At 47.2% G+C, this 57,671-nt stretch carries 53 protein-coding genes and 1 pseudogene (2 of these 54 running past the window's edge); 22 read left to right on the forward strand and 32 right to left on the reverse strand.

Annotated features, from left to right (window positions below; all coding sequences use genetic code 11):
• The 5 genes from AC0VXX_RS15330 to AC0VXX_RS15350 form a co-directional block, all read right to left on the reverse strand.
• A protein-coding gene (locus tag AC0VXX_RS15330; RefSeq protein ID WP_475514968.1) for an efflux RND transporter periplasmic adaptor subunit crosses the window boundary here: on the reverse strand, positions 1–722 show its 5' portion. 538 nt of this gene lie to the left of the window's left edge; 722 of the gene's 1,260 nt are visible here — the first part of the coding sequence; the start codon lies at positions 720–722; its stop codon lies beyond the left edge, outside the window.
• Between the two features lie 17 nt (positions 723–739).
• Positions 740–2,044, reverse strand: coding sequence for a TolC family protein (locus AC0VXX_RS15335; RefSeq protein WP_475514969.1), 1,305 nt, complete (start codon positions 2,042–2,044; stop codon positions 740–742).
• A gap of 218 nt (positions 2,045–2,262) precedes the next feature.
• Entirely contained in the window at positions 2,263–2,658 is a 396-nt protein-coding gene (locus tag AC0VXX_RS15340) for a hypothetical protein (protein WP_475517051.1), read from the reverse strand.
• Positions 2,659–2,848: 190 nt separating this feature from the next.
• The gene (locus tag AC0VXX_RS15345) at positions 2,849–3,034 is read right to left on the reverse strand and encodes a DUF3012 domain-containing protein (protein WP_475514970.1); all 186 of its coding nucleotides are present in this window, start codon (positions 3,032–3,034) and stop codon (positions 2,849–2,851) included.
• Positions 3,035–3,111: 77 nt separating this feature from the next.
• Positions 3,112–3,489, reverse strand: a complete 378-nt coding sequence (locus AC0VXX_RS15350) for a SpoIIAA family protein (RefSeq protein WP_110457071.1) — start codon at positions 3,487–3,489, stop codon at positions 3,112–3,114.
• A gap of 103 nt (positions 3,490–3,592) precedes the next feature.
• Between AC0VXX_RS15350 and arfB the strand changes: the two genes are divergently transcribed.
• On the forward strand, positions 3,593–4,009 hold the full coding sequence (gene arfB, locus AC0VXX_RS15355; RefSeq protein WP_475514971.1) for an alternative ribosome rescue aminoacyl-tRNA hydrolase ArfB: 417 nt from the start codon (positions 3,593–3,595) through the stop codon (positions 4,007–4,009).
• A gap of 25 nt (positions 4,010–4,034) precedes the next feature.
• Here the strand turns inward: arfB and AC0VXX_RS15360 are convergent, their stop codons facing one another.
• The 6 genes and pseudogenes from AC0VXX_RS15360 to AC0VXX_RS15385 form a co-directional block, all read right to left on the reverse strand.
• A complete protein-coding gene (locus tag AC0VXX_RS15360) occupies positions 4,035–4,619 on the reverse strand; it encodes an ATP-binding cassette domain-containing protein (protein WP_475514972.1) in 585 nt (194 codons plus the stop codon).
• Positions 4,603–5,313, reverse strand: a complete 711-nt coding sequence (locus AC0VXX_RS15365) for an ATP-binding cassette domain-containing protein (protein ID WP_475514973.1) — start codon at positions 5,311–5,313, stop codon at positions 4,603–4,605. The genes AC0VXX_RS15360 and AC0VXX_RS15365 overlap by 17 nt, the downstream gene beginning before the upstream one ends.
• Positions 5,307–6,137, reverse strand: a complete 831-nt coding sequence (locus AC0VXX_RS15370) for an ABC transporter permease (RefSeq protein ID WP_475514974.1) — start codon at positions 6,135–6,137, stop codon at positions 5,307–5,309. The genes AC0VXX_RS15365 and AC0VXX_RS15370 overlap by 7 nt, the downstream gene beginning before the upstream one ends.
• A complete protein-coding gene (locus AC0VXX_RS15375; protein WP_475514975.1) occupies positions 6,130–7,119 on the reverse strand; it encodes an ABC transporter permease in 990 nt (329 codons plus the stop codon). Before AC0VXX_RS15375 ends, AC0VXX_RS15370 begins: the two co-directional genes overlap by 8 nt.
• Positions 7,107–8,405: pseudogene (locus AC0VXX_RS15380) on the reverse strand (ABC transporter substrate-binding protein); the annotation flags it as partial. The pseudogene AC0VXX_RS15380 and the gene AC0VXX_RS15375, both read right to left, overlap by 13 nt.
• 15 nt (positions 8,406–8,420) lie before the next feature.
• Entirely contained in the window at positions 8,421–8,657 is a 237-nt protein-coding gene (locus tag AC0VXX_RS15385; RefSeq protein ID WP_475514976.1) for a hypothetical protein, read from the reverse strand.
• A gap of 182 nt (positions 8,658–8,839) precedes the next feature.
• Here AC0VXX_RS15385 and nikR point away from each other — a divergent pair, with 182 nt between their 5' ends.
• The 5 genes from nikR (at position 8,840) to accC (ending at position 12,368) form a co-directional block, all read left to right on the forward strand.
• Entirely contained in the window at positions 8,840–9,250 is a 411-nt protein-coding gene (nikR, locus tag AC0VXX_RS15390; RefSeq protein WP_475514977.1) for a nickel-responsive transcriptional regulator NikR, read from the forward strand.
• 376 nt (positions 9,251–9,626) lie between these two features.
• Positions 9,627–9,965 carry a TonB-dependent receptor plug domain-containing protein gene (locus AC0VXX_RS15395; RefSeq protein ID WP_475514978.1) on the forward strand — a complete coding sequence of 113 codons (339 nt, stop codon included), beginning with the start codon at positions 9,627–9,629 and terminating at the stop codon, positions 9,963–9,965.
• Between the two features lie 115 nt (positions 9,966–10,080).
• Positions 10,081–10,527 (forward strand): type II 3-dehydroquinate dehydratase, encoded by a 447-nt coding sequence (aroQ, locus tag AC0VXX_RS15400; RefSeq protein WP_475514979.1) that lies wholly within the window; start codon positions 10,081–10,083, stop codon positions 10,525–10,527.
• A gap of 18 nt (positions 10,528–10,545) precedes the next feature.
• Positions 10,546–10,989 carry an acetyl-CoA carboxylase biotin carboxyl carrier protein gene (gene accB, locus AC0VXX_RS15405; protein WP_475514980.1) on the forward strand — a complete coding sequence of 148 codons (444 nt, stop codon included), beginning with the start codon at positions 10,546–10,548 and terminating at the stop codon, positions 10,987–10,989.
• An 8-nt stretch (positions 10,990–10,997) separates the two neighbouring features.
• Positions 10,998–12,368: an acetyl-CoA carboxylase biotin carboxylase subunit gene (gene accC, locus AC0VXX_RS15410; RefSeq protein ID WP_475514981.1), complete on the forward strand. Its 1,371-nt coding sequence runs from the start codon at positions 10,998–11,000 to the stop codon at positions 12,366–12,368.
• Between the two features lie 75 nt (positions 12,369–12,443).
• On the opposite strand, the gene AC0VXX_RS15415 is transcribed toward accC, so the two are convergent.
• The 3 genes from AC0VXX_RS15415 to AC0VXX_RS15425 all read right to left on the reverse strand — a co-directional run bounded on the left by AC0VXX_RS15415 (position 12,444) and on the right by AC0VXX_RS15425 (position 16,249).
• On the reverse strand, positions 12,444–14,471 hold the full coding sequence (locus tag AC0VXX_RS15415; protein WP_475514982.1) for an HD domain-containing phosphohydrolase: 2,028 nt from the start codon (positions 14,469–14,471) through the stop codon (positions 12,444–12,446).
• 129 nt (positions 14,472–14,600) lie between these two features.
• Positions 14,601–15,623, reverse strand: a complete 1,023-nt coding sequence (locus AC0VXX_RS15420; RefSeq protein WP_475514983.1) for a PDC sensor domain-containing protein — start codon at positions 15,621–15,623, stop codon at positions 14,601–14,603.
• 371 nt (positions 15,624–15,994) lie between these two features.
• Positions 15,995–16,249 (reverse strand): YgjV family protein, encoded by a 255-nt coding sequence (locus tag AC0VXX_RS15425; RefSeq protein ID WP_475514984.1) that lies wholly within the window; start codon positions 16,247–16,249, stop codon positions 15,995–15,997.
• Between the two features lie 335 nt (positions 16,250–16,584).
• Between AC0VXX_RS15425 and rraA the strand changes: the two genes are divergently transcribed.
• A complete protein-coding gene (gene rraA / locus AC0VXX_RS15430) occupies positions 16,585–17,070 on the forward strand; it encodes a ribonuclease E activity regulator RraA (RefSeq protein WP_110457059.1) in 486 nt (161 codons plus the stop codon).
• A gap of 287 nt (positions 17,071–17,357) precedes the next feature.
• Here the strand turns inward: rraA and nrfD are convergent, their stop codons facing one another.
• The 4 genes from nrfD to AC0VXX_RS15450 all read right to left on the reverse strand — a co-directional run bounded on the left by nrfD (position 17,358) and on the right by AC0VXX_RS15450 (position 23,323).
• Complete coding sequence (nrfD, locus tag AC0VXX_RS15435; protein WP_475514985.1) at positions 17,358–18,305, reverse strand: NrfD/PsrC family molybdoenzyme membrane anchor subunit; 948 nt, start codon at positions 18,303–18,305, stop codon at positions 17,358–17,360.
• Positions 18,302–18,874: a 4Fe-4S dicluster domain-containing protein gene (locus AC0VXX_RS15440; RefSeq protein ID WP_110457057.1), complete on the reverse strand. Its 573-nt coding sequence runs from the start codon at positions 18,872–18,874 to the stop codon at positions 18,302–18,304. Before AC0VXX_RS15440 ends, nrfD begins: the two co-directional genes overlap by 4 nt.
• 12 nt (positions 18,875–18,886) lie before the next feature.
• Positions 18,887–21,163, reverse strand: a complete 2,277-nt coding sequence (gene phsA / locus AC0VXX_RS15445; RefSeq protein ID WP_475514986.1) for a thiosulfate reductase PhsA — start codon at positions 21,161–21,163, stop codon at positions 18,887–18,889.
• Positions 21,164–21,511: 348 nt separating this feature from the next.
• Entirely contained in the window at positions 21,512–23,323 is a 1,812-nt protein-coding gene (locus tag AC0VXX_RS15450) for a sensor histidine kinase (RefSeq protein ID WP_475514987.1), read from the reverse strand.
• A 169-nt stretch (positions 23,324–23,492) separates the two neighbouring features.
• Between AC0VXX_RS15450 and AC0VXX_RS15455 the strand changes: the two genes are divergently transcribed.
• The 12 genes from AC0VXX_RS15455 to hemB all read left to right on the forward strand — a co-directional run bounded on the left by AC0VXX_RS15455 (position 23,493) and on the right by hemB (position 34,487).
• Positions 23,493–24,110: a response regulator transcription factor gene (locus tag AC0VXX_RS15455; protein ID WP_475514988.1), complete on the forward strand. Its 618-nt coding sequence runs from the start codon at positions 23,493–23,495 to the stop codon at positions 24,108–24,110.
• Positions 24,111–24,285: 175 nt separating this feature from the next.
• Positions 24,286–25,329, forward strand: coding sequence for a formimidoylglutamase (locus tag AC0VXX_RS15460; RefSeq protein ID WP_475514989.1), 1,044 nt, complete (start codon positions 24,286–24,288; stop codon positions 25,327–25,329).
• A gap of 203 nt (positions 25,330–25,532) precedes the next feature.
• Positions 25,533–26,288: a bifunctional demethylmenaquinone methyltransferase/2-methoxy-6-polyprenyl-1,4-benzoquinol methylase UbiE gene (gene ubiE, locus AC0VXX_RS15465; RefSeq protein WP_475514990.1), complete on the forward strand. Its 756-nt coding sequence runs from the start codon at positions 25,533–25,535 to the stop codon at positions 26,286–26,288.
• Between the two features lie 35 nt (positions 26,289–26,323).
• Positions 26,324–26,947 (forward strand): ubiquinone biosynthesis accessory factor UbiJ, encoded by a 624-nt coding sequence (locus tag AC0VXX_RS15470; protein ID WP_475514991.1) that lies wholly within the window; start codon positions 26,324–26,326, stop codon positions 26,945–26,947.
• Positions 26,944–28,593 (forward strand): ubiquinone biosynthesis regulatory protein kinase UbiB, encoded by a 1,650-nt coding sequence (gene ubiB, locus AC0VXX_RS15475; RefSeq protein WP_475514992.1) that lies wholly within the window; start codon positions 26,944–26,946, stop codon positions 28,591–28,593. The genes AC0VXX_RS15470 and ubiB overlap by 4 nt, the downstream gene beginning before the upstream one ends.
• 72 nt (positions 28,594–28,665) lie before the next feature.
• Complete coding sequence (tatA, locus tag AC0VXX_RS15480) at positions 28,666–28,899, forward strand: Sec-independent protein translocase subunit TatA (protein WP_475514993.1); 234 nt, start codon at positions 28,666–28,668, stop codon at positions 28,897–28,899.
• A 6-nt stretch (positions 28,900–28,905) separates the two neighbouring features.
• Positions 28,906–29,304, forward strand: a complete 399-nt coding sequence (gene tatB, locus AC0VXX_RS15485) for a Sec-independent protein translocase protein TatB (RefSeq protein ID WP_475514994.1) — start codon at positions 28,906–28,908, stop codon at positions 29,302–29,304.
• Positions 29,305–29,307: 3 nt separating this feature from the next.
• Positions 29,308–30,057 carry a twin-arginine translocase subunit TatC gene (gene tatC / locus AC0VXX_RS15490; protein ID WP_475514995.1) on the forward strand — a complete coding sequence of 250 codons (750 nt, stop codon included), beginning with the start codon at positions 29,308–29,310 and terminating at the stop codon, positions 30,055–30,057.
• A 115-nt stretch (positions 30,058–30,172) separates the two neighbouring features.
• Positions 30,173–30,709 carry a hypothetical protein gene (locus AC0VXX_RS15495; protein ID WP_475514996.1) on the forward strand — a complete coding sequence of 179 codons (537 nt, stop codon included), beginning with the start codon at positions 30,173–30,175 and terminating at the stop codon, positions 30,707–30,709.
• Positions 30,709–31,518 (forward strand): TatD family hydrolase, encoded by an 810-nt coding sequence (locus AC0VXX_RS15500; RefSeq protein ID WP_475514997.1) that lies wholly within the window; start codon positions 30,709–30,711, stop codon positions 31,516–31,518. Before AC0VXX_RS15495 ends, AC0VXX_RS15500 begins: the two co-directional genes overlap by 1 nt.
• The gene (locus tag AC0VXX_RS15505) at positions 31,505–33,376 is read left to right on the forward strand and encodes a sensor domain-containing diguanylate cyclase (RefSeq protein WP_475514998.1); all 1,872 of its coding nucleotides are present in this window, start codon (positions 31,505–31,507) and stop codon (positions 33,374–33,376) included. Before AC0VXX_RS15500 ends, AC0VXX_RS15505 begins: the two co-directional genes overlap by 14 nt.
• Before the next feature lie 94 nt (positions 33,377–33,470).
• Positions 33,471–34,487: a porphobilinogen synthase gene (hemB, locus tag AC0VXX_RS15510; RefSeq protein WP_475514999.1), complete on the forward strand. Its 1,017-nt coding sequence runs from the start codon at positions 33,471–33,473 to the stop codon at positions 34,485–34,487.
• 109 nt (positions 34,488–34,596) lie between these two features.
• On the opposite strand, the gene AC0VXX_RS15515 is transcribed toward hemB, so the two are convergent.
• From AC0VXX_RS15515 to AC0VXX_RS15545, 7 genes are all read right to left on the reverse strand, one after another.
• Complete coding sequence (locus AC0VXX_RS15515; RefSeq protein ID WP_475515000.1) at positions 34,597–35,151, reverse strand: hypothetical protein; 555 nt, start codon at positions 35,149–35,151, stop codon at positions 34,597–34,599.
• 478 nt (positions 35,152–35,629) lie between these two features.
• Complete coding sequence (locus AC0VXX_RS15520; RefSeq protein ID WP_475514106.1) at positions 35,630–36,646, reverse strand: IS110 family RNA-guided transposase; 1,017 nt, start codon at positions 36,644–36,646, stop codon at positions 35,630–35,632.
• A 145-nt stretch (positions 36,647–36,791) separates the two neighbouring features.
• Positions 36,792–37,652 (reverse strand): 4-hydroxybenzoate octaprenyltransferase, encoded by an 861-nt coding sequence (gene ubiA, locus AC0VXX_RS15525; RefSeq protein ID WP_475515001.1) that lies wholly within the window; start codon positions 37,650–37,652, stop codon positions 36,792–36,794.
• A gap of 105 nt (positions 37,653–37,757) precedes the next feature.
• A complete protein-coding gene (gene uvrD / locus AC0VXX_RS15530) occupies positions 37,758–39,959 on the reverse strand; it encodes a DNA helicase II (RefSeq protein ID WP_475515002.1) in 2,202 nt (733 codons plus the stop codon).
• 138 nt (positions 39,960–40,097) lie between these two features.
• Complete coding sequence (locus AC0VXX_RS15535; protein ID WP_110457041.1) at positions 40,098–41,033, reverse strand: SPFH domain-containing protein; 936 nt, start codon at positions 41,031–41,033, stop codon at positions 40,098–40,100.
• The gene (locus tag AC0VXX_RS15540; protein WP_475515003.1) at positions 41,030–41,956 is read right to left on the reverse strand and encodes an SPFH domain-containing protein; all 927 of its coding nucleotides are present in this window, start codon (positions 41,954–41,956) and stop codon (positions 41,030–41,032) included. The genes AC0VXX_RS15535 and AC0VXX_RS15540 overlap by 4 nt, the downstream gene beginning before the upstream one ends.
• 31 nt (positions 41,957–41,987) lie before the next feature.
• Entirely contained in the window at positions 41,988–42,443 is a 456-nt protein-coding gene (locus tag AC0VXX_RS15545; protein ID WP_475515004.1) for an NfeD family protein, read from the reverse strand.
• Between the two features lie 282 nt (positions 42,444–42,725).
• On the opposite strand from AC0VXX_RS15545, the gene AC0VXX_RS15550 reads away from it, so the two are divergent.
• Positions 42,726–43,478 carry an outer membrane protein OmpK gene (locus AC0VXX_RS15550; protein ID WP_475515005.1) on the forward strand — a complete coding sequence of 251 codons (753 nt, stop codon included), beginning with the start codon at positions 42,726–42,728 and terminating at the stop codon, positions 43,476–43,478.
• 162 nt (positions 43,479–43,640) lie between these two features.
• Here AC0VXX_RS15550 and udp read toward each other — a convergent pair whose 3' ends face one another.
• The 3 genes from udp to AC0VXX_RS15565 form a co-directional block, all read right to left on the reverse strand.
• Complete coding sequence (gene udp / locus AC0VXX_RS15555; protein ID WP_475515006.1) at positions 43,641–44,399, reverse strand: uridine phosphorylase; 759 nt, start codon at positions 44,397–44,399, stop codon at positions 43,641–43,643.
• Between the two features lie 564 nt (positions 44,400–44,963).
• On the reverse strand, positions 44,964–46,139 hold the full coding sequence (locus AC0VXX_RS15560; RefSeq protein ID WP_475515007.1) for a type III PLP-dependent enzyme: 1,176 nt from the start codon (positions 46,137–46,139) through the stop codon (positions 44,964–44,966).
• 286 nt (positions 46,140–46,425) lie between these two features.
• Entirely contained in the window at positions 46,426–46,884 is a 459-nt protein-coding gene (locus tag AC0VXX_RS15565; RefSeq protein WP_475515008.1) for a hypothetical protein, read from the reverse strand.
• A gap of 205 nt (positions 46,885–47,089) precedes the next feature.
• Between AC0VXX_RS15565 and AC0VXX_RS15570 the strand changes: the two genes are divergently transcribed.
• The gene (locus tag AC0VXX_RS15570; RefSeq protein WP_475515009.1) at positions 47,090–47,923 is read left to right on the forward strand and encodes a mechanosensitive ion channel family protein; all 834 of its coding nucleotides are present in this window, start codon (positions 47,090–47,092) and stop codon (positions 47,921–47,923) included.
• Between the two features lie 732 nt (positions 47,924–48,655).
• On the opposite strand, the gene AC0VXX_RS15575 is transcribed toward AC0VXX_RS15570, so the two are convergent.
• Positions 48,656–53,941, reverse strand: coding sequence for an Ig-like domain-containing protein (locus AC0VXX_RS15575; protein ID WP_475515010.1), 5,286 nt, complete (start codon positions 53,939–53,941; stop codon positions 48,656–48,658).
• A gap of 1,207 nt (positions 53,942–55,148) precedes the next feature.
• Between AC0VXX_RS15575 and AC0VXX_RS15580 the strand changes: the two genes are divergently transcribed.
• Positions 55,149–55,394: a hypothetical protein gene (locus AC0VXX_RS15580; protein WP_110457033.1), complete on the forward strand. Its 246-nt coding sequence runs from the start codon at positions 55,149–55,151 to the stop codon at positions 55,392–55,394.
• 102 nt (positions 55,395–55,496) lie between these two features.
• On the opposite strand, the gene AC0VXX_RS15585 is transcribed toward AC0VXX_RS15580, so the two are convergent.
• From AC0VXX_RS15585 to AC0VXX_RS15595, 3 genes are all read right to left on the reverse strand, one after another.
• Entirely contained in the window at positions 55,497–55,946 is a 450-nt protein-coding gene (locus tag AC0VXX_RS15585; protein WP_475517052.1) for a GNAT family N-acetyltransferase, read from the reverse strand.
• A gap of 99 nt (positions 55,947–56,045) precedes the next feature.
• On the reverse strand, positions 56,046–57,629 hold the full coding sequence (locus AC0VXX_RS15590) for a DHA2 family efflux MFS transporter permease subunit (protein ID WP_475515011.1): 1,584 nt from the start codon (positions 57,627–57,629) through the stop codon (positions 56,046–56,048).
• On the reverse strand, positions 57,626–57,671 hold the final stretch of the coding sequence (locus AC0VXX_RS15595) for an HlyD family secretion protein (RefSeq protein ID WP_475515012.1). It continues 1,016 nt past the right edge of the window; the window shows 46 of its 1,062 coding nt (coding positions 1,017–1,062); the start codon falls outside the window, past its right edge — the gene reads right to left on this strand; it ends in the stop codon at positions 57,626–57,628. Before AC0VXX_RS15595 ends, AC0VXX_RS15590 begins: the two co-directional genes overlap by 4 nt.

The following is a 57,671-nucleotide window of genomic DNA, read 5'->3' on the forward strand; positions in this document are numbered from 1 at the left end:
CGCCCCGCTATTGGCGCTAACAGTTGGTAGCGGCCAATGGTGTCTGGACGAGATGCAAGCGCCTTAATTTGACCATCCGTCATTTTTAACGCTTCAAGGGTCGCCCGCTTAAGCTCGGCGTCCACCTGCGCCTGCAAGCGACGGCTGGCACTGACGGCGCTTGGGCTCATGCGCTGTACCCGGCTCCACTCAGCGGCGGCATTGATATACTCCGCCTGCGCCTTGGCCACGGCGGCGCCGCCTAGGGTCAAAATGGGCTGCCCTTGCTGCACTTCTTGCCCTGGCACTACATGCCGCTTAAGCACCCGCACCTCAAGTTGTGGCGCCAAGGTGATAGTGCGATTACGGTCCACTACTAAGGTGGCAGTTGCCACCGCCTCTAAACTAAAACTTTGTTTAGAGAGCGATACCACCTTAATGCCGGCAAGCTCTCGCTGGGCGGCGCTAAGCACAATCCCGTCGCTATGCTCGGCTTCGTCCTCATCATGACCATGGGCGTTATCGGCCTCGCGATGCTCTGGCAGCTCGCTTTGGTGGTCGTGCCCCACTTCGCGGGCGTCATGTGGGCGCTCGAGGTCGCTGGCTGCGCCGTGATCATGGCTGTCACTGGCAAACGCGCTGGCTGACAAGCCTAATAGTGTGGTAATTGATAGTAACTGTGCGGCCTTTATTAGCCTTGCGCTTAGCGTCACGCCTTGGGTCGTATTGATTTGCTTATTCATGTTATGTCGTCCTAAATTCACTTAGATGCTTGGGCGTGCGCGGGCAGACTCAACTGCGCAGTTAAATAGTGCTCTAACTGGCCGCTAGCCCCCATCCAATCGAGCCAAGATTGATACAAGGCCGACTCCAATGACAAACCAGCCAGATAACTACTGGCCAGTTGACGCTGGCTCTGCAGGTAATCACTGGTGCTAATGTCACCGGCCTGCCATTGCTGACCTAACGCATCGGCAATACCGGCACTGGAGCTCAGCACCAATTGGCGCCACTGCTCATAACGTTGTTGTAATCGCGCAAAGCTGAGTTGAAATAGCTGCTGCTGTTGGCTAATGACACGCACTTTAGCCAGGTAATTTTGCTCCGCCACAACGACCTCACTGCTGGCAACAGCATGGGTGTCGCGGTAGTTATTGCGCAGGTGTAATGGCACCGACAGGCCCAAAGTAAACTTATTGTCGTCACCTTCGCGTTCGGCGCCAAAGCTGATGGTGGGATCGGCGGCGGTATCGGCCTTCACTTGCTCTGCCGCCCATTTGGCGAGCATCACTTGTTGATATGCCCCCTTGAGTGCTGGCAGCTCGGGCGTGACCTCTGAGCGGATGACATAAGGCGTGTCATCGACGCTGAGCGCAGCAATAAAGTCATTAAAAGCAACTGAGGGGGTGCCCACGAGCATCAACACCTTAGCGTCGGCCGCTATGGCATCTTGCTCTACCATGGCATGCTCTGCGGCGCGGCTCGCCAGTTCAAGCTGAATAAGTTGATGTTCAGCTTGTGACAACAAGCCTGCCTGCAACTGCTGCTTGGCAATAATGAGTTGCCGCTTAGCCGCATCGAGCTGCTGCAGTTGAAAGTGCAAGATCTTGCCCTGCCGTCTTTGCTCGACAATAGCCAAGAGCAATTCAGCCAACGCCTGACTGCGACTTAGTGCAACGTCAGAGCGCAATATTTCAGCTTGCAACATGGCGGTGCGCGTTGCGGCGCCGCGTTTATCACCCCAATCTAAGGTTTGGCTTATCCCTATGCCATAGGTCTGATCTACGCCGTCTTCATAACTGACATCTAACGCGGGGTTATAGACGGCGTTGTCGGCCGCCAGCATCATTAACTCAGCCTGCTTGAGCTTGGCTTGCTGCGCCTTGATCTGTGGCAGTTGATTAAACTGTTGTAACAACTCTGGTAACCAAGCCTGAAACGGGGGGGTACTGCTATTGATTTGCGCCAACGCGGGCGCAAAACTTTGTGCCCCACTGGGCAGAGCATGCACGACTGGGCCACTACAGCTGGCCAAAAGTAGCGCCGCGATAATACTTTTTTGCATCGCAATTCCTAGTATTGAACATTCGATCCAGCCACCGCGCCATATGGCGTCCATCCACGCAAGGTCAAAGCGGGGCAGCTAAATAGGGTGTCAATCTCCATCACATTAAGCGTCACAGCGTTAATGAGCTGAATATGATCCGATAAAACGCCATAGCATAAGCCGCGGCCTTATTGCTAAGACGGCCATGAGCTACAGAAAAATATGGGCTAACAGAATTACACTATGGGGGGGCGGTAAGCGGCTTGTTGCTCGGGTGGGAAGTAATGGTGAGCTAAGTTCTTTGGCGCATCAGACACAGGCAGCGATGGCACACTAATCACTTGCGACAATAGGGTCGCATGACCACCGTGGCACTGGCAATCTAGGCAGAGGTCGAAAGTTTGGGTCTCGGTTTTGCTGATCTGATGTTGATGGTGAGCCGTGGGTTGATGCTTGTCTAGCTCAGGTGAATCGAACGCACATTGGCAATCGACACATTGGGATAGGCTGATCACCTGGGCAGTAAACTGCAGATGGGGGTGGTTTTCACTCTCCTCCTGATGATCCCCTAAGTGCAACTGATGCACGCCAAAGTTAGCCACTGCAAACTGCAGCGCCACGATAGCGATCATCATTAATGCGATCTTTTGGATAACGAGGTGGAAGAAACGACTCACAGACACCCTTAAAAAATAAAGCTAAAAAATCAAATGAATAGCTATTTGACAGGCATTGTAATGATTTGTTCAACGCTGACAATACCTCACATAACTAAAGTATTGTCGGCGTCACATTTGCTATGGATAACGCTGTATTAAGCGATTATTTAAAGACGCAGTGCTTGGCGTAATCGGCAGCTTCATTAGCGGTCCAATCGCCTTTGGGCTTATCTTCCATCTGCTTACACCATTTTTCGCTACCCACTTCTGGCGCGCAGCCTGACAATAGTGTCAACGTAAACAGCGCTAATGTTGCGCACTTAAGGACTGGAGATTTAATGGCTAACATAGGATTTCCTTCAATATTCGCTATAACGCTGTGTTGCGCTCGGGCTTATTTCCAACAGCCAGTGTAGCCTAAATTGTTTATTGGGTTAATGGGCAACTTAATTTGGCTGTTATCCATTCAATAGCCAATGGCTTTTGCTCGAGCGGATACCACGCGACCTCGCCTTGCATAAATGGCCCCATTAGACGCACGGCATTACCAAACCAATCAGGGCCGCCCACTAAAACTAGCGCATCGAACCTAGGTAGTTGAACCTCACCGACACCTGATAATGACTGGCTCTCCCAGCCTTCGAGCAGTACGTCGGCTTCGATATACAGACAGACTTTACCTGACTCGGCTTGGTATTTTTCAATGATGGGGGCGATTAACTGGCAATAATCTTTTGTCGATAACCGACCGCTAGCAAATAAACTGATCACCCCATTGGTGATATCAGCGATTTGACATAACATATTGGGACTCCGCGACGGTGCAAGAATGAGTTGACCATTTTGCCTTATTTGGTCAGTGCAATGATACCTGTCTATATCAAATAATCACCATTAAAGAGCCTGCATGATAAAAATCAGCAATCGAATTGAACTACAAGACCATGAACTTGAGTGGCAATTTATCCGCTCCAGTGGCGCTGGAGGCCAACATCTCAATAAAGTCTCTACCGCTGCCCAGCTTATTTTCGATATTCACCAATCCTCGCTCCCCGAACTGTATCAGCAACGCTTACTGGCTAAAGCTGATCATCGTATTACCAAAAGCGGCAAAATCATCATTAAGTGTCAAGCCAGCCGCAGCCAAGATGCTAATCGTCAAACCGCACTGGAACAATTTATCAGCTTGGTCGCCAGCGTTGGACATACCGCTAAAAAGCGTATCGCCACCAAGCCCACCAAAGGCAGCCAGAAACGGCGTATCGAGGCCAAAAAACAGCGCGGTGCCACCAAGGCCCTGCGCCAAGAGAAGCCTCGAGATTAAGCGTACGCTTGCCGTTGACGGCGCTTTACCAAGTCACAATGTGATCGCAAATCGCTTCGAGTAGGTAGGGATCGTGGGAGATCACCAACACGCCTAAGTTGCGCTTATTTGCCGTAGCTAATAAGTGCTGCCAAAACTCGGCTTGGGTGATGGTATCCAGATGCGCCGTTACCTCATCACAGATAATAAACTGCGTGGTGGGCACTAATGCCCGGATCAAATTAAAACGTTGTAGCTGACCACCGGATAACTGATTTGGCCGTCTTGTTAACCAAGAAGGCTCCAGACCATAATCCTTAAGCAGTGGCAGGTAATCGTCACATTGCCAGCTCTCATCTAACGCGGTTTTAAGGGTTAATCTGGGATTAAACGCAAACTCCCCCTGCTGGATAAGCCACTGCACCGGATTAGGTTTACCCCGCGCGCGCCTTGGCAATGAGTGCAGCTCAGCTTGCATAGGTATTATCCCCGCAAGCATGCTCGCTAAAGTGGATTTGCCCACACCACTGGGGCCTGATACCCCCACTATTTCGCCGCGCTTAAGCTCGATGTCTGGAAATGTGATTAACTGCTCGCCTCGGCGCACATAGCCTTTATGCAACCGCAACACGTTCTGACTCCCAATGTTCTGGCAGTGCCGTCCAAAAGCGGTGCGTATACTCATCACACGCCCCTGCACGAATATGCGCTGCTGTGGTCATTTCCACGGCGCGCCCATCGCGCAGCACTAACACTCTGTCGGCAATAGGCAATAATTGCCTCAAATTATGACTAATCACCATGACGCCCAGTTGTTCATCGCGAGCAAGCATCGCTAAATGTTGATATATCGCCTTTGCCGCTTCGACGTCGAGTCCGCAGCAGGGCTCATCGGCAATCATAATCTCGCTCGATTGCCAGCAAGCCTGCGCCATTAAGGCGCGCTTTGCCATACCGCCAGAGAGCTGGTGCCGATAACGCTCAGTAATATTGCCGCTAAGCTTAAAATAGTGTCGACGCGTCGAGGCACGTTTGCCTAATCGCTGCGATGCATAACGCAATTGTGACCCGATTAATCGCAACGGATCTAACACAGAGGCCGACTGCGCCGCCAATGCGCGCCGAAAACCTTGCTGACTGGTAACCTTGCCACCTAATTTAAAGCCGGGCGGAACCTGCCCCATCAACGCCTGTGCCAATAAACTTTTACCGCTACCGCTGGCGCCTATCACGCCAAGCACCTCACCTTGCTTGAGCGAAAAGCTTAACGGCGACAATAGAGAGACAGCATCGGATTGAATACTAAGCCCTTCGACAGTTAACATTTAACCACTCCTTCAAGGTGAGTTTGCGGCCCCTGACGTAAACCGAGCAGCAGACGCTGCGCAACATAAGACAAGAGCAGCAAGCAACTGAGTAAGAGTAAACCAGGGCACAGGGCAAACCACCAATGTCCGGTTAACGCATATTGCGATGCCTGAGCTAACAAGGCGCCCATGGATGGCGAGTCAGGATTAAGACCAAAACCTAAAAAGGTCAACGCCGCCATATGGGTAAGCGCATGAGGAAACAGCAGCAAGCCGCCTATCCACCACTGAGGCAAGATATGCGGCAACATGTGACGCCGTAATCTTTGCCAAGGTGAAGTACCAAACTGTTTCGCTAACTGATAATAGGGGGCAGACTGCACCTGTTTCATTTCAAAACGTAGTAATCGCGTGAGTTTAGGCCAGTGACTTAATGCAACCGCCACCACTAAGCCGAACTCTGCACCGCCAAAGGCTAACGATAAGAGAATTAACAGCAAGAGGTGGGGGAGTGACATAAACAGATCCACCAGCAGATCGACCATCCACGCGGCGGAGCGATGTAACATGGCAAGCATCGCCATCATCAACGACAACACACTGCTCAGCAATACCGCAAGCCCGCCCACATACAGGCTCTGCGCCAGCGCCTGTTGACTGCGACTAAACAGATCTCTGCCGAGCCAGTCGGTGCCAAACAGATGTTGTAGTGAAGGCGCTTGATATTTATTGAGTAAATCGAGCTCTGCCCCCTGCCAAGGCCAGAGTAAGGCCAGCCCAACTAACCCACATAGTAAGGCAAGCGCAGCCATAAAACTGGGCTGACGCAGTAGATCACGCATCCCCAGCCTCCTGAATAAAGTAGCGTGATAACACAGTGGCAATAAGGTTACCGCTAAAGACCATCAATGCCGAAATTAAGGTGCAGCCCATGAGTAAGTCGGTGTCACTGGCTAAACCTGCCTTCACAATACTGGCGCCTAATCCGGGAAAACTAAACACAGTTTCGGCGATCAGCGAGCCACCAAACAGCTCTGCAAAGGTCGCAAATTGCAACACGATTGCCGGTAATAGACTGTTACGGATCACATGAAAGCGCACCACCTTAAACAGGCTATCCCCATGCGCCAGAGAATACTGCACATAATCAGACTGCAGCACGTCAATCACCTTCTCTCGGGTGTGCAACACTATTGGCGCCATGCTCACCACCGTCAGGGTAGCGACAGGCAATAGCAGATGATGCAACATACTGAGCACAGATTGCTCAGAAAAAGTCATACCAATTGGCGCGGCGCAGCACACGGGGGTGAGCTGTAAGGCAATTGAAAATAGGCTGATAAACAGCATGGCTAACCAAAAAGAGGGCATGCATACCATCAACCATGAAAACCGCTGCACCGCCTTATCGAGCCAACTGTCTTGATAAATACCCGCCAGTAACCCCAGCAGATAACCGAGCACCAATGATCCTACCCAGCTAAGACCAATGAGCAGTAGCGATAGGGGTAAATGGGTGGCGATAACGCTTGATACGGGCTGCTGATAAAGGGTAGAAAAGCCGAGATCGCCTCGCGCTAACCCAGATAACCAATGCAGTAGACGCTGCCCCACACTTTGATCCAGTGACAACTGCTGGGCGAGCAAGGCCTTTTGTGGCTCAGAAATGCCAAAGACATTGCCACCTAAATAGGCGTTCAGCGGATCTATCGGTGTCCAACTCAGCAGAAAATAGGCCAGTAACACCACCAAAATCAGCAGTAATACCAGCCGTAAACCAGCACTTAAGATGGCATAGCTATGGGTGGGCATCAATTGGGACATTGCCAGCGCCAATGCTCGATATTATTGGCTAATGGCCAACCGTGACCATGGGCCTCAATTCCGGGCGAATCCAGATCAAGACAGACATTGGCCGCATAAAGATGTTTAAGGTTAACCAGCCAAGTCCAAGGTTTATCTTGGGCAATGAATTGCTGCGCGCTTTGCCAATACGGCAATGAGGCTTGCCACGAAAGTGCATGCTGGGCCTCATCTAATGCGTTATCCACTTCAGGATTGCTGTAATAGCCTGAATTAAAATAGCCTTGGCCTCGATATTGACTGTGATGCACGCCCCTCACTTCGGTTGCCGAGTGGCTTCCAAAACCAAATAACACCGGCTGTTGATGCATCTGTTTATAGATGGCCTCCCAACTTTTACCGATGGGAGTGATTTGGATGCCTAGCGGTTTGACCATTTGCGCTACCGCCAAGGCTAATTGTTGGCGCACGGTGTCGCCTGCCAAATAATAAAGCGTCATCGACGCCTTAACGCCATCGCGCTGACGTATACCACCTTGTAATTGCCATCCACTTTTATCAAGCAGTGCAATGGCTGCCTCGCGATCAACTTGAGGTTCATGGGCTTGATCAACTGGCCCCCAAGGCAATCCATCGGCAATCGAATAAGCCGGTGTTGCATGACCCTCTAGCAGTTGCTCAACTAACACCTGACGATCAATGACTAAGTCGATAGCGGTGCGGATCGCCAGATCTGAGCTAACATCATTACCTATGTTATTGCCCTGCTTAGGCAGCATAGGCCAAGCAATGCCGCGGTTATCGACACTGTCGATACGCCATAGCCGATATGTCGGCGGGAGTAACTGCGCATAGCGCGGTGCTATCGCGCTAAGGTCTAACTGACCGACGCGCAGCCGAGAGTAGCGGCTATCTTCATCACTAAAAATGACCACCACTTTTTTAAATTGTAGCTTTTGGCCGTAATAATATGGATTGGGGACCATGATGAGCTGTTGATTACGATCCCAGCGAACAAACTTGAGCGGCCCCGAGCCAACAGGTGCTAAGCCATATCGCGGACCATAACTTGCTTTAGGCACAATCGCTAAACTGACAAAGTTATCGATAAAAGTGATGTCGGCCTGCTGCAGGTGAAACCTGAGCTCTCCATCTGATACCACCTCAACCTTCTCTAGATTAGTGAGATCGTGTATTGAGGCAATGTGCTTGGCAGTATCGAAGGTAAACTCAATATCTTCAGCCGTAAGCTTTGTGCCATCGCTAAAGCTAACCCCTTTTCGTAGCGAGACTTGCCAGGTTAAGCGATCGGCTGATAAGGTTCACGAAGTTGCCAAGTCGCCCACCAGCTCAAGTTGTTTATTGCGCCGCAACAGTGTCGACTGAAATAGCGGCCGGTTATATTTACCCCAGCCTAAGATAGGATCGAACCCCGCGTCGGGCTCGGCCCCTAAGGCGAGTGTCAATACCCTGTCAGTGGCAGCCACTTCCCTATCCGCCGCTGCCACTGAGAGGCAAGCGAAACAACCACACAACAGCAGCAAGATTAACCGTCTCATAAACATTCAGCCCAAGCGCGTAACACTATTAAAATATTCGTCATACTAACGGGTGCTTGCCTAAAAATCAGCCTAAAAACAGATCTTTAATACTATCGTTGACTTAGATCAATTTTATATTTTTGCATCCTTTTTATATCTGTAGGATACTCACAGTAATTAAGCTTTATAGAATTTAACTTATGCCTAACGACACGATCCGCTTTACCGTTTCCATGCCAAAATCTCAATTTGAAGAGATTGAAGAAGATCAATTAGAGCGCGGATATCTTTCTCGTTCTGAATATATAAGAGATCTATTTCGCGATAGGCTGGTTGATAAACAGTGGAATAACAGCAAAGAAGATGTGGTGGGCGTGCTCACGCTGGTATTTGATCATCACCAAAGAGGACTAACTGAAAAACTGCTTGAGATACAGCACAATAATTTAATTCATGTTTTATGTAGTACTCATGTTCATATTGACCACCATAACTGCCTAGAAACCATTATTATTAAAGGGCAAGCCAGTGAACTCAATAGCATAGTGAATCGAATCGCTGTGCTTAAAGGCGTCAAGGTGGCACGCTTAAGCCGCACGGGTATCGTTTAACCCGCCTTATATTTAAGCCTAAAGTATTACATTCCCATTAATACCTTAGCCATCTTTAAATGGCTAAGTATGACTAATACAAGCCACCTTTAATGCACATCGACCAAGCTTATCCAGTGGTAACCACTATAATTCATCAAGCATATTCAAGCCTGATATCAATCCCTTTTCACTCATTAATAAATGATTCAGCCATTTAATTAAGTACATTATATTGCCTGCGATATTCACACAGCACGAGTAATACTTTTATAATATTTTTCATACTATCGCCGATATAATTGATCTGGCTCGCAAAATTATTCCCACTCAAACATATAGCACACCGTTAGCTTAGGTCACAAAAACATAACCGCGTACCCAAAAGGAATGAGTAATGTATTTGAAAACATGGGGATTAGCTTTAACGTTATTAGCTGTAAACAACGCCGCTTTCGCTAATGATATCGAAAAAATCACCGTTCACGGTGTGCAATATCAAGATGACGGCACCTACCAAAATGTTACCCTGGGTAGCGATGTCACCATTATCAGTAGTGAGATGATCCAAGCCGCTGGGGCGGTCGATATCAACAAGGTCCTCAGCCAGTTTGTACCGGGTTTATTCGCTAACGGCCGAGCGGGTCGCCATACCGATACCGACTATGCATTGCAAGGCAGTCGCCCGCAAGACATCCTCTGGTTACTTGACGGTAATCGACTCAACACTGGCTGATGATGAAATTTAAATTGCGGCGACAAAATAGCGCTAAATTATGCTAACTTGCAGTTATCTATTAAAAATGAGCATCTGCGCGCCGCGCTGCAGCTCACTCCTAAAGGTATGTTGCATGAGTAGTCAGGCGAAAATATTGTTAGTCAATGGCCCTAATCTAAACCTGTTAGGTCGTCGAGAACCCGGCCATTATGGTCATCACACTTTAAGCCAGATTGTCGAACAGTTGACCCAAATGGCCCAAGCGGAAGCGGTGCAACTGCAACATATTCAATCCAATGCCGAACATGAACTGATCGATGCCATTCATGCCAGCGATGCCCAGTTCATTATTATCAATCCGGCGGCCTTTACCCACACCAGTGTCGCACTTAGAGACGCACTACTGGGAGTGGCTATCCCCTTTATCGAGGTGCACCTGTCGAATGTGCATGCCCGCGAACCGTTTCGACATCACTCCTACTTTTCAGATAAAGCCGTTGGGGTGATCTGTGGCTTGGGTGAAATGGGTTATCAATTTGCACTGCGCTCGGCCATCAGCCGTATCAAAGCAGCTCACTAATGCTCAAGAGACAAGCATATGGATATTCGTAAAATTAAAAAACTGATAGCCCTGGTGCAAGCCTCTGATATCTCGGAGCTGGAAATTAAAAATGCCGAGGAGTCGATTCGTATCTGCCGCGATCTGAGCTACACCAAGACCGTAGCGGCCAAAGCATTTGGCCAAACCACCGACGACACAGAAGATAAAACCAACCCAGAGTCGACTAAGCCACTCGACTATGCCGAGGAAGATCTGCTGGTGTCTCCTATGGTGGGCACCTTCTATTTATCGCCTTCGCCAGACGCCAAGGCTTTAGTCAAAGTGGGGCAAAGGGTCGAGCAAGGTGATGCCGTCTGCATTATTGAGGCAATGAAAATGATGAACCAAATACAAGCCCAACACGCTGGCGTAGTGAAGGCGATTTTATGCAACAGCGGTGACGCCGTTGAGTTTGATCAACCCTTAATGGTTATCGAGTAAGCTCTGCCATGGCAGCATCGCGCCCGTTTAACAAAGTGCTTATCGCCAATCGCGGCGAAATCGCCGTAAGGATCATCCGCGCCTGCCAACAGCTGGGCATCGCCACAGTGAGCGTTCACTCACGCGCCGACAAAGACGCCTTGCATGTCACCCTTGCCGATGAAAGCCTGTGTATTGGCGCCGCACCATCGAGCCAAAGTTATCTAAACAGCCAAGCAATACTGGCCGCTGCCGCACTCACCCATGCCGATGCTATCCATCCTGGTTATGGCTTCTTATCCGAAAGCGCCACCTTTGCCGAGCAAGTAACCGCCAGTGGTTTTGTGTTTATCGGCCCACGCAGTGACACTATCCGCCTAATGGGGGATAAGGTCAGCGCCATTGCCGCCATGAAAGCGGCAGGATTACCGACTATTCCCGGCTCTGATGGCCTGCTGGGCGATGATGCGTCCGCCAATTTGGCTCTGGCCGACGCTATCGGCTATCCGGTTATGGTCAAAGCTACCGCCGGTGGTGGCGGAAAAGGGATGCGCATCGTTAACGATGCCAGCGCGCTGCTAAGCACCATAGCCTTAACTCAAGGTGAGGCCGAAGCCACGTTTGGCAATGCCGGCGTCTATCTAGAGAAATACTTAAGCCAGCCGCGCCATATCGAGGTGCAAGTCATATGCGATAAGCAGGGCAATGCGCTGTCTTTAGGCGAACGTGACTGCTCGATGCAACGTGCCCAGCAAAAGGTGATAGAGGAAGCGCCGGCATTAGGATTAACCGATGAGCAGCGCGATACTATCGGTCAACGCTGTATCAAGGCTTGCCAAGCCATAGGCTATGAGGGCGTTGGCACCATAGAGTTTCTTTACCAAGAGGGTGAGTTTTTCTTTATGGAGATGAATACCCGCTTGCAGGTAGAACATACGGTAACAGAGATGGTGACTCATCTCGACTTGGTCGCCGAGCAGCTGCGTATCGCCGCAGATCAGCCTCTTGGCATGCGCCAAGCACAAATACAATGCCATGGTCATGCTATTGAGTGTCGTATTAACGCCGAAGACCCTGTTAACTTTACCCCATCACCAGGCACCATCACAGCACTCACCCTTCCCGGCGGCCTTGGGGTTCGCTGGGACTCGCATCTTTATCAAGGTTACCAGGTGCCGCCCTATTACGATGCTATGATAGGTAAGCTCATCACTTGGGGTAGCTCACGCAACTGCGCCATTGCCCGTATGCGCGTTGCCTTAAATGAACTGGTTATCCAAGGGATTAACACTAATATCCCCTTGCTCAAGCGGATACTGGCCGACGATGGCTTTGTCCAAGGCGCGCAGCCCATCGATTATTTAGAGCACTCACTGCTGCCCAATTTAGCGGACAAATAATCTAGCCTCATAGGTGCATGGTGAGCAGCGGTTCGCTCCGATTATCCCCAACCATAATTCTCCACCCAACCATAATCACGCCGTTTGATTAAGGTACTGCTCAATATCCACCGTATCGATTTGACTCGGGTCGAGAAATTTATTCGCGTAGTCAAGGTAAACACCACTGGTTAAAAACAACTCAAACAGATCTCTGTCGACATGGTCATCCAAGACCATTTTATGCAAAATATCGATGGCCACACTAATGGGCTTGGCTTTTTTATAGGGTCTATCGGCGGCCGTTAAGGCTTCAAAAATATCGGCTAACACCAAAATACGCTCTGGGGTCGATAGCTGCTCAGCCGTCAACTTACGCGGATACCCAGTGCCTTTAAGTGTTTCGTGGTGAGTCGAAGCATAACGCGGCACCCGCGCTAGCTCGGGAGGAAAAGGTAAACTTTCTAGCATCTTAATGGTGCTAGTAATATGTTCATTAATCTTAAAGCGATCTTCAGCGGTTAAGGTGCCTCGAGAAATGGCTAAGTTGTACAGCTCACCTTGGTTATACAGATGCTCTGGAATCGTCATCTTAATGCCAAACTTTTTATCGAAATGCACCGGAAAATCTCGGCGAATAATATGCTGAGGTTTATCACTTAATAGCGACTCTGTCACAGGTAGCACTTCTGGCGACTTGGGATAATTGAGCTCTTCAATGGGCGACAGCCCCAGCCTGTCGTCGAAATGACGCACCCAAGTGATTTTAGCCAATTGCTGTAATCTATCGATATGGGCTTGCTCCATAAACTCGCCCCCCACATTAGCATTGGCGATAAACTCAAAATCTTGGCTAAGTGTTTGCCATTTTCGCGCTAACTCTGCTTGCAGTTGCTCGCTCTGCTCAGGTTGTTGTGCAAGCTGTTGGTGATAAGTTATTTGGGCGTCACGCCACAGCACTTCAAAGCGCATGCGCACCTCGTGAATACGGTTATAGATCACCTCTAACTTACTGCCTTTATCGACAATATGCTCTGGTGTGGTGATCTTGCCGCAGTCATGTAACCAGGCTGCCATTCTAAACTCGGTGTGCTCATCTTCATTGTTAAATTCGAATGTTTTAAAAGGGGGTAACTGTGACGCGGCGGCCTGTTCGGCTAGCATCAAGCCAAGCTCAGGTACACGGTTACAGTGTCCGGCGGTATAGGGGGATTTATCATCAATGGCTTGGGCGATAAGCTTAATAAAGGATTCCATTAAGCGCTTTTGATTCTGCTCGTGCTGCCTAATCGAATCAGACATATCTACCATTGAATCGGCCAGCTCATCAATTTCGACGATATAACTATCAACCTTAGCGACTTCACTGTATTGGCGATTTTTTACTTTAAGGTTTTCAAGCGCTAACTGTTTAATCGGATTAATGATCGGTGAGGCAAATAACCAAGATAATGGCAGCACTAACAACATGCATATGCCAGTGATCATAATCGACTTTTTCACCCGTTCTTGACTGGTCGATAGCAATACCAGCTTAGGTACCACGATGGCAAAATATTCCGTTTCGGTGCGACTGTTATGCATGGGAGCCACATAGACATACCTGTCCTCACCTGCGATTGTATAAAGCTTAAGCTGTTGGTGTTCATCATAATTGTTAGCAATATCAATTAATATTTTGTAAGGCACTGCCGCCTGTACCAAGGGCGATAACGCCTGTGGTCCGTCACCAAACCATTTTTGTTGTAATGCACTATCTTGCTCAGATGTGATGTTTGCCAAGGCTAAATTGATAATTTCCAGTAATGCTTCGTCACTTGGGTGAATCACAATACTTAAGCTAGGATCCACCCTCGCAGGGGTAAATGCGAGTTGTTCATGAAATTGCACGTTATCAATAAAAAAAAGTTTAGCGGTATAGTGCAGCACCACACTGTTATCTAATGCGGCAAACACCTCCCCTTGGGTGACAGCCTGTAAAATCGCTCGAGTTGAGTCATATTCAACTACCTCAATTTGTGGAAAATAACGCTGAATAATGGGGATAACTGACCAACCACGGGGAATAGCGAGCCTACGTCCCTCGAGCTGACGAATGTGGCTAATCGCTTGCTGTTCAGGCAAAGTGACAACCGCAAAAGGTAAGGGCAAAAAGGGTTGACTAAATAAGCCTAAGCCTTGATTTTCTGAGCTGTTTAATACCGAATGTAATAAATCAAGTTTGCCTTGTTTAAATTGTTCTGCCAGTTCGGTTCAGCTAACCCCATTACTGTATTCAATCCGCAGCCCCGTCATTTGTGCCACCAAATTAAGCAGATCTATGCTGTATCCTTGAGGCTCTCCGGCAATCGCAAAGTCTATCGGTGGCCAATCAATTTCATTCGATGCCGTTAATGTTGGGGTTCGTGCAACGAGCGCTTTTTGCTCATCTGTGAGCATTAATGGTGGCCCTACTGGTAGCTTAAATTCGCGCTTAGCAACTTGATTGGAGGCGATAAGCTCGCCACTGGCTTTATACACAAACACCTCTTGCTCTTTATCTAGGCCATGGCTCTGGCCTTGTAGCACAAGGTGCTCCTCTAGGCTAGATAAGGCAATGTCGACCCCCAATACGGTACCATTAGGTAATTTAATAGAGTAAGTGAGTCCCGGTGCTTGTAGTGTCTGAAATAGATACGGCTCAGTTTTATGTACCTCCTCATCAGTTGCATTGATATACCAAGGGCGATTGGTCGCATCATAGTCACTGACGTCGGTATGGCTGACTCTAAGATTAAACTCGGCATCGAAATAAGCTACCTCACGCAACCTTTTGCCATCGCTATGGGCTTCAATTTTAATTAAGGCCCAACGATCTAAGTGACTCGCATTTAGCTGCTCACGCACAATATGATGCGCATTAAGATTGATTAGTTCGTACAGATTGCCGTTTTCTAGCCCAATGTAGATAGCGCAAATAAAGGGCGAGGTTTGCATCACTTGAGAAAACACGCTTAATGCTTGAGGGGATAAACCTTCCTCGGCCTGTAACGGCGAAAAACGCGACAACAGTTTAGTACTATTGATTGCCTGACTATCCAGATAGGCTAAATGATCACTCGTGCTACTGGCACTTTGGTTATAAAGTTTAAGCGCCGATTCGTTAGCTAGACGTTCACTAAAATAGTATTGCAATCCTATCGCAATCAAGGCGGTACATAGGGTGGCGATGACAAAGATACTCACTACGGTGACACGTATGGTAAACCGATAAGGTTTAGTGCCCTGCTCTGCCATGAGCGAATCCTTTTTCTAAGGGGGGAGGGAATGCGGTTATAGACTCCAAATAGTATAACAACTAACTAACAAGTCAATGAGTTATCTATCTAATACACTTTCCATTAAACCCAGTGCTTCATGGGGTAATACCATAAAGAAAACAAGCATTAAGAGAGATTATGACAACAGGAGTTAGCAGCATCACCCCTGCGAATTCAGCAGAGATACAACCGATGAAACAGCGAAGATGAAAACAGTCTGGCCTTGATATTAACGCTAGGCAGAGCGCCAATTAAAGCTAGGGAGAAGTGCAGGGCTAGGCAAAGTCTTTTAATGAGTCACAACGTCACCAACCCGAGGAGTAGACCTCAGGTTGGCACGTGCGGGGATCAGGCGTTTTTAACGTCATTTAACTGCGATTTACTGCGAGCAATTTTGATTAAATGGTAAATATTAATGCACGCAACGAAGGCGTTCATACCTGCAACTGGCCATGCAGAGATGTAAGTGCCGTAGATCACGAACAGCGAACAGCCAGCAAAGTTAAGCGTTCTTAGCCAAACGATGTCTTTCATCATTAAGGATATTGCCACCATTAATGACGCAGAATAGCCAATTAATTCAATTGTGTTTGAAACTTCCATAAGGCACCTTCTTAAGACCCTATACCATCCGTAAGCGAACTGGGGGATCCATGCCCCTAAAGCAAGTTAAATTAACGTTATCAATTACTGCAGCTATATTAGCAAAACCATTCCCAATGTGTAATAAAAATACGTTATTTAATGAGGTTGGTCATGTTTTTAGTATATTTTGCCACCAATGATAGAAACATTACACCAACTGGCATGAAAGCTGGTTTTATCGACAATAGCGTGATTGATAACGCTTTTCTTTTTAAGAATCCCTTATATACTGGCTGGTACTAATATCTTGCTGATTTATCCAAGCAAAATGCCTTTCTACAGGAGTATGACTTATGGAATACAACACCTCAGAACTTTGTGACACTTACATTGATATGGTTGATGTCGTCGAACCCATGTTCAGTAATTACGGTGGTTGTAGCTCTTTTGGCGGTTCAATTAGCACCATCAAATGCTTCGAAGACAATGGCTTAATCGCAGAAGTACTGCAACAAGATGGCGAAGGTAAAGTGTTGCTGGTTGATGGTGGTGGTTCATTACGCCGTGCACTACTCGATGCTTCAATTGCAGAAATTGCGGTCGCCAATAACTGGGAAGGCATTGTTATTTACGGTTCGGTGCGTGATGTTGATGCGCTGGAAGATCTCGATATCGGCATTCAGGCCATAGCCTCTATCCCTGTTGGCGCCGATGGTCATGGTGTGGGTGAGCTCGAAGTGCCGGTTAACTTTGGTGGCGTGACCTTCTTACCAGCCGATCACCTGTATGCAGACAACACGGGGATTATTTTGTCGCCAGAGCCATTAGATATCGATTAAGCCTCAGCTTGCCAGACAAACTCCAATTACAGCCATAGCAAGGCTGCGTATTGAATATCGGCGCCCGCCACATTAAGTGAAAGTGGCGTAAGCGCAGGTAGCATAAGTTACGTAAGCAAAAGTCACATAAGTAAAAGTCACGTACGCTAACCTAACTGCACAGATGCTAAGCATAAAAAGGATGATGCCCTACAGGGTCATCATCCTTTTTTAATTTAACGATTAAATACTTAGTCACAACCACAATTTGGGCTAACGCGATAAGTTAACCCAAGTAACATCGCCCATTAACTAATATAGCTTTGTCCTGCATAGACCACGAAATGCCGCAAAGCCAACACCCCCAGAATCGTGCTGCAAGATACGGTAATTAAAAATGCCTTACTGTGTCGCCACGCCTTAGGGGCGAAGGTGCTGGCAAGCACGGGCACACCCAGCCCTAAACCGACTACCCCAACCCAAAAGACGCTTGCCCAAGTCCCAGTGGTGATTGCCGCCGTCGCCGCCTGCGCGGCAGGACCGGAAAAGTTAAGCCCGACAAACAGTAGCACTAAACAAAGTGCCTCATTAAACGCCACGGGATACTCGATACGGTGCACCTGCTCGATACAGTCAGACTCTTTCTTACTGAAAAACAGCGTGGCCACCAAGATATTACCAGCCGAACCGACCGAGAGCGCCGAAGCTAAGAACAGCGCTGGTAACACGGCGGTGTTGAGGATCGGATAGCTGATCATCGCCGACAGCAAAAATCCGGTGTAGACCCCGACACCGAGTGCCAGCGCAAAAATCAGCTTATTCAAACTGCCTTCAACCTGACGGCAGACCGACAAGATGCCCGCTAACCAAGGAGCGTAGTGCAGCACCTGCTTTTCAAACACTAACGCGGCAAACACAAACACCAAAGGAATGTAAATCAGCAGGGCGATAACCCCCCATGCCATCACAGACGTTAAGTTGTAATTGAGTAAGATATGATAAAACTCAAACGGTTTAGTCAAATCCAGCACCAATAACGCCATGCCCAAACAGATAGCCACAGGCCCTATCACCGCCGCGGCCTTAATCACAGGCAAGCCATCAGTGGGTAGCCCTCGGCTCTGCTTGTACCATTTAAGCCCTATCGCCACCAACATAGAACCTGCCGATAAGCCTGCCATAAACAGGTAGACCGCGATTATCCAGTTCCAGACGACTGGATCATATTGCTCCATGGAGCCCCAAATATTGTTCATGCTTTAATCCCCCCTTTACGGCTAGGAATGCGATAGACCCTTGGCTCTGTGCCAAGATTCACCTTTTGCTGATAATGCGGCTTAGTGTCTAACACCTTGCGAACCTCTGAGTTCAGATCATTGGCATCGCCAAACACTAAGGCTTGGGTTGGGCAAACACTGACACAGGCAGGGTCTTCACCACGAGCAAGGCGCGTCTCCTTACAAAAATCACACTTGTCTGGCACCCGAGTTTCCGGATTAATAAAGCGCACCTTGTAGGGGCAAGCGGCAACACAATAGAGGCAGCCGACACACTTGTTTTCATTTATCGAGACAATGCCATCGGCGTTAACGTAGGCCGCGCCCGTAGGACACACCTTGACGCATGGCGCGTTTTCACACTGCTCACAAGAGACGCGATTGTATTTAAAATGCAGGTGAGGAAAGTTACCGTAAGGCCCCTCGATGCGCACCTGAAGCCGGGTCACCGACTCAGGCACATTATTTTCACTGCGGCAGGCCACATTACAGGCTTGGCAGCCAATGCACTTATTTTCATCGTGCACAAGAACATAACGTTTAGTCATAATGAACTCCGATTACAGCTTGGCAATTTTGACCCCGGTGGTATGCAAATTCATACCTGTAACCGGAGAAGTAACGTGAGGAAGTAGGTTGCCACAATGCACACCTTTACCTGTGGCGCGGGCCAGTTCTTTGTTTTTAGAACCACAGCCCATATAGGCAAACACGGTATCGGGACGAATACCCGGCGTGACCAAGGCATGACCCTCTTCGCTACCGGTCGCGTTATAGATGCGAATCGCGTCACCGTTGGCAATGTTCAATAAGCCCGCAGTGATGGGATGGATCCATACCGCATTATCCGACATTAGATTAGCCAGCATAGGGACATTTTGCGTCGCCGCATTGGTATGCACCGCAACTTTACCTTGGATGAAAAACAGCTCGTCGGCCTTCTTCATGGTCACTTCGCGGTAGCGGATAACGCCCCGCCCCGGCGCCATTTGCTCCACTTTATCTGAGCTCAGTTCAATCTTGCCAGACGGGGTTTTAAAGCTTAGCTGGCTGGCATAAGTGCCATCATCATCGACCGCTTTAGCATTGGGGTAGGTGTCGGTAAAGGTCTTGACCATCTCCCGCTCACGCAGCATCAAGGGCTTACCATAGCTGACCCAACCATCACGTTTAATGGTATTGAGCAGCGCAGCATCTTTATCGACTTGAAACAGCTGCAAGGTTTCCATGTTATCCCAAGGGAAGTACTGCCCTTGCCCGAGTTGATTGGCTAACTCTTTCCAAATCATCCAGCTGGGTTTAGTGTCGCCTATGGTGTCGACTACACGTTGACGCACATAGTAAGCGGGGTTTTTACCCGACTTATCGACAATCTCCTCATCACGCTCAAGGTAGGTCGATTCAGGCAGGAAGATATCGGCATAAGCGGCGCTTTCACTGATGTAGATATCGCAGGCGACGATAAAATCGAGCTTTTGCATGGTCTCAACAATGCGTGCTCTGTCTGTCATGGTCTGCATCGGATTGGTACGGCTCATTACCCAGCCATGCAACTGATAAGGCTTGGCCTCTAATGTGGCATCTAAAATCGTTTGGTAAATCCCCCCCGATGACCACAACAAGGCATATTGTTCATCGACCATATCGATACGCTTGGCATCGATTGAGGGCATCCCCTCTACCCCAGGTTTCGCTAAGGTCGGCGCTACTTTTTCACCAGCAAACTTATTGTACTTAGAGGCTTTCTTACCAAAATAAAGCCCCCCTTTACGCTCGATGTTACCAATTAACACGTTGGCGGCATAAAGGGCGCGGCGCATCTCAAACTCTTCGGTGGTAAATGAAGAGCGGTGGCCAAAGTCCACCACGGCATGAGGGGCTGCGGCGGCGTATTCGTGAGTGATACGGCGAATATCTTCAGCGGGCACATCACTGACCGATTCGGCCCATTCAGGCGTGTAGGCTTTAACTTCTTGCGCAAACGCGTCGAAACCAGCAACGTACTGGGCGACAAAAGCCTTATCATACAGATCGTCTTCGATAAGGGTGTGGCAAATCGCCAACGCTACCGCAACGTCGGTGCCAGGTTTAATGGCGTACCACTCATCGGCTTTATCGGCCACAATCGAGAAGCGAGGCTCAAACACCACCAGCTTAGCGCCCTTCTCCATTTGTGCATTCATCATGCCCCGCGTTTCAGACATATTGATGCCTTCATACAGGTTATGACCAAAGTTAATGATGTATTTAGAGTTACTTAAATCACGTTTGACTTTGCCACCAAAAATCGCCTTGGCAGCCACCACATAACCGGCCGGACACGTAGAGGCATGAGTAAAGGTGTTTGGGCTACCGAAAGCCTTAGCCAGATGGAAAAGGTGACCCGAAAGTGAGCCAGATTTAGAGGAAAATGCCACCGATTCGGCGCCGTGCTGGGCTTTTATCTTATTGAGATTTTCGGCAATGATGGCATAAGCTTCATCCCATTCAATTTCGGCCCATTTGCCTTCGCCGCGCTCACCTACCCGCTTGAGCGGTTTAACGATACGTTGCTTGTCGTACAGCTGACTGTGGCCTGCGCCGCCACGCGCACAAACTGCGCCACCAAAGGATTTGGCTTTCTTGTTGCCCAATATGGAGACGTTTTTACCATTCACGACTCGCGCCGAAATGGGGCATCTTGTCGAGCACATCTCACAGATACTGGCGACCGATTCTGCACTGCCGCTTAACCCCGTTTGCCCTAGCGCTGCTAATGAGCCCGGCAAAGTCGCAAATACGCAACCTGCGGTCCCAGCACCAGCCCCTTTAATAAAGGTACGCCGATCAAGTTTCATGATTTCTCTCCCAATTAACAATGATACCGACAGACGTAAGCTGGTATCTCATCCCGATTAATTGCGCGGGAGAACACCATCAAATGTCACTCGGTTTTCACCATTGTTACCAAGGGAGGAAGGGTTGCACATTGTGGTATACCACATATCGGTCCACTGACAGGTCAGTTTGTGATCGACTTCATGGTCGATAATGTCACCAACACACAGCGCTGATTTTGTATAGTGTGGTAAACCACATATCGAATAGCACCTGTGCAGCCAATAGACACAAAAACAATATAAAACAATATAAAACAATCAATTAATATGATTTCGTTTTATCTAAAACAGATGAATCACTGACCGTTAAATCTGCACCGCTTGTTGGCACCCTCTACGCTTTAGCGCAATTTTAGCCACGCATCCGCTGTGGCCGTCGTCGCGATTTTCTAGTGTGAAGCCGCCGTTATGCTCTTTTATCACCTCATTACAGATGGCTAATCCCAAGCCTAATCCTTCAGGTTTGGTGGTAAAGAACGTTGCCATCACGGTGGCGGCATTTTGCGCCAGTCCAGGGCCATTGTCGGTCACTAGCACATCCACTTGATGTTCATGAAATTGCAGCTTAATCATGATGTGGCCCCGCTCAGTCTGATCTGGGCGCTCGGCAATGGCATCGATACTGTTTTTAATCAGGTTAATCAATACTTGCAGCAGACCGACGCGATCAGCGCTAATAAAAAACGGCTCACCGCTGATCTCTTTGACCACCTCGATATCGCGGCGCATCAACTCTAAACGCAGCAGTGATAGGCTCTCATCCACCAGAGTGAGAATATTCACATCATCCATTACCGCCTCTTTGCGCTTGAGTAGACCCCGGATCCTGTGCACCACTTCTCCCGCACGGGTCGACTGCTTATGAATTTTTTGCAGCAAGTCTATGGTGGCTTCCGCCTCCGTCAATTGCCCGCCTTGCATGCGCATGATACCGCCCTCGCTATAACTGGTGATGGCGGCAATAGGCTGGTTGATCTCATGAGCCAGCCCCGCGCCAATTTCGCCAATCATAGAGGCGCTTTGCAGCCGCTCTAACGCAATAGCTTGCTGCTTTAATTGCCGCTCTGTGCTGACCAATGACTCACTTTTTTGGTGAAAGCGGTACTCGATCCACAAGTGATATACCGTCGCCACTAAAAAAATGACCACAGCTAAGATGCCCCAATGGCGATTTTCATTGAGCCAAGTTTGCAGGGCGTTTAAACGGCTTTTTTCCTGCGAGATCACATGTAAGTCACCATACAGTTGGATAACGGCTAGCTGACTAATGGGCGACGTCCAGCCCATGAGTTGGCCGCTAACGGCGGCCGGATGATCGGCAGGCAATGCCATTAATGCCTGACTAATTTGTTGGCTAAGATTAATGTCGACACTTTCATTGGCCGCAAACGACCAGTTAGGATAGAGCTTAGTGCTGCACTGGCAGTCATACCCTTCGGGGCGACTCGGGTTAAGCACTCTAAAATCGGCAGGATTTAACAAGCCGCGCGCCACCATATCCTCAAGCGTACACAAGGGGGTAATGGCGGCATCGACATGACCGTCTCTCACTTGATACAACAAGGGATCGAGCGGAAAGCCAACAAACTTAACTTGGCCAAAATAGTGGTCAGCATCCATGCCCAATTTATGCATTAATCCCGCGGTCGCCTGATAACCGCCTAATGCATGGGGATCGCTGGCTGCAATGATTTTATCTTTTAAATCATACAAGGTGCGGTAATCACTTTCAGCTTTCACCACGATGGCCGAGCCGATAGCCGTGGTGCTACCGTTATGCCGCCGAGAACGCATGGTGGCTAACCAAGACAGCGGATACTGGTTCGACAGATACAGATATTGCCCCGGGTTGGTGATAATAAACTGGATCTGCCCTAGCTCCATAGCAAGATTTAAGGCTTCAAAATTACCCGGAAATACATGAAATTGCGTGCCGGGTACCTGTTGATTTAAATAGGTCATCATGGGCGTCCAGCGCTCCATGGCTTGTTGATGCCCCCAGTTAGCCAACACGCCGACATATAGCTGTTGCGGCTGGGCAAAAACACGGGCTGAACAACAAAATAAACTACTCAATAAACAACACACAGCCAATGCATGCAATAGATATTTATACACCCAATGCTCCTCAATCGATACGCTTAGCACAGCTTACGGTATCGATAGCGGATCGCCACGTGATGCGCCTCATGCTTTACCTAAAATAGTTGGCTAAATGGCCGCATCTGCGATATCAATCATAGTCATCGCCGCCAAATAGTTATCAAAACTCAATAAAGGAACCGCCGTGCCAACACCCTCGTCTAGTCCCGTGTATCTTGTCGACGATGATGATGCCATCATCGATGCGATCAGTTTTTTAATGGTGGGGTATGGCTATGAGATAACCAGCTTTAACGCTGGCGATGACTTTCTGTCCAGTGTCGATTTGACCCAGCCCGGCTGCGTGATTTTAGATGCCAAAATGCCCTCAATGAGCGGGCCGCAGGTGCAGCGCTTATTGCACCAAGCTAAAAGCCCACTGGCAGTGATTTTTCTCACCGGCCATGGTGATGTGCCGATGGCGGTCGATGCTTTTAAAAATGGGGCGTTCGACTTTTTCCAAAAGCCCGTCCAAGGCGCGGCGTTATCCGAGTCTATTGCTAAAGGATTACACTACAGCGAACGCCAACATTGGAAGCTTCGTCAGCAACAACTGATCGACACCTTGTCTGAGCGAGAAACCCAAATTTTCAAATTAGTCATCGCCGGCCACACCAATAAACAGATGGCCAGCCAGCTGTGCGTCGCACTGCGAACCATCGAAGTGCACCGAGCAAAAATGATGAGCAAATTGGGGGCCAATAATGTTGCCGAGCTGCTCAAATTGGCGCCGCTCCTCAATAGCCCTAGCGACAACGACTAAGTCCAACGCTCCAAGCCACTAGCCTCACGACAATAAACCATGACACCGCCAATAAACGATGACGCCAAGGTCTACAGCCACTCTGGGGTTTTCTCCTGCATTTATGCACAATTGCCAGCCGCTAGGTTTGTGGGCCACAATAGGCCAATTGAGTCATTAATAATGAGATAGGCCCATGCCAACACTGCTCCCCTTTACCCACCAAATATGCAGCGTCTTCACCCATGTTCGTGAAGGCGAAACCAAGCTGGGACAAGCCTTACATTGCTACGATGGCAACACACCATTAAACACCGCATTAGCCGATGCTAAACAACAAGGCGTGCGATTTGTCATCTTAGGGATAGGTGAAGATATTGGCCCGCGGGCCAACCTTGGTCGTGGCGGTGCGGTTGATGCGTTTGAAGCAACCATGAGCCAATGGTGTAATCTGCAATCAAATCAATTTTTCGACGCTAAGCAGTGCATGGTGCTTGGGCAAGTTAATACTCACGATTTGCAACTGCCCGCGAGCGCAACCACCCAAACATTAAGAGCCCATGTCGAGCGCCTCGATGAACGGGTTATCCATATCGTCAGCAGCATCATTGCCGCCGGATTAGAGCCTATCGTGATTGGTGGCGGCCATAACAACGCCTACGGGCTTTTAATGGCAAGCAAACAAGTGATGAAGCGCCCTATCGCCGCCGTCAACCTCGACCCTCATGCTGACTTTCGCCCCAGAGAAGGCCGCCACAGCGGTAATGGTTTCAGTTACGCCGCAGCCAGTGGTGCGCTGGGTTACTACCATGTACTGGGCATGCATGAGCTCAAAAATAGCCAACAAACCTTAGACCAACTCAGCGCCTTTGGCGGCAAGTGGCATACCCTGCAAGCCATCTGGGTGCGACAAGAGCTAAGCCTCAAACAGGCCATCGATGAGATAGTCACTCAACTTAACGACAGTGGTTCACCGGTGGCGGTTGAGTTAGATATGGATGCCATCATTAATATGCCCAGCAGCGCCTCAACCGCGGCGGGAATTCCGTTACTGGACGCCCTCTATTACGTTAATCAAATAGGGCTGCGCACCAACGCCTGTTACTTGCATTTGGCCGAAGCCGCCCCTAGTTGTCATAGCGCGGGCAGCGATGCTGGACGCAGAGAAACTGGTCAGAGTATTAGCGAACTGATCTATGCCTACATGCAAGGACGTATAGCTAGACAACCCATAGGGTAATTGGCTCAGGGGAATTTGGCTTATCGCTAATATTATGATGTAATGCGGCGTCCAATTTTTCAAACTCTGCGCCAACGCGCATTTTTATTAAATCGGCACATGGATTATTAACCTCGATCACAGAGTCGCAGATGAATGATTCTGCAATGAGCATCATTCACTTACACTCGCCATAACAGTAGCGAAGCACAGGAATACAATAAATGTCAGAGGGCTCACCCAACAATACCCATTTCGGTTATAAGACGGTAGAAGCAGAGAAAAAAGCGGATTTAGTGGCCGATGTTTTTCACTCAGTTGCAGCCAAATACGACATTATGAATGATGTCATGTCCTTTGGTATTCATCGTCTTTGGAAACGTTTAACCATAGAGAGTGCGGGTGCACGTCCGGGTATGAAAGTGTTGGATCTTGCTGGGGGCACGGGCGATCTTACCGCCAAGTTCTCCCACATTGTGGGTAATAAAGGCCAGGTTATCCTTGCCGATATTAACGAGTCAATGCTCAAGGTCGGCCGTGACAAGCTACGTAATCGTGGCGTTGTGGGTAACGTAAACTACGTGCAAGCCAATGCCGAAGCATTACCGTTTCCTGACAACCATTTTGATATTATTACCATCGCTTTTGGCCTACGTAATGTAACCGATAAAGATGCGGCCATCCGTTCTATGCTGCGGGTATTAAAACCAGGTGGAAAACTGTTAGTTCTTGAGTTTTCTAAACCTAAACATGATGTTATGCGTAAGATATATGATCTGTATAGCTTTAAAATTTTACCTAAGATGGGCGATTTGATCACTAAAGATGCGGGTAGCTATGAGTACTTAGCCGAGTCAATCCGTATGCACCCAGATCAAGAAACCCTAAAGGCCATGATGATCGACGCCGGTTTCGAACAGGTTGAATACACCAACATGACCGACGGTATTGTGGCGCTGCACAAAGGCTATAAGTTTTAATCTTTCCCCTTTTGCTTCAGCCGACTAGGTAACGCATGAAACGTGACATTGTATTGCTGCTTAGCGCGGCAATTGAAACCGCATTACAGCAAACCGTTAAACAGTCCCCGCAAGCGTATGCCAAACAGCATACGCTGCATGGCAAGGTGCTGTGCATACAATTGACCCAACTTAGCTGGCCCATTTACCTGTTATTTGCCAAAGAGATCCAAGTCTTTAGTCAATATGATGGTGAGATCACCACTCAGGTTGAAGTTGACATCACCACCCTGTATCGCCTCACCGAAGGGGCTAATCTCACCGAGTTGATTAAACAAGATAAGCTCAAACTCGAAGGCGATCTCAATCTATTGCAAAGCTTTAGCCACTTTATGCAACAGGTGGAGTTTGATTTTGCTGAGCCCCTGTCAAAATGGATTGGCGATGCGCCCACCCATATGTTGCAACAAGGCGTAAAACAACTCAGACAAGGGTTCGCGGACATATTTAATAAGAGCCGCGACCATGTCGGCCAGCTCGTTGTCGAAGAGTATCGCCTCAGTCCACACAAAATCGAATTTATTCATTTTAGTGATAGAATCGATGAGCTAAAAGACGATACAGACGCCTTAAGCCAAAGGATCGAACGACTCATAACCAGGACTCACAAGACAAAATGACAGTCAAAAGCATTCGGCGCGCATACCAAGTCATTAACATTGCACTCAATTACGGCCTAGATGAACTTATCCCATCAAAGCTAAAGCCTTGGTATTTTAGACTGCTGCGCTGCAGCTTTTTCTGGTTACGCAACAAACATAAAGACAAAGTGGGTGGTGAACGCCTCAAACTGGCTATGCAAGAGCTGGGGCCGGTTTACATTAAATTTGGCCAGATGCTGTCGACTCGCCGTGATCTGCTCAGCGATGAATGGGCCGAAGAACTGGCCATGCTGCAAGATCGCGTTCCGCCTTTCGACTCTGCAGTCGCTAAGGCCCAAATTGAGGCCGAACTGGGCGCCCCCATTGAAACCTACTTTGACGATTTTGACGATGTGCCTTTGGCATCGGCGTCGATTTCTCAGGTGCATACCGCCAAATTAAAATCGAGCGGTGCCGAAGTGGTACTCAAGGTACTCAGGCCCAATGTGGAAGCCCAAGTGCATGCCGACCTTCAATTAATGAGCCAGAGCGCCCAATTTTTAGAAGCTCTGTTGGGCCAAGGTAATCGCTTACGTCCGGCCGAAGTGGTAGAGGATTATCGCACCACAATTGAAGGCGAATTAAATCTAAAACTTGAAGCACTTAACGCCATAAAGCTACGCAATAACTTTCTCAATTCTGGTTCACTGTATGTGCCCTTTATGTATGAAGAGTTTTGCTTTACCCGCTTAATCGTGATGGAACGCATCTATGGTATTCCGGTATCAGACAAGGCCGCATTAGAAGCCCAAGGCACCAACCTTAAGTTACTGGCCGAACGCGGCGTTGAGCTGTTTTTTACCCAAGTGTTTCGCGATAACTTTTTCCACGCCGATATGCATCCTGGCAATATATTTATCAGCACAGAGCACCCGGAAGATCCTTTCTATATCGGGCTTGACTGCGGCATCATGGGCACCCTGACCGAGCAAGATAAACGTTATTTAGCCGAGAACTTTCTCGCCTTCTTTAACCGCGATTACACCCGGATTGCCCAACTCTATATCGAATCAGGCTGGGTATCAGCCGACACAGATATCGTCGCCTTTGAGCAAGCGATTAAAGTGGTGTGTGAGCCGATGTTTAATAAGCCACTGGATGAGATCTCCTTTGGCCATGTGCTGCTGGAGCTATTTAGAACCGCCCGTCGCTTCGACATGGTGGTACAGCCACAACTGGTGCTGCTTGAAAAAACCTTACTCTATATCGAAGGCTTAGGCCGTCAGCTCTATCCGCAATTGGATTTATGGAAAACCGCTAAGCCGTTTCTTGAAGGCTGGATGGCCGAGCAGATTGGTCCCATTGGCATGGCGAAAAAAATCAAGAAAGAGTTCCCCTACTGGGCCGATAAATTACCTGAACTGCCTGAGCTGATTTACGACAACCTAAAAATGGGTAAAAACTTCGTTAACAGCCAAAATTTACTGCTAGAACGCTATTTAAAACAGCAGCAAAAAGTCCATAAAAGTAACTACCTTTTAGTGACATCGGCAATTTTAGTGATCTGCGGCACTATTTTGTTTGCACAAAACGCTACACTATGGGCCTCTTATGGGTCTGTCGGGATCGGTGCCATACTATGGTTATTCGGATGGCGATCTAGGCCAAAGAATCGCAAATTTTAGCTAGCACTAAATAACCAAAGGTTCATAATAGAACCCGTCTTACTAAAGAGTTAAATTAAAGAGGAAAGTTACATGGGTGGCATTAGTATTTGGCAACTCCTTATCATTGCTTTAATCGTAGTTTTGCTATTCGGCACTAAGAAATTACGCTCACTTGGCGGTGACTTAGGTGGCGCAGTTAAAGGCTTCAAGAACGCCATGTCTTCTGAAGAAGAAAAGAAAGCCCTCGAAGACAAAACAACTGCAGAAAAAACTGCTCAGGCTGACGAAAAAAAGACTGAGTCCAAGGACAAAGAACAGGCGTAATTCCTTATGTTCGACGGTATCGGCTTTATGGAGTTGCTGTTGATCGGTATTTTGGGGCTAGTGGTTCTTGGCCCTGAAAGACTCCCGGTTGCAGTACGCTCAATTAGTGGCTGGATCCGCGCCATGAAACGCATGGCCAATTCAGTAAAAGATGAGCTTGAGCAAGAGCTTAAAATAGAGCAATTGCATTCAGACTTGAAAAAGGCTGAAAGCCAAGGGCTTAAAAATCTTTCGCCTGAATTACAGGATTCAATCGATCAATTAAAAGAAGCAGCCCAATCGGTTAATCGTCCTTATAAGGTAGAAGAGACACCTAGCAGCACAGACAATGCCAGCAGTGACTCAACCCCTAAGACGACAGGTACAACCAAGGGCAGCACTTCAACAGATAAATCTGACGGGTAGTCCATGTCGCAACAGCAGCCGTTAATTAGCCACTTGCTTGAGTTACGTAATAAGTTACTTAAAGCCATTGGTAGTGTGCTTTTTGTGTTTATTTGCCTAGTCTACTGGGCGAACGATATCTATCATTATATGGCAACCCCTCTGATGGATGTGCTACCAGACACCAGTAGCATGATCGCAACAGATGTGGCCGCGCCCTTTTTCGCCCCTTTTAAACTAACCTTGGTGTTGGCGTTCTTTATCGCCATTCCCTATGTGTTATTTCAAATCTGGTCATTTATCGCCCCAGGCTTGTACAAGCACGAAAAACGCCTAATGGTGCCACTGCTCACCAGCAGCACATTATTGTTTTATTTAGGCATAGCATTTACCTATTACATTGTATTTCCTGTGGTATTTGGTTTCTTTACCAGTGTTGCCCCAGAGGGGGTACAAGTAGCTACCGATATCAGTAGTTATCTGAGTTTCGTGCTTAAGCTGTTTTTTGCCTTTGGTTTAGCCTTTGAAATCCCTATTGCGGTGATCTTACTTTGCTGGGCAGGAGTGACCACACCTGAAGAGCTCAAAACCAAACGTCCCTATATTGTGGTGGGTGCCTTTATTATCGGCATGTTATTGACCCCGCCCGACATTATCTCGCAAACCATGTTAGCGATTCCGATGTTAATATTGTTTGAAGGGGGATTGCTTGCGGCCCGTTTCTACAGTAAAAAGGACACTGAAGAAGATGATGAGCAAACACAAGCGGATTAATCTAGCCACAGCGCTTGGTTAATGGCTTACACTAACAGCTATCCAATTCGGGTAGCTGTTCGTTTTTGAGAGACTCGTTTGCTTGGCGCTCATAATAATAAAAAGGAGCTTTTTAATGACCTGTCGTTTTACCAAAGGTTTACGCTGGATAACACTTTCAAGCCTACTGTTTTCTCTTCACGCCGTTGCCGATATCGAACAACAACTTGCTCAATGCGCTGCCAAAACCGATAAACTTGAGCGGCTAATCTGTTATGACGCCCTCGCAGCACAAGCGATTAATCGCGCCGCGCAACAAGTCACCACGGATCTAAGCGCAGCCACTCCCCCTATCGTAGCGGCAGCCCCTCTGGTTGCTTCGTCTACCACGGAATCGGCACAAGCTAAAGAGTCAGCCCAAGAAAACTTTGGTAAAATCGTCAAACAAGAACAAATCGATGCCATGTGGCTTACGGTCACACAGGTCGATAAAGACCCCTATGGCGCCTTGAGACTGAGCTTCGAAAATGGCCAACAATGGAAGCAGATCGACAGCCGGCGCTTTCGAATATCTAGCGGCGATAAAGTACAAATTGAACGCGCGGCACTGGGATCCTTTTTGCTTGGCAAAGAGGGCAGCAATACCACTATTAGGGTTAAACGTATTAACTAATGCCAAGTCATATAGATATCGCTGTTAACTTAGTTGGCAGTGCATTACAAAATGATATCGATAACGTGATACACGCTGCGGCCGCCCAAGGGGTGTCGCCGCTCATTGTCATTGGTAGTAGTCTAGATGAAAGCCAGCAAGCCATTGATTGCGCGCAGCGCTACCCTGAGGCGCTATTTGCTACGGCTGGGGTGCATCCACACCATGCTAGCGAGTGGGACGCTAACAGCTCTGCTCGCTTAGGCCAGCTTGCGCAACATCCGGCCGTCGTGGCCATCGGTGAGTGTGGTTTAGACTATAATCGCGATTTCTCGCCGCGCCCAATGCAACGCAGCGCCTTTGCCCAGCAATTGGCGATGGCAGTTGATCTCAATATGCCAGTATTAATGCATGAACGCGATGCCCACCAAGATTTTGTCACCATCCTTAAAGAGTATCGTCCTCAGCTCAAAGGCGCCTTATTGCACTGCTTTACGGGTGATAGGCATAGCCTAGAACGCTATATTGAACTCGACCTGCATCTTGGTATCACGGGTTGGGTTTGTGACGAGCGGCGCGGGGCGGAACTGGCCTCATTGGTTGGCGATATTCCAGCAGAACGTATCATGGTCGAAACTGACAGTCCTTATCTGCTGCCGCGCAGCATGCGGCCCAAGCCTAAGTCGAGTAAAAACCAACCGCAATATCTGCCCTATATTAGTCAATATGTTGCCCAACTAAGAGGCCAGCCTGCCAATGAGTTCGCCGCCCAAGTCTACGCCAATACGTGTGCTTTTTTTGGTTTGCAGGCGAACTATGAAGCATTTTAGTTCGTTACTCATCATTCTCATATTATGCTGCCTCTCAACCAGCAGCTTCGCCCACGAATTGCTGCAGGTCGACGATGACGATGTCATCGACCTATCGCCATGGCTCTATTATGTACAAGATGACAAGCTCCAACAGCTAGACGATATTCAATCACTCAACCCAAGTCGCTGGAAAAAGATAGATCCCAGTTTTAATCAAGCATTAGCGGTTAAGCCTTTTTGGATAAAGTTCAGCTTATACAATGCGACGGGTGATAAAATTAAGCGTTACTTAACCATAGGTAATCCGCATTTAGATAAAATTAGCCTATATCATCTGCCTAACGCAGAGCAGACAGTCCACCTAGAGATGGGGGATGCTTACTCCTTTTCTTTACGCCCTATGGTGCATAACCAATTTGTGTATCCGTTTAATTTAACGCCGGATCAGGTGCACACCTTTTATCTGCGTATCGAGACACAGGGCTGCGCGAGTGTCCCCTTAACCCTTAAATCCTCTAATGGCATTATCAGAACCACTGAAAGCCAATCCTTAAACCAAGGATTACAGCTTGGTGCCTTGCTTGCCATCGGCCTATTAAGCTTGTTTATTGCCATCATATCGCGCTCGCCCAGCTATAGCCTTTATGCGGGTTACGTATTGACTGTGACTCTACTGGTCGCAACGCTGCATGGTCTGCCTGCACGTTACTTATGGCCCGACTGGCCTACAGTGCAAGAAGCTATCATCCCGTTACTTATCCCTATCGGCATCACTTTTATTTTGCTGTTCTCCGAAAGAGTACTGCAACTTAGAGACAATAACCTGTTGATGTTAAAACTGTGCCGCTACAGTGCTACTGGCACATTGATACTGACGTTACTGATACCATTTATCAGTTACTCGCTTGCCTTAACCGTGGATATCATTGCGGTGCTTATCGTCAGCCTGTTATTGATGGTGATAGCCGTTATGCTCAGCTTGCAAGGGCATAAGCTGGCCAAGCTCTACACTTTTGCCTGGTCGGGCACCTTAGTCGGCGCATTCATTACCGCCATGATGTACTTAGGAATAGTGCATCTGCCTATTTTGCCACAAACGCCGATGTTGATAGGGCTGAACTTTGAAATCCTCTTTATGACAGCAGTGTTAGCACTGCGCTACAATGACGAACGTAAAACTAAGCTAAAAATACAACAACAAGCATTAGAGCAATCCAGGCGTATTCGCCAGGCCAAAGAAGAAGCCCTTCAAGCCGAGGCCAACAGTAATGAAAAACTCGAGCAGATGGTGCAAGAGCGCACTTTAGAGCTTGAAATTGCCCTTCGTGAGCTTAATGAGGCCAATCAAAAGTTAACCGAGCAAAATACTGTCGACAGCCTCACCGGAGTGAAAAATCGCGCCGCATTTGAAAAACGTTTACAAGCTGAGGGCCGCCTCAGTCGTCGCCAGCAAACGCCGCTCAGCGTCTTGATGATCGATATCGACCGCTTTAAAGCCATTAACGATACTTACGGCCATCTCGCGGGCGACCAAGCACTGAAACAGATAGCCCAAGCGTTAAAACAAAAATTAAGGCGCCCAAGTGATCTAGTATCACGTTTTGGCGGTGAAGAATTTGCTATGATACTGCCCAATACCTCTATTGATGGCGCCGAAAAAGTCGCTGAATTAATAAGAGAAACCGTATTTCAGCTACCCCTGAGTTGGGGGCCCAATGCAATTCCGCTTACCATTAGTATTGGGGTGTATGCCGAGGTGATTGTCGACGATCAACAGATCAACACCTTGGTCGAACGAGCCGATAAGGCGCTCTACCATGCTAAAAATAGCGGCCGTAATCGCGTCTGTGTTTATACGGTAGATATCGAACAGTAGAAAATACTTAGCTTTATCCGTGACGACTTGGCACAATCGCCAACTCAAATCCTACAATTCATTGAAGTCCGTAACCCTAAATTAGGAGTCGAATGTGAACATCATTACCAGTGCTTTTCCTCAGCGCAGAATGCGCCGCATGCGTAAACATGATTTTAGTCGCCGTTTAATGGCCGAAAATCAACTTTCGGTTAACGACTTAATCTACCCAATGTTCGTACTCGAGGGGAATAACCGCACTGAAAAAGTAGAATCAATGCCTGGTGTTGAGCGCTATTCAATTGATTTACTTTTGAAAGAAGCTGAAGAGCTAGTCGAGCTAGGTATTCCGCTTGTGGCACTGTTTCCCGTGACGCCCGCTGAGAAAAAAACCTTAATGGCGGAAGAGGCCTATAACGCCGATGCGTTAGCCCAACGCGCCGTGCGTGCGCTTAAAGAAGCGTTTCCTCAATTAGGTGTGATGACCGACGTTGCCCTCGATCCATTTACCACCCACGGACAAGACGGCATCATAGATGAAGAGGGTTACATTCTTAACGATATCACTACCGAGATCTTAGTTAAGCAGGCACTGTCACATGCCGAAGCTGGTGCCGATATCGTTGCACCATCTGATATGATGGATGGCCGCATTGGCGCTATCCGTCAGGCACTTGAAGAAGCCGGTCACGTCAATACGCAAATCATGGCCTACTCGGCTAAGTACTCATCGAGCTACTATGGCCCATTCCGTGACGCCGTCGGCTCGGCAGGTAACCTAAAGGGTGGCAACAAGCACAGCTACCAGATGGATCCCGCTAACAGTGATGAAGCGCTTCATGAGGTCGCCCTCGATATTCAAGAAGGCGCCGATATGGTGATGGTAAAACCTGGTATGCCTTATTTAGATATCGTCACCCGCGTTAAACGCGAGCTCGCAGTGCCGACCTTCGCTTACCAAGTGAGTGGTGAATATGCCATGCATATGGCAGCCATTGAGAATGGTTGGTTAGCCGAAAAAGCCATCGTAATGGAATCACTACTTTGCTTTAAACGCGCAGGCGCCGATGGCATTTTAACTTACTTTGCTAAACGTGCCGCTCAGTGGCTAAAAGAAGGCGATAATAGCTGATAAACTCAGTGTCGATAACGTAAAAAAGCCAGTTGCTTATATCAACTGGCTTTTTTTGTGCCAGCTCGAAATAGGATTATTTATTGCAGAGGATAGCGAGTCTGCGGCGTTAGTTACTGGCGACGGCCACTCGGGCCTTATCATGCAATTGCTCAATCTTTAAGATACAAGGCGCCCTGAGGATATAATCTTGCTGGCGGTACTGATATGGGCTATCAAACCAATGAATATAGAGACGCACGCTACTATTCGCGTTAATAAGATTATGGCTATAAAAGCCTCGATAACAGCGAGCACTGGGTAAGTGGCCTGAATGATAGAGTTTAATAGTACGTTTATCGAGGTGGATTTCACGGTAATCTATTTCATGTTTCGCCATATAGGGAAAATGATATTCACCATAGTTTAACTCCCCATTGACCACTTCAATTTTCTGTCCTTGCAATAAAATCTGCTGCAACACCATTGCGTCTGTCCTACTGAAAAAACACAATGTTATCAAACCACTGCTAAGAGATAACACCACAATCCAGGAACCAATCCCACGACGTTTAAACAAGGATACCCCGAGCCAAAATAATACTATTGCTCCCGCAGTCAGCAATAGCGCTAGCTCATAGGTTTGCCACTGTCCCACCTCAAATGCAACGTCTGTGTTAAGCATGAAACTCTCCTGCATAACCTCATCGTCACTATCACATCCAACAACAATTTATACTCATGTGTAGCTGATGATCACACCAATTAACTCTTCACATAAGCTTAGACTACCCCCGCGCGACTGCCGCTCTCGGCGCTGTTTTTTTGCACTAATAGTCCTGAGCTATTATGCCATTATCCAGCAGCAAATTTCTCAATTGGCTCATTACACAGATAAATGCCCCTTATCCCCATCAAATACCGCACCCATAAAAAATGTATGGTCCGCCTCGTTATTGCAAATGATATTTTCGATAACGAGGTTGGTTTGCGCTAATGTATTCGGAGTCTTCATTAGGTGCTTACCACCCGCTCCACGATGAGTTCCGCGCTAGATTGTCCTCAAAAAGCCAAAAGCATACTGCGTTGCTGTTTTTTATGTCAGGTCTTCAATCTAGTGGTCTGACCGTTCTGTCATCTTCTCTATCATCTGCAAACTCGGGTTAAACTCTTACTTCAAATGCTTGCTTGGTCGATAACACTGACCACGCTATCCGCACTAATTTATTCGCCAAAGCAACAACTGCTACATTAAATGGCTTTCTCGCTCTAAGCTCAAGTATCCATTCTCCAAATACCGCCACCGCGACTTCAGGCCTAGATAAAATCGACCGAGCACCATGAATGAACAAGGTTCTTAGCGCTTTATTGCCGCGCTTACTTATTCCTAATAACGTGCTTTTACCGCCAGTTGAGTATTGGTGTGGGACTAATCCTATCCACGCAGCTAACTGGCGCCCGTTTTTAAAGTGACTCACATCAGAGATATCGGCTAAGCACTGGCTTGCTGTTAAATCTCCTACACCAGGAATAGATTTCAGCAATTGAGCGTCTTCACTTTGCTCGACAAGCTGTTTCAGCTTTCTATCTTGTCCTGCAATACGCTCATTAAGTTGTTCATAGTATTCATGATGTTCAATTAGCTCCTGCATTAACATCGGAGGAATGGGCTCTTTATTATCGGCAAGCCATTGAAACAAGGCTTTCATCTTGCTATGTCCTTTAGGGAAGCTCATACCAAATTCAAGCAAGATAGCTCCAATACGGGACATGCACGCGGTACGCTCTTTTACGTAACTAGAACGAATACGTTGGAGCACTGAGATAACCTGAGCAGTTTCAGTTTTAACACCAACAAAGCGCATCGATGGGCGCGTTGATGCTTCCGCTATCGCATCGGCATCAATATAATCATTTTTATTGGTTTTAACGTAAGGTTTAACGTACTGCGGGGGAATGAGTTTAACTTCGTGCCCAAAAGACTGGCACTTTCTGGCTAACCAGTGTGAGCCACCACATGACTCCATCGCGATGATGGTGGCGGGTGTTTGAGCTAAAAACGCAATAAGTTTTGTACGAGATAAGTGCTTTCGAAATTGCTCTCGACCGCTATGGTCATGAGCAACAAGGTGAAAAGAAGATTTGCCTAAATCGATCCCAATGACTTTAATAGTAGACATGATGGTTCGCCTCTTTGATTGCCTAACCCTAAGCTTAGCTTAGGGGTGAGGCGGACCATCTAATTAAGTCATTACAGGTATCCCCATAATGACTCATTCATCTCGACTTGCATCTGCGACCGTTAACGCAACACGCTTAACCCATTTAGATTAGATAATCGATACCCAATGCCATAAACAGGCTTAACCCCGCCCAGTTATTATTTAAAAACGCTTTAAAACAGGGCGCGCGCTCGCGGCCATAAATCAGCTTTTGCTGGTACAGACTAAAGCCGACAAAGGTGATAATACCTAAGCCAAAGACTAAACCACGTTGTGCGCTTAAGCCCGCCATAATAAAACAACCAAGGGCGGCTAATTGAAACAAACCGATTATCTGACGATCAAAACGGCCAAATAAAATCGCCGTCGATTTAATGCCTACTTTCAAATCATCATCACGATCGACCATGGCATACATAGTGTCGTAGGCAACGGTCCAACACCAGTTGGCCGCAAATAACCACCACGCTTCTGCTGGCACCTCACCCGTTTGCGCCGCATAGGCCATGGGAATTGACCAACTCCACACAATACCAAGGAACATCTGCGGCATGTTGGTAAAGCGCTTGGTAAAGGGGTAGATGATGGTCAAAATAATCCCTACCACCGACAGTTGCACCACTAATGGATTAAGCATCAGCACTAGCCCAAACGCCAACAAGCCTGATGCCACAAATAGCCACAGCGCTTCTTTTACCGACACCTCACCACTGACTAAAGGTCGTGATTTAGTGCGCTCGACATAAGAGTCGACATGACGATCAGCATAATCATTGATGATGCAGCCACACGCACGCATCACTACCACGCCAATAATAAAAATAATCAGTACTTTAGTATCTGGCATGCCACCAGCCGCCAGTACAAGGGCCATTAAACAAGGCCATAGCAGCAACAAGGTACCGATGGGCCGATCCATGCGTGCAAGACGCAAATAGGCGTTAATTTTATCCCGTAAGTTCATCTGATGAGGCTCCCTTAAACACCGCTTGGCCTGTGATCTGAGGTCAATATGGCTGACATTATGACTGACATACGACCACTTTCAAGCCATTTGTACCACCCATGGCTATACCTTTTCTAAGCGAGCAAAGGCAATTTTAAGCCGTTTACGGCCGACATCGTCAAAGTTCACTTCAATAACCGCTTGCTCGCCGTTGCCCTCAAGATCAATAACCTTGCCTTCACCAAACTTAAAATGCACCACCCGTTGACCAATACTAAAACCAGATTCATGGCCAGCAACGGCTCTTACAGGGCGGTTGCGACTCTCGCTAATGGCATTATTAATCCGGTTACTAAACCGATTAGTCGGTGCCGTTACCTGTGCCTTTAAGCGAATTTCTTGCACATATTCACTGGGGATCTCTTTGATAAACCGTGACGGTCTGGCAAAGTTTTCTCGGCCATAGATGCGCCGTGATTCGGCATAGGTAATATAGAGCTGCTTCATGGCGCGGGTCATGCCCACATAACAGAGGCGGCGCTCTTCATCGAGCCTGTCACCCTCATCCATCGCCATTTGGCTGGGGAAAATCCCCTCCTCGACGCCCGCCATAAACACTAGTGGAAACTCAAGTCCTTTGGCCGAATGCAGCGTCATCAATTGCACCGCATCGGTAAAGGCATCGGCTTGGCCTTCGCCCGCTTCGAGCGCCGCATGGGACAAGAAGGCGTTGAGTTCGCCCATATCTTCCAGATCTTCTGGCATCACAAAGGTGCGCGCCGCGGTCACCAACTCATCCAAGTTTTCTACTCGAGCACGGGCCTTCTCACCCTTTTCGGCTTCATACATGGCTTTAAGACCAGACGCTTGGATCACATGATCTGTCATACGGTGCAAAGATTGCGATTCGGTATCTTGTTGCAAGTTAACGATAAGATCCATAAAGCCACGCACCGCATTTGCCGCTCGGCCACTGAGCAACTTCTCATCGAGCACCGACAAGCAGGTCTGCCACAGGGTTAACTCTTGCTGACGCGCCGTTGAGCGTAAAATATCCAGAGTGCGCCCCCCTATACCGCGAGCGGGCGTGTTAATGACACGTTCAAAAGCGGCATCATCATTTTTGTTGCTGATGAGCCGCAGATACCCCATGGCATCTTTAATTTCTTGGCGTTCGAAGAAGCGCAAACCGCCATAAATACGGTAAGCCATCCCTTTATGCAGCAAGGCTTCCTCAAGCACCCGTGATTGGGCGTTAGAGCGATAAAGGATCGCGCAATCGCTTAAATTGCCGCCCATATCTTGCCAGTCCATGATACGGCCAACAATAAAACGCGCCTCATCCATTTCGTTAAAGGCGCAGTAGAGCCCAATCGGTTCACCGGCTTTATCTTCGGTCCACAGCTTTTTACCGAGTCTATCTGGGTTGTTGGCGATCAGCTCGTTCGAGGCATTCAAAATATTGGCGCTGGAGCGGTAATTCTGCTCTAGGCGTATGGTTTTCGCGTCGGGGAAATCATCTAAGAACTTATGCAGATTTTCGACCTGCGCGCCGCGCCAGCCATAAATGGACTGATCATCATCACCAACAATCATCACATTGGCGCTGTTACCCGCTAGCACGTGGATCCACGCATATTGAATGGCGTTGGTATCTTGGAACTCGTCCACAAGGATATTTTTAAAACGCGCTTGATAGTGCTCTAAAATATGCGGTTTATTGAGCCACAGCTCATGAGCCCGTAGCAAGATTTCGGCAAAATCCACCAGTCCAGCACGGTCGCAAGACTCTTGGTATACCTGATAGATCTTCAGCAGATTTTGCTCGATGGGAAAACCCGTGGTATCGATATGCTTGGGGCGCAAACCTTGATCTTTTTTACCATTGATGTAGCCCTGAGCTTGACGCGGAGGGTACTGTTTTTCATCAAGGTTAAGGCTTTTTAAAATACGTTTAATCAAGCGCAGCTGATCGTCAGAATCAAGAATTTGGAAACTTTGAGGCAAGTTAGCGTCTTGATAATGGGTGCGCAGCAAACGATGAGCTAGGCCGTGGAAGGTGCCTATCCACATGCGGCCCATATTACTGCCACTCACCTTCTCAACCCGCTCACGCATCTCGGCGGCGGCTTTGTTGGTAAAGGTGACCGCAAGAATAGAATAGGGGCTCTGCTGCTCATGATGCATCAACCAAGCGATGCGGTGGGTCAATACGCGTGTTTTACCACTGCCCGCGCCCGCTAACACCAACATGCTAGATTGTGGTGCGCTAACGGCTTCGCGCTGCTTATCGTTTAAGCCGTCAAGTAAAGAAGATACGTCCATTCTTGCCTCCAAAAAATCAGGCAGGCAGTATAACAGGAGCCGGCGCCTAGGTCATACGCTGCGTGGCTTTTAACGCATTGCGATGCAGGTATAAAAAAACCGGCGCAATGGCACCGGCTTTTCAATTAAGTGGGTTACTTAATCTTTACTCTCTTCCAGCCCCATGCTGTCCATCCAATGCTCAAAGTCCATCATATTGCCAGGCAACACTATCTTGCTGGCATTCTGGCTTAGGCCATCAAACTGCTGTAGGTATTGGGCACCAAGCTGCATACGCACCACGTTTTTACCCCCCGGCGCTGAGATCACCTGGGCGATACGCTCAATCGACTCGGCAGTTGCCTTGGCGATGGCTAAGATCTCTTCTGCTTTACCCTCGGCTTCATTTATGCGGCGCTGCATTTCACCTTCTGAATGGTTAATGGTTTCCGCTTTAATACCTTCAGAGCGATTAATTTTACTCTGTTTATCACCCTCACTTTTTGCCAATAGTGCACGGCGCTCACGCTCGGCGTTGACCTGCATCTCCATGGCATTCTTCACGGTTTCTGGTGGGGTAATATTTTTGATCTCATAGCGGTGCACCCGAATTCCCCATGTGGCGCCCGCTTGATCTAACACCTCGACCACTTTCGCGCTGATCACATCACGCTCTTCAAAAGTGCGGTCTAAATCTAAGGTACCTATCACAGAGCGCGTGGTGGTTTGCGCAAGTTGAATGGCGGCGTAGCGATAATCTGTTACCCCATAACTGGCCTTTACCGGATCGATTACCGAGATATAGATAACCCCATCGACTTCCACATTGACTTCATCGCTAGAGAAACACTCTTGGGGCGGTACATCTATGGTCTCCTCCTTAAGATCATGAACATAAGCCACTTTATCGACAAAGGGCACTAAGGCATGAAAGCCAGCATCGAGCGTCGAGTGATACTTACCTAAACGTTCAACCACACATGCCGACTTAGTGGGCACCAAGCGAATAGATTGGAATAACTTGATCACGAAAATCGCAAAAATTAATCCCCAAATCCCCATTACAATCAAGTCTGTGTCTATACCTGCAATCATGAGCGATCTCCTTTTGCTTTCCCAACCGCTTGGGTCACTTGCTCCATCCCTTCGAAGAAACCTTCCAGTTTAGCCAGCTCGGCAGGCACCACCGAAATATCGGCCTTATTAAGTATTTTGCCAACCTGCACAATAAACTGCTCTTTAAGCTGCATATTCATCGCTTCGTTGCCTCCCTCTAGCGCAAGGGCTTGAGACACCTGGGTCATGGCTTCGGCTTTAGCTCTGGCAATAATGGCAATCTCTTGCGCCGTGCCTTGGGCTTCATTGATGCGTTTCTGCTTTTGTCCTTCTGAAATATTAATCGCTTCTTGACGCTCACCTTGAGACAGATTAATCATCGCGGCTTTTTCGGCATTGGCTAAGGTTATCTCGGCGCGCTTACGGCGCTCGGCTTCCATCTGCTTTTCGAGGGTGTGGATCACTTTAAAGGAGGGGGTAATATTTTTAATTTCATAACGCAGCACCTTGATCCCCCAAGGGTCGGACGCTTTATCTATCTCACGCACGATTGATTCATTGAGGCTGTCACGTTCAGAAAAGGTCTGACTTAAACTTAACTTACCTATCTCTGATCGCATGGTGGTTTGGGCTAAGTTGACTGCGGCGCGGCGATAATCTTCTATACCATAACTGGCCAGTTTCCCGTCCATCACCTTGAGATACACCAGTCCATCAACTTCTAGTTGGGTATTATCTTTTGAGATACAGCTTTGCGGTGGTACATCGAGTACTTGCTCTCGGGTGTCATGCTTGTAAGCAACCCGGTCGAAGAAGGGGATCAAAAAATGAAACCCAGGTTGCAACACCACCCTAAATTTGCCTAAACGTTCAATCACATTGACCTCTCGCATCGGCACGATCAACAGCAATTTATATAAAATAAAAAAAACAAATAACACCACTAAGGTAAATACAAACATAGATTCCATCCTTTTACATAGCTTATCGCTATTACTCTGATATTGGTTCAACCACCAAGGCGATATTGTCACGACATATCACTCTGACAGTTGCACCCACAGGGATCTCGCTGCCATCGCCTAACGCTGGCCACTCACTCCCCTGAAATTCAACTCTCCCACGTATCTGTGCGGGACCAATCACCGTTTTAACTATCGCGGTTTGATTATATAAATCCATCTCCTCATCGGTATTATCAATATGTGAATCACCGCCGACTAACTTTTGCGTGACGTGACGAAAGCCTAACAGCAACACCATAGAGGCAATAAACCACAAGGTGAGCGCTTGCACTAAGCCCTCAACCCATCCAACGGCTAACGCCCCAGCCACCACCAAACAGGCAGCCCCCAATAAAATAACAATTCCACCGGGTAAGACAATCTCAGCTAACATCAACACGATGCCGATCACTATCCATATCATCAACGGGTTTGACAACACCATATTTCCCCCTGAAATAAGCGCATTAAATATTGACTATAACAGCTCTTATCACCGCGTGCGACATATTATGTCACGCATCTGGTCTGTAAATCGTGGCCTTAACCACAGAGTCCATAATTATTAGCCTTGCGCATTGTTTAGTGTTTTGGCCGCTTAAAGAAATCATTTATACTTGCCGCCGCTGTGGGGTTGTGACCATTTAACCTAACCACCACAACTCAAATAATATAACGACTGTTTTAAATTACGTCCGAATAAAAACTCAAAATAAGGTGAAGATTGATGAAAAAGAATTGGCTTGCCCTTGCTCTCTTAGTAGCACAACCCGCTATGGCTGATGAGCTAGTACAGTGGTGGGATCTGAGTGTAACGGCATTGCACGGTAATGACTATGATCTTGCTGCATCGGACAAACAAACAACCGTGACTGTCGAAACCGCAGGCGCTTGGATCTATGGTGATTGGTTTGCATTCCAAGATATCACCTACTTTCACGGCTCAAACCTGTCTGAAGACGACACCACGTATGGTGAAATTTCAACACGTTTAAGTGCAAGTAAGATCAGCGGTCAAGCAATTGGCTTTGGTCCAATAACCGATCTATCTTGGGCATTTATGCTTGAAGAAGGTAAAGGCCCAGTTACCAGTTTCTTGTATGGTATCGGTATGGACCTTAATGTGCCTTACTTTAGTTATTTCAACATTAACACCTACCGTCGTGACGCGATCAGCAGCGGTAACCTAAGCGATGGTTGGCAAGTGACTCCCACCTTTAGAATGGATTTCCCAGTAGGTAACAGCAACATCGTATTCGACGGTTATATCGATTGGGTCTTTTCTGCCGATAACCAAGGTTATGAAGAGAACTTCCACTTTAACCCACAGGTTAAATACGACCTTGGCGCCGCGATCTTCGGCGAACACAAGAAAAACCAACTATTTGTCGGTGTTGAGTATGACTACTGGCAAAATAAATATGGCGTTAAAGGCGTAGATCAAAATACCTATTCAGTGATCGCCAAATATCACTTCTAAGCCTAAGATGAGGTAAGCCTTGTACGGTTAACCTGCCGCTAACGAGCTGACCAAACAGTACATAGCAAAAAGGCGCTACTCAGCGCCTTTTATATACCTGTGAAACCATGAATCGCTAGTAAAAATGCATGCCAGCTATCACGCCACAGCTAATATCAGCCGTTATGCCAACAACTTCTTCGCTGTAGCAACCACAATCGACACTGCACTGGTTTCAGTCCTCTTCATAGTGATTTCATCAGGGATCTCTTGCTGAGTGCGGTTAACAATAACACCCGCAATACAGCCTGCTCGCCACCCTTGGCTGGCGCACATGGTAAATAGTGTCGCCGACTCCATCTCATAGTTGAGTACGCCCATCGCTTGCCACTCTTTCATTGAGCCCGCAAAACGACTGGTAACGCGGCCACTGACAGTGTCATAACGCTCTTGACCTGGATAGAAAGTATCGGAAGAAGCCGTTATACCTATGTGTGGCTCGATGCCCGCTTCACGCGTAGCTGCAACCAACGCAGTAGTGCATTCGAAATCGGCTACCGCAGGAAACTCCATGGGGGCAAAGTGTAAGCTCGCGCCGTCAAGACGAACCGAAGCTTGGGTAACAATCACATCACCAACATTAACATGGGACTGGATAGCACCTGTAGTACCGACACGTAGGAAGGTATCAACGCCGAGTTGCGCCAACTCTTCTACCGCAATAGAGGTTGATGGGCCACCAATACCCGTTGAACAAATAACGACTGGCTTACCATCGATATAAGCGAGATAACTGGTATATTCACGGTGGCTAGCAAGAAATGTAGGTTGGTCCATTAGCTCAGCAATTCGCTTAACACGCTCAGGATCGCCCGGGACGATGGCAAGTGTTGCACCTTGCAACATCTCTTTGGTCAGGCCTAAATGAAATACATCTGACATTATGAAAACCTCTTTCAGTTTTGATTATAAAATTCTGCTAAATCGGACTTTAACCTAGTATGCAAGCCAGTAAGGTTAACTTGATCACACTTTGCTTGCCAGCAGTAGATGTTTTGCTGTAAGCGATTTACCAAACAACTTACCTTGGAGCAACAGCAAATATAGCAGTTGGCAGCCACCTTTCCAGCATTCTTGCAGATTTAACCACCAGTGATTGAATGGGTTGGGAAACGACAACTACAACAACTAAGCTATTAATTTAAAATAAAAAATGTACCAATAAAAAACAGTACCGATAAATATCAATCAAAGATGATAGTGCCGCTTGCGGTAATAAGATGGGGGGTCTGTGGCTAACGGTAGAATGCAGTGGCTTGCACATCTTGCACATAACAAGGCAAAGTGATTGATTCAGCATACACTACCAAGGACGCTAAAGAACCGTGACGGTTTACTGATTAGGCCAATCAATGCCTTAGTTGCTAATGGTTTGGCGAGCATTAACACGTAAGGCTCGCCACTGTTTCTGTATCGCTAACATTGAGGGATTATCAATCGCGACACCTATAAATAATAGTCTTTTAGCGGGGGGAAACCGTTAAAACACACCGCCGAATAGGTGGTGGTATAGGCGCCAGCACTGAGCCAATAGAGACGATCGCCAATGGCTAAATCACTGGGCAAGCCATAATGGTAATGCTCATACATGATATCGGCACTGTCACAGGTTGGCCCTGCAATCACACACTTATCCAGTTCGCCCTGACGCTCACAATAGATAGGAAATTTTATCGCCTCATCCATGGTTTCAATCAAGCCAGAAAATTTGCCAACATCGGTAAAGACCCAACGCTCTAATGCGGTATGCGACTTCTTACTGATCAACACCACCTCCGACACTAATACCCCTGCATTAGACAACAGAGAGCGGCCGGGCTCTAAGATGATTTCTGGCAAGTTATCGCCAAAATCTTCCTGCAAAAAGTGCGTTATCTGCTCAGCATAGGTTTCCAGCGGATTGGTTTTATCGATATAGTTAGCCGGAAAACCACCACCAAGATTAATCATCTTGAGGATAATACCGTGCTCCTCACTGAGGCGATCGAAGATGCTTTTGACTTTACCAATCGCCGAATCCCATGCGCCAATGTCACGTTGCTGCGACCCCACATGAAACGAGATCCCGTAGGGGTCAAGCCCCAATGCCTTAGCCAGCACGAGTAGGTCATAGGCCATCTCATTTTGACAGCCAAATTTACGTGATAAAGGCCAGTCGGCAGTATGAGTGCCCTCAGTTAAAATCCGCACATAAACGCGCGCCCCCGGCGCCTCTTCGGCTAACATCCGTAGATCGGCTTCTGAGTCTGAGGCAAACATACGTACACCACGAGCAAAAAACGCCCGCACATCGACGCGCTTCTTGATGGTATTGCCATAGCTGACTCTATCGCAGCTCACACCAAGCTCAGTGACCATATCGAGCTCGTAAATTGAAGCAATATCAAAATTGGCGCCTTTGTCACGCAGCAGGGTTAACACTTGCGGCGCGGGATTGGCCTTAACCGCATAGTAAATACTGGCGTATGGAAAGTTATCCACCATCGCCTGATATTGCTTGGCAACAATCTTAGTATCAATGACCACAAATGGTGTGGGCTTATCTTGGGCAAACGATTTAATACGCTCAAATGTCTCAGAGTCATAATAATCATTAACATCAATAGATTGAAATTGGCTCATCGCGCCAGTATCTCCATAGCAGTATAAAATAGTGTGAGTTAAACTGATTAAAAATCATCCGCAGTAAACGCTATTTCAGCCCTAATATCAATGAATTTTAATGCTGCAAAGATAACTTTTTATTCAGCAAGAGATGGTGATAAACGAGGAGGTAAAACTCAGCCAATCACGCCATGCACAAACAAGTAGCAGCACCAAACTGGCCATGATTGGCATATGAGCGGCGCAGCGTTAGTCTTACCCAACACTGCGCAACATCAAGATAACCGATGTAATATGTAACGAACTATTTTATCGCAGCCACTAGCGCTTCAGGCGTGTCCACTTGAGTTATGGCAACAATCTTGAGCTGTTGCAGATGCATAACCGTTGCAGTGTCTTTATTACCCAGCCACTGCTGCGTGACTTGCCCCTCTCGGTCTAAGGCGATTTGAAAAGGCAGCTCCTGCATTTGTGGTATGGCGACAAACTTGGCGATAAGTGATGGCATGCCACTAATATCGGCGACATAAACTAAGCCTTCTGGTTGCTCCGCCTGTGGTAGCGACTCTAGCGCCGCCTTAATGATGTCCCCCCCCTTCATGCCTCGGCTAAACAGCACGATGCGAGTGCTTTGATCTACCACCAAGGTTTGCTCGTGCTGATCTTGTAGCTCCACCGCCTTAAGGTTGTCTTCCACCACTAGAGTCACCGCTTGGGCACTCATCGATGCCAGCAAGGTTAACGCTAATAGCAACGCTTTCATATCACTCCTTAATTAAACTATTTATCAATTTGTCCTCGTTGAACTATAACTTAACCCAATCCCCAACTTAGAAAATGATGCCCATAGCTTGAGCTCAATCACGCATTAAGCCGATTGAGTGATTTAAGCAGATAGTGATTATCAAACTCTTGAAAATTAAGTAACCTTAACGACAATTCGTTGCCTCAGTGTCAGGAACAACTTTATGAATGAGAATGGTTTAGAGCAGGAGCTTGCTCAGCTGCAAAATGTCTACAACATGTTGACCGAATTTTTGGTGAAATACAGTTTTCAGCTCGTTGGCGCACTGCTGGTCTTTCTGCTTGGACTGTGGGTGGCTAACAAGGTGTCTAACTTAGTTACTAAGCAATTTGAAAAACATCATATCGATATCACCCTCAGCAACTTTGTCTCTAACTTAGTGCGGATCATCATAGTAGTGATGGTGGGGATCATTGCGCTGGGCAAGCTAGGGATCAGTATCACCCCCATGGTCGCGGCCATCGGCGCGGCATCCTTAGGCGCAGGGCTGGCCTTGCAAGGCATGCTCGCCAACTACGCGGCTGGCGTCACGATTATTGTGACTCGCCCTTTTGTGGTCGGCAATACGATTGAAATTAAAGGGGTCAGCGGTGTCGTCAAGAGTATCCATCTTGGCTTAACCCTGCTGACCAATGAAGAGGGCGAGGTGATCAGTATTCCCAACAAACATATTGTCGGCGAAATACTGCATAACTCGTTTGAAAATAAATTGGTTAATAACCACTTTAATATTAACTACAACAGTGACGTAGACCAAGTCATTGCCATCATACGTCAGGTGTTAGAGCGCAGCGAACATGTTAGCCAGCAGGCTGCACCACAAATTGGCATCAATGGTTTTAATAGCATAGGGCTAGAGATCGGTGTGCGTTATTGGGTTCCAACTGCCCATTACCACCAAAAGAAATACCAAGTAAATCTGGCTTTAATTCATGCTCTGCAGCAGGCTGGTATTGAAATACCCTGCCCGATACGCGAGATCCATATAGAAAAGTAAACCAAGCCCTAGCATTGCCTGTACGCTAATCGCTGGCCTTACAGGCCTCGCTGCCATTCATGCCGCAGTGGTATAGCCCTGTAATGTCTGTTCGACCTGAGCGAGTAGCATGGCTTTATCTTTGCCTAATACCCCTTTGAGCACCACATCATTTGAGGTGACCTTTATCCATAATTATCCATCAAATTCGGGCAGCCCTGACCGTAAGCTTAAGCTAATTTGATACTGAACGTTGCACCCATGCAGAACAAAACCGCAGTAAAAAGTGTTGTTGCGAAGATATAGATGTGCGAATCCATAAACCGGTTTCATAGCAAGATCCTCACTCCTAAACTGTGGTACAGCACTCTGATTTGAGCTGAAAAATATTTCAGAATATTAATGAAACATGGTGCCAAAAAGCGAAAGCCAGTAGCAGGCGAGATAATTTAAAGTAAGAGGTGATAAATGGAAAATGGGAAGTGTAAAATCAGACAACTACTTGTATAACAATTAGTTGCCTTCATTTAAAAAGGCCTTCATTCAAAAAAATAGCCAACACGTTAATTTACAGACAAATATTAACCTTTTATGTAAAGTAACATATTGTTTGTCAGAGTTTTCAAGGACCTCATCAGTGCGATTAGTAAGCACTCAACATCACGTCGTTATAACGTTAAAAAACCTATAACAGCTATAAGCCATTATAGGTTTTTTTTAAATATGAATGCTAATAATTACCTTAACAATTAATTACAAAAAGTATTTAACCGTTAATCCAACAGAGCTAATATCATGCTGTTCTAGACCATAGTATGTGTAACCCAGTCCTGCACTCATATTATCAGAGAGCTGATAACCTAGCTCAATACCGAAGTAGAGATCAGTACCATTCTCTTCACGGTTAATCGTTGCCAAGCCTTGGCTATGAGTCTTGTTGTCGCTTTTCCACACCAATAAGCCTGAGCTAGCACCTAAATACCACTGGTCGTTAATAAAGTACTGATACCCAACAGCCGCAGAGATACCAGCTGCGGCTATGGGTTGGACTTTTGAAACAGCGTGCTGAAATGCATTTCCATCCAATGTCATACCATCAATACTGGCAGAGAAATCACCTAGGTTTTGATAACTAACATCCACAAACCAATTTTTATTGACCTGATAAACAACGCCCAGTTTCCAGCTAATATCAGAGTCATCTAAAGCTGTTACTTGTGCATCAAGCGAGCCCAAGGCTTTATTCAACTCACCTTTAGATACATGTGCAGTTGCTTGGCCAACACTCGCCGTTAGCCCCCACTCAGCCTTAGCGGGCAGAACCATAAGGCTAGCCATTAGTATAGTTGTACCTAATAACTTGATAGATTTCATCCGTCTTACGAGTGCTAAAGGCAATAGCAATAAGGTGAATAACGGCATACTACCACCACTTGATTTTGATTCATTAACGACAGTAACGCTTTCAAAGGCATCAACACTCACACTAACCTTGGCACTAGCTTCGCCTCCTTTATTATCAGAAATGGTATAAGTGACGGTATCTGTGCCATCAAATCCTATTGCCGGCGTATATTGAATAGAGTTATTCACAATCGCAGTACTGCCGTGTATCGCTGACGCAGACGTAATCGTTAACGTGTCGCCGTCTTCATCGGTATCATTTTTCAGTACATCAATCGTGATAGCGGTTCTATCATCCGTCGAGGCAATGTCATCATTAGCAACTGGGATCCGATTAGCAATAACGTTAACACTCACCTGCGCACTTGTTGTGCCACCGTTACCGTCTGAAATTACATAGGTAATGGTTTCCATACCTGCATAGTCTCGTTTTGGCATGTAGCTAAGTGATGAATTCGCTAACACCACTACCGTACCAAAGTTTGCACTTGCACTTAGCACGAGCAGTTCATCACCATCAATGTCACTGTCATTGGCTAATACGTCAATATCAACCGCTTCGTTCCACAGCATCGTAATTGCATCGTTTTCAGCAACGGGTGTGGTATTAGTGCTTAAGTAAACGGCTACACCACCTGGGTCAGCAATGCTGCTGTTGGCAACACCGTCGTTATCATTCGGGCCACCATCAACAATTTGTAACTGCACACACCAGTGACCTTCCGTTAAGCCTTCTTGCCACTGCTCACTCCCTGGAGGTGGACAAAATCCAGGCTCACCAAGGGTTGAATACAGTATGTTGTCAGCGTCTTCAACAAAATTCCCCCAGCCAGCTGCATCAGTGTACTTACGATAGATGGCATTGAGTGGAATCGGCTGGCGCTGTGGTAATACAAGTTTGTATTCTTGTCCTGGTTTTTCTAAACCAACAACAATGTAATCAAAGATACCACCAACTATTTTAGCTTCCCCATCTTCACCGACAGCTTGAACGGTTTCTTCATGGGTTAACAATAAGCTGCCGCTTTGCGTTGCAGGTGCGGCCGAGCCTTTACGTAAACATACACCTGATTCACCTTCGACTAAGAAGGTGACTTGCGTGCTGATCATCTCAGGCATCACATTACACACACTGATAGCATCTAAGTAATCAGCAATTCCGTCACCGTCACTGTCAGCAAAGCCTTCTTGTGAATCAGGAATTAAATCACCATCTGTATCAATTTCAGTTAATACAGGTAGCGCGCTTACCACGTTTAGATAGATGTCAGCCTGTGTCGTTAATCCTGGCTCACCCGAGTCTTCAACCAGTGCTGTTAACTTATGAATACCAACCGATAAGTCTGCCGCATCAAACGATATAGTCTCAGACACGGTCCCATTAATTAGCGCACTTAACTCATCTGACGTACTTGACCATAGGAGTGTATGGCTATCTGCAATGTTGTTATCGCTAATGGCTGCACTAACGGTTACCTCACCATCAGATCGCGACAATAACATACGGTTTTCGTTTTGCTGTTTAGCCGCGAGCATCACCTCTGGTGCAATATTGCCTTCAGATAATGTGATCTTTTGTACAGAATCTGGAGAAATGTTCACGGTATCAGACAGGCTAATCACTATGGTTTCACCGCTATCGGCGACGCCATCGCCATAGGTCTCAAAAGTAATACTCGCTGTGTTGGTTTCGCCAATTTCGACTTCACCAGATATTAAGCTATGGTCAGCACCTTCAACCGCGTCACCTGACACAGTAAACGGTACCACCACTGGGTAAGTCGGTGACGTGCCGTTTAAGTAAAAGTTCACCGTTACCGTGCTACCTTCCACAACGGTTTGGTCTTTACCAATAGAAATCAGCGGATGGACCTGAACACCTTGTGCTGAAATTGACTGATTACCGTCAGCATCGGTAGCCTGCCAGTAAGCTTTACTTATACCAGGAGAAAACATTACACGATTATCGACCAGCGATACTGGTAATGGGTTACCGTTCGCATCAAGCGCGGTTGCTACGCCTAAATCAACTTTAGTATATAACGCCGTGGCATTAACGACTCGATCTTCCGGTAGGGTAAGCGTTGGCGCGATGTCATCAAACAAGCCATTAATGATAAGCGTGACTGTTGCGGTACTAGTGCCATCATTACCATCAGATATGAGGTAAGTTAAGGTGAGTGACCCTATAAAACCTGGGGGGGCAGTAAAGACAAGCTGGCCATTTTCAACCACCACGCTACCAATATCAGCATTGCCCGATACAACACTTAACGTATCACCATCAATGTCACTGTCATTGGCTAAAACATCTAGGACATATCTGTTCTGACCGTTTTTATCAAACTCAATGGCGTCATCTTCAGCCAATGGCGCATCGTTTACTGCATCAATGGTGATACCGACTGTTACAGGCTCTGACTCGCCACCTTCTTTATCAATTACAGAAAAGGTAAAGCTATCGCTACCATTAAAGTCAGCAGTGGGGGTATAGGTTAAGTTAGGTGCAGTACCCGATAGGCTACCATGTGAAGGTGTACCGACAAGATAACGGGCAATGGTGCCGTCACGGTCAGAGCCTGACAAGGTCATACCCACACTGCCATCTTCTTCAAGCGATACAGATTGTGCGCTCGCCGTCGGTAAGTCATTTACCGACGATACCGTAATCGATACCGTTGCAGCAGAAGAGACGCCGCCATCATTATCTATCACTCTAAAGGTAAAGCTATCGTCACCATTATAATCAGCTTTCGGGGTGTAGGTTAAATTAGGTACATTACCCGATAGGCTACCATGTGAAGCTGTACCGACAACATAAAGGGCAATAGTGCCGTCGCTATCAGTCCCCTTTAAGGTCATCGCTTTCGCCGTATCTTCAACTAAAGAAACAGTCTGAGATATCGCCGTTGGCAGCACATTAACGTTTTGTATGATGACATTGACAGTAATCGTATCAATACCACCATCACCATCACTGACTCTCACGTTAAAGCGGTCACTACCATCGTGATTGGTATTTGGAGTATAGCTAATCGCTTTTGAAGTACCTGTACCAGAAACACTAGCGGTACCATTGGTAGCATTTGAGCTAATTGACCAAGTTAATGTATCGTTGTTTCGATCGGTAGCGTTTAGCGTTAACACAAAGGCTGTTGGGTTTGCGTTTTCACTCATAGTTACCGACACTGAGGTTCCTTCGGTAATAACGGGTGCAAATTTAGGAGCTTCGGTGATAGTGACTTCAACAGGCATAATCACATTTGCCTTTCCGTCGCTAACATTTACACTAAAGTTATAGGTACGATCCTTACCATCGTCGTCTGGGATATCATAATCAGGTGCATTTTGAAAAGTAAGAGCACCATTACTTGAGTTTATATTAAACTTCGCTGAATCTACCCCACCAGAAATACTATAGGTTAAAGTGTCGCTATCCATATCTACGGCATTAACACTGCCTACTACAGTGTTCTTTTCTTCGACACTAAAATCAGCTTTACTCTTTAACCAAAAAACACCACCGCCAACTCTGTCGACTACCGCAATATCTAGGCGCTTATCACCATCAAAGTCAACAGCATCGACAGCATTTATTAGCTCAAAAGCTGAGCTTACACGCTGTTTTGTAAAACTGCCTGAACCGTTATTTTCATACCAAATGACATCGCCATCTGAACCCACTAAAATATCGATATCGCCGTCGCCATCGATATCAGCCACATTCCCCTGCGAACCATTATCGATAATAGGATCACCTGGGTTGATCAAATGCTCGGTGAACGAACCCGCACCATTATTTTCAAACCAATATAATTCAGTTTTAGAAATAGCAAATATATCGTTGGTACTATCACCATTAAAGTCAGCAGTTTGAAGTGAAGGTAAATCAAATGCTTCTGTGGTATAAGGATTTAATCCCGCTTGAAACGTGCCATCGCCATTACCCTTTAACCAGAAATTACGCCCAGCTGTCTCACCTATGTCACCAGCAATAATATCAGGTATATCATCGCCAGAAACATCAGCAACCGTTATCTCAAATAACGCATAATTAAGGCCATTATAGACTCGACTTTGGGTGAAATTACCAGCACCATCATTTAGATAAACATATATACGGTCGCCATTATTTTGAGACGCTAAAACAATATCCAAACCATTGATACCATCTAGATCACTGAGACTGATAGACTGAGCACCATTTGGTAATTCGATATCTGTTGGCAGTGTCGTACGTGTAAAAGCGGGGGTCGGCGTCGCGCCATTGTTGGTGTATAAATACACAGCGTCGTTCTTAAAATCTGCCACAACAAAGTCGAGACCTGGTTTACCGTCTAATTCACCAGCGGCGACTTCCCGTAAATCAGCATCACTTACGTCTAATGGAGACACGACTGTTGCAAATTTACCATTGCCATCATTTAGATATACATTAACAGCATTGCCATACAATGACGTTACAATAAAATCAGGGAGATCATCTTGGTTAAAGTCTGCGAGATCGCTACGGTAACCGTTTGCAAATGAAGCAATTTTATCTTCACTCCAATGCTGCCACACTGGGTTGTTATTGGCGTATGCCATACTGGTAACGGCAAATAAAAGTAAAGCAAAGGCATTATATGCAAGCAATTTAACACCGGATTTCAACCTGAATTTTCCCAGATTAAATAAGGAGCTGATTGCCGAAATATGCTTAATACAAACCGAAGGTTTAATATTAGCAATGGTTTGAGCGGTGGTTCTCATAAAAATTATTACCTATCAATACGTAGAAGTACTATATGTAATCCGTTAATAAGTCGCGATACGCGACATATTGCCAACCATTTGCCTACAAGAGGAACATCCACTGCTAACCATTTATTTGCAATAAAACAACAGGCCATTAACAACACACATAAATAGGTGATGAGTATAATTAAATAAAAAAGAAAATGAGAGATATAATATCTTTTTTTTAACTTATTTAGTTAAATCAACACTAAATTAAACCACACTCCTACAGACCCACAGCAAGTAGTGGTCAAAAAACAAACATCAATTCCATTATTCACTACCACAGGTGTTCCCGAATAGATAATTGAGTGCTTTGGCAAGCATCTAAAAATCGGTTTCCGCTCTTATCTAAATTACAGAGCCCGCAAAACAAAAACTGCTTTGTTACTTTTAAATACATCCTAAATTTACGCTAAATAAAGTTAATAAAGTTATCCATTTTAAATTTATCATTTGCCTAAATTTACAGCTATATTGTTCATCTTTGCTTCTCAACTTACGATAACAACCTGACTGAAAATATTCGATATATTAGATATATTTAAGTAGTAGCGGTAGAGAAAACGACTGAACGTCACTTACACAATATTAAATGAGATAAGACTGTTACCGATAAATCTAGCGGACTTGCTGATCAAATCAGAGTTAGGTCATAGCTTACCACTGCCACGATGAGAGCTAGATTGGCCAGCTTACTCATCGCTATTAGTACCACCATTATAAGCTCGCAAGCTCACTGACTGCTCAACAGTTGTTTTAAAGCAATACATCGCTGTTTCAGTAATAGAAGATTGAGGGGTGACCTTTTAGCCATATGCTTACACTTTTTGAGATGGGCTAATCGCTGTAGCCTCAAAAACGGGATAAAATGTGAGCGATTTCATAATTACTCAACCTAGTCGCATGATCTTGCACCGACTTTGATCTCGTGCAATTTTTACACAGCCAATTCACTTTAGACTGCTCAAATCGACCCATTGGTCGATAGTGATAACCGCCATGATAAGGGGTTGCACGGGATTAATTGGCTGCATCAGCCTTCATACGTAAAGATAATAACATGCAAATAGCACAACAACTGCAAGACAGGCGAAGGACTAGCCTGCATCATGATGAGCATTGGAACTCTATGAGCGCAGAGCAAAAAATGGCCCTTTATAACCTGCTTCGGTTTGGTTATCGACTGTTGTTTGTTCGCCATTTGCCTTCGGGTCCGTTAGCGATTATCGCGCAGCAGCACCAACTATCGACCATAGATAGCCGCGGTGAAGTTGACGACAATCCAAGGATCCGACTTCGAGACTAAGGCTTATTATTCAATATGCCTTTAGCGCCTATGGCGTTTATCTCAAAAAAAGGAGCACCATCAAGGTGCTCCTTTTTTATGGCTGGCCATTATGCTGGCGGCTTAGCTTAATAGCATATCGACATGGGGTATACCGTCTTCGAGATACACATCCGAGACAGGGGTGAATCCCATGCGTTGATAAAAACCACTGAGATACTGCTGCGCACCGATTTGGATATTGGCCTGCGGCCATTGCGCTTGGGCAATGGCTATCGCCCTGTGCATTAGTGACTCGGCAAGCCCGGCTCCACGCGCGCTACTTGCGACCACCACTCGGCCAATACTGCTATCGGCATAACTCACGCCCGGCGCTAAAATACGGGCATAAGCCACCAGCGCACCATGTTCATCAACCCCTAACAGATGGCGAGTCTGGGCCAGAGTGTCTTTGCCATCGAGCTCGGGATAAGGGCAATGCTGCTCTACCACAAACACATCGACCCTGAGCTTAATTAGCTCATATAACTGCGTAACATTGAGCTGTGAAAACCCATAATCTTGCCACTGCACCACTGACTCCAACCACTTGATTAAATGATTAGACAGTCTACCCATTATCAACCTAATGGAGCAATCATATTTATCGCGTCATCGCCTCAAAGGTAGTCGTTACGAGGGCTCAGCTTGGGGCTTTCTAATCGCTAATACGGCAACTACCGCCACCATTAATAGCCCTGCGAGGATCAAAAACACATCATTGTAGGCTTGGATATAAGCTTGCTGTGTCATGGTTTGATGCAACAACGCCTGCGCTTGAGCCTGCGCCGTAATAGGATCTGAACCTGCCTGCACAAACATCTGGGTGGTATATCGCAGGTGTTCATAGGCATTGGCGCTCACCGCCGCTACCGTCTGCTTCATGTCACCAAGATGGATGCGCGATTGATTATCGATTAAGGTCGCCACCAACGCGATACCGCAGGCACCGCCAAGATTACGCACCACATTGAGCACGGTCGAAGCCGAGGCGTTTTCCGCCTTACTTATGTGCAGTGTCGCTATGATGCCGATAGGCACTAAAATAAAAGGCTGACCCAAGGCTCGCACAATTTGCGCCACCACCATTTGATCGCCAGCAAAATCGAAGCTCATATGGCTATTGAGATAATAACTTAGTCCAAACATCGCAAAGCCAAAGGCGGCTAAATAGCGGGCATCAAATCGCTGCATCAACCTAGGAACTAAGGGCAGCACCAGCAACTGAGGAAAACCCATCCACATGATCACTTCGCCGATTTCCAGTGGGCTGTAATTATGTATTTGCGACAGATACAACGGGATCATGTAAATCGCCGAAAAAAGTGCCATGCCTAATAAAAAGTACGCTAACGCCGACAATGCAAAATCACGCTGTCCTAGCAGCCGAATATTCACCAGTGGTGAGGTTTTCTTAAGCTGGATATAGATGAATAAGCCCAAGTTAATGGTGGCGATAATGGCCAAGTATTGAATTAAGTCACTGCCAAACCAATCTTTACGGTTGCCCTCTTCTAACACCACTTCCAAGCAGCCCATGCCAAGAGCCATGGTAATGATGCCTGAAAAATCGGCATTTTTAAGTAGTGACCATTCGATAGGCTTGCGCTCCAACCCATAAGCCAGCATCGCCATCACCAGTAAACCTGGCGGCAGATTAATGTAAAACAGGTAATGCCAGCTAAACTGCTCGGTGAGCCAACCGCCGAGCGTGGGGCCGATAGAGGGCGCGAAGGTGGCGGTCACCCCAAATAACGCCATGCCAGTGGCGCGCTTCTCCTCTGGCAACAACTCTAAAATTAACCGAAAGGCTAACGGGATCAACGCACCGCCAAAGAAACCTTGCAGCGCCCTAAAGGCGATCATCGACTCTAGGTTCCACGCCATAGAGCATAATAGCGAGGCAAAAATAAACGCCGCGGTTGTCCAAAGCAGATAACGCCTAACCGACAAGCCTTGGCTTAACCAGCCCGACAACGGAATGGCAATCATCTCGGCCACCAAATAAGCGGTGGCTATCCATGAGCCCTCTTCCAAAGTCGCCCCAAGGCTGCCTTGGATCTCTTTCATCGACGCATTGGTTATCTGAATATCAAGGATCGCCATAAAGGCGCCAATCAAACCACCAAATACGGCTATCCAAGAACGATAACTGCCACACTCATACCCTTGCGAAGTCGCAACAGGTGCAGCACCTAAGGTTAACGCAGAGCTCATTGAACGACCTGACGATGACTGGCAATAATCGTGTCTTGTGGC

The sequence above is a fragment of the Shewanella sp. QJM3NY_23 genome, assembly GCF_056173105.1.

Coding starts and splice junctions, on each gene's coding strand:
- AC0VXX_RS15335 (WP_475514969.1), bottom strand. CDS start 2,044: ATGCAAAAAAGTATTATCGCGGCGCTACTTTTGGCCAGCTGTAGTGGC.
- AC0VXX_RS15340 (WP_475517051.1), bottom strand. CDS start 2,658: ATGATCGCTATCGTGGCGCTGCAGTTTGCAGTGGCTAACTTTGGCGTG.
- AC0VXX_RS15345 (WP_475514970.1), bottom strand. CDS start 3,034: ATGTTAGCCATTAAATCTCCAGTCCTTAAGTGCGCAACATTAGCGCTG.
- AC0VXX_RS15350 (WP_110457071.1), bottom strand. CDS start 3,489: ATGTTATGTCAAATCGCTGATATCACCAATGGGGTGATCAGTTTATTT.
- arfB (WP_475514971.1), top strand. CDS start 3,593: ATGATAAAAATCAGCAATCGAATTGAACTACAAGACCATGAACTTGAG.
- AC0VXX_RS15365 (WP_475514973.1), bottom strand. CDS start 5,313: ATGTTAACTGTCGAAGGGCTTAGTATTCAATCCGATGCTGTCTCTCTA.
- AC0VXX_RS15370 (WP_475514974.1), bottom strand. CDS start 6,137: ATGCGTGATCTACTGCGTCAGCCCAGTTTTATGGCTGCGCTTGCCTTA.
- AC0VXX_RS15375 (WP_475514975.1), bottom strand. CDS start 7,119: ATGTCCCAATTGATGCCCACCCATAGCTATGCCATCTTAAGTGCTGGT.
- AC0VXX_RS15385 (WP_475514976.1), bottom strand. CDS start 8,657: ATGAGACGGTTAATCTTGCTGCTGTTGTGTGGTTGTTTCGCTTGCCTC.
- nikR (WP_475514977.1), top strand. CDS start 8,840: ATGCCTAACGACACGATCCGCTTTACCGTTTCCATGCCAAAATCTCAA.
- AC0VXX_RS15395 (WP_475514978.1), top strand. CDS start 9,627: ATGTATTTGAAAACATGGGGATTAGCTTTAACGTTATTAGCTGTAAAC.
- aroQ (WP_475514979.1), top strand. CDS start 10,081: ATGAGTAGTCAGGCGAAAATATTGTTAGTCAATGGCCCTAATCTAAAC.
- accB (WP_475514980.1), top strand. CDS start 10,546: ATGGATATTCGTAAAATTAAAAAACTGATAGCCCTGGTGCAAGCCTCT.
- accC (WP_475514981.1), top strand. CDS start 10,998: ATGGCAGCATCGCGCCCGTTTAACAAAGTGCTTATCGCCAATCGCGGC.
- AC0VXX_RS15420 (WP_475514983.1), bottom strand. CDS start 15,623: ATGGCAGAGCAGGGCACTAAACCTTATCGGTTTACCATACGTGTCACC.
- AC0VXX_RS15425 (WP_475514984.1), bottom strand. CDS start 16,249: ATGGAAGTTTCAAACACAATTGAATTAATTGGCTATTCTGCGTCATTA.
- rraA (WP_110457059.1), top strand. CDS start 16,585: ATGGAATACAACACCTCAGAACTTTGTGACACTTACATTGATATGGTT.
- nrfD (WP_475514985.1), bottom strand. CDS start 18,305: ATGAACAATATTTGGGGCTCCATGGAGCAATATGATCCAGTCGTCTGG.
- AC0VXX_RS15440 (WP_110457057.1), bottom strand. CDS start 18,874: ATGACTAAACGTTATGTTCTTGTGCACGATGAAAATAAGTGCATTGGC.
- phsA (WP_475514986.1), bottom strand. CDS start 21,163: ATGAAACTTGATCGGCGTACCTTTATTAAAGGGGCTGGTGCTGGGACC.
- AC0VXX_RS15460 (WP_475514989.1), top strand. CDS start 24,286: ATGCCAACACTGCTCCCCTTTACCCACCAAATATGCAGCGTCTTCACC.
- ubiE (WP_475514990.1), top strand. CDS start 25,533: ATGTCAGAGGGCTCACCCAACAATACCCATTTCGGTTATAAGACGGTA.
- AC0VXX_RS15470 (WP_475514991.1), top strand. CDS start 26,324: ATGAAACGTGACATTGTATTGCTGCTTAGCGCGGCAATTGAAACCGCA.
- ubiB (WP_475514992.1), top strand. CDS start 26,944: ATGACAGTCAAAAGCATTCGGCGCGCATACCAAGTCATTAACATTGCA.
- tatA (WP_475514993.1), top strand. CDS start 28,666: ATGGGTGGCATTAGTATTTGGCAACTCCTTATCATTGCTTTAATCGTA.
- tatB (WP_475514994.1), top strand. CDS start 28,906: ATGTTCGACGGTATCGGCTTTATGGAGTTGCTGTTGATCGGTATTTTG.
- tatC (WP_475514995.1), top strand. CDS start 29,308: ATGTCGCAACAGCAGCCGTTAATTAGCCACTTGCTTGAGTTACGTAAT.
- AC0VXX_RS15495 (WP_475514996.1), top strand. CDS start 30,173: ATGACCTGTCGTTTTACCAAAGGTTTACGCTGGATAACACTTTCAAGC.
- AC0VXX_RS15500 (WP_475514997.1), top strand. CDS start 30,709: ATGCCAAGTCATATAGATATCGCTGTTAACTTAGTTGGCAGTGCATTA.
- AC0VXX_RS15505 (WP_475514998.1), top strand. CDS start 31,505: ATGAAGCATTTTAGTTCGTTACTCATCATTCTCATATTATGCTGCCTC.
- AC0VXX_RS15515 (WP_475515000.1), bottom strand. CDS start 35,151: ATGCTTAACACAGACGTTGCATTTGAGGTGGGACAGTGGCAAACCTAT.
- AC0VXX_RS15520 (WP_475514106.1), bottom strand. CDS start 36,646: ATGTCTACTATTAAAGTCATTGGGATCGATTTAGGCAAATCTTCTTTT.
- ubiA (WP_475515001.1), bottom strand. CDS start 37,652: ATGAACTTACGGGATAAAATTAACGCCTATTTGCGTCTTGCACGCATG.
- uvrD (WP_475515002.1), bottom strand. CDS start 39,959: ATGGACGTATCTTCTTTACTTGACGGCTTAAACGATAAGCAGCGCGAA.
- AC0VXX_RS15535 (WP_110457041.1), bottom strand. CDS start 41,033: ATGATTGCAGGTATAGACACAGACTTGATTGTAATGGGGATTTGGGGA.
- AC0VXX_RS15540 (WP_475515003.1), bottom strand. CDS start 41,956: ATGTTTGTATTTACCTTAGTGGTGTTATTTGTTTTTTTTATTTTATAT.
- AC0VXX_RS15545 (WP_475515004.1), bottom strand. CDS start 42,443: ATGGTGTTGTCAAACCCGTTGATGATATGGATAGTGATCGGCATCGTG.
- AC0VXX_RS15550 (WP_475515005.1), top strand. CDS start 42,726: ATGAAAAAGAATTGGCTTGCCCTTGCTCTCTTAGTAGCACAACCCGCT.
- udp (WP_475515006.1), bottom strand. CDS start 44,399: ATGTCAGATGTATTTCATTTAGGCCTGACCAAAGAGATGTTGCAAGGT.
- AC0VXX_RS15560 (WP_475515007.1), bottom strand. CDS start 46,139: ATGAGCCAATTTCAATCTATTGATGTTAATGATTATTATGACTCTGAG.
- AC0VXX_RS15565 (WP_475515008.1), bottom strand. CDS start 46,884: ATGAAAGCGTTGCTATTAGCGTTAACCTTGCTGGCATCGATGAGTGCC.
- AC0VXX_RS15570 (WP_475515009.1), top strand. CDS start 47,090: ATGAATGAGAATGGTTTAGAGCAGGAGCTTGCTCAGCTGCAAAATGTC.
- AC0VXX_RS15580 (WP_110457033.1), top strand. CDS start 55,149: ATGCAAATAGCACAACAACTGCAAGACAGGCGAAGGACTAGCCTGCAT.
- AC0VXX_RS15590 (WP_475515011.1), bottom strand. CDS start 57,629: ATGAGCTCTGCGTTAACCTTAGGTGCTGCACCTGTTGCGACTTCGCAA.